The organism is Aeromonas sp. JL9, assembly GCF_024436075.1.
Classification (GTDB): Bacteria; Pseudomonadota; Gammaproteobacteria; order Enterobacterales; family Aeromonadaceae; genus Aeromonas; species Aeromonas veronii.
This window is the reverse complement of sequence record NZ_JANFNV010000004.1, coordinates 1-57,671: the sequence shown is the minus strand read 5'-3', so window position 1 is coordinate 57,671 and position 57,671 is coordinate 1. Positions and strand designations below refer to the sequence as shown.

Genomic DNA, 57,671 nt, shown 5'->3' with positions numbered 1-57,671 from the left:
CCCATTGACCACCTGTTGACCATTCCGAGGGGCCTGCTGGCCTCTCGGGGTGCGACCTGCCGCACAATTTGCACAAGACAAACGTTTCCATTACCATCCCCCTCCGTTTGCCCGTCAGGGCGTGAGCCTGCTCACACATTTACCCGAGCTTGCTCCCTACAATGGCCGCCCAATTGGCCTTTGAGGACACACTATGCATCCCCGTTTTGCCAAGCCATTAGATACCCTCTCTGCCCCGCTCAAAGCAGCCGTGCAGCCCATGCTGGATAGTGCCGACTTCAACGCCCGCTTCACGCCGGAGCAAGTCGCCACCCTGAAAGCCGCCACAGGTCTCGATGATCGCGCCCTGCGCCTCGCCCTGTTGCCGCTGGCTGCTGCCTGCTCGGTGGCCCCCATCTCCAAATTTTACGTCGGTGCCATCGCCTGCGGCCTGAGCGGCAGCTGGTACTTCGGTGCCAACATGGAGTTCGCGGGGCAAGGGTTGTTCCACTCGGTTCACGCCGAGCAGTCCGCCATCTCCAACGCCTGGCTGGGTGGCGAGACCGGGATCTCTGAAATCACCGTCAACTACACCCCCTGCGGCCACTGCCGTCAGTTCATGAACGAGCTGAGCACCGCCAAGATCCTGAAAGTCTCCCTGCCCGATGACCTGAGCGCCCTGCAATCCTTCCTGCCCCACTCGTTTGGGCCGGCAGATCTCGACATTACGGATGCGCTGATGAGCCCGCAGGATCACGCAGAGCTTGAGCTTCAAAGCGAAGACCCGCTGTGGCAAGCCGCGCTGGCCGCCGCCCGTCAAAGCTATGCCCCCTATAGCCAGGGCTATGCCGCGGTGGCGCTGCAGTTTGCCGATGGCCGCATCTTCTCTGGCCGCTACGCCGAGAACGCCGCCTTCAACCCCAGCCTGCCGCCGATGCAGATGGCCTGCGCCCATGCGGTGCTTAACGGCGAAGATCTCGCCACCATCCGCCGCGCCGTGCTGCTGGAGAACAAAAACGGCCAGATCAGCCAGCGTGACTCCGCCCAGTCCACTCTTAAGGCGCTGGGCTCGGTCGAGCTGGAGTATCAGGCGGTCTGACCCGGTTACTTCGATAAACGAAAGCCCCCGCACCTTGGTGCGGGGGCTTTTTTACTTGGCCGTTTAACCGGGAGCGACCGGTGATCTGCACAGTTTGGCGCGGTTGATCACCCAGTCTGACCGGTTGCTGATCAGACCGGTTTCAGCCGCGCGGTGAAGTGGCGCAGCAGCGGCGGCTCGTAGTCAAAGGTGAGCCCGCGAATGTCGCTGGCCCGCGCTTTCACCGCGATCAGGCAGTCGGCCACATAGTCCATGTGATCCCGGGTGTAGACCCGGCGCGGAATGGTGAGACGCAACAGCTCAAAATCCGCCGCCTCCTGCTTGCCGGTGGCGGGATCGCGCCCCAGCAGCAGGGAGCCAATCTCCACCCCGCGCACGCCCCCTTCCAGATAGAGCTCGCAGGCGAGCGCATGGGCAGGAAACTGCTCGGCCGGAATATGGGGCAGCAGCTTCTTGGCATCGACAAACACTGCATGACCGCCGGTGGGGGTCTGGATGGGGATGCCCGCCTCGGCCAACCGCTCGCCGAGATAAGCCACCTGACTGATGCGGTAGGTGAGATACTCCTCATCCATCCCCTCGCGCAGACCGATGGCAAGCGCCGCCATGTCCCGCCCCGCAAGGCCGCCATAGGTGACAAACCCCTCCATCGCCACGCAGCGCACCTGCACCGCACGGAACAGGTCGAGATCTTCCTTGAAGCAGCAGAGTCCGCCGATATTGACCAGTCCGTCCTTTTTGGCCGACATGGTGAAGATGTCCCCCAGCACGAACATCTGGCGCACTATCTCCCCGATGCCTGTCTTGGCGTAAGCCGGGTCGCGCGCCTTGATAAACCAGGCGTTCTCGGCAAAGCGGGCGGCATCGATCACCACCGGAATATGGTGGCGACGGGCCAGTTCGGAGACCGCCTCCATATTGGTCATGGAGACCGGCTGACCACCGGCGCTGTTGCAGGTCACCGTGATGATGACCCCGGCCACGTTGTCGGCCCCCAGGGTTTCGATGGTGTCGGTCAGGCGAGGGAGATCAAAATCCCCCTTCCAGGCATAAGGCGCCGTGGTATCGAGGGCCTTCGGGGTGAGCAGGTTGATGGCCCGCGCGCCAGCCAACTCCACGTGGGCCTTGGTGGTGTCGAAGTGGTAGTTGGAGATAAAGACCGGCGCCTTGCCCTTGCAGCGTTTGACCAGCTCGGGGAAGAGGATCTGCTCGGCCCCGCGCCCCTGGTGGGTGGGCATCACATGCTGGTAACCAAAAATGTCGCGCACCGTGCGCTCCAGCTCGACGAAGTTGCGGCTGCCCGCATAGGCCTCATCCCCCATCATGATGCCGGCCCACTGACGATCGGACATGGCACCGGTACCGCTGTCGGTCAGCAGATCGATATAGACATCTTCGGCCAGCAGCAGGAAGGGGTTCCAGCCAGCGGCCCCAAGGGCAGCGCGACGCTCGGCGCCAGTGGTCTGTTTGATGGGCTCGACCATCTTGATACGAAACGGCTCGGGTATACGACGCATATAAGACTCCTCACCGGCACAAGGCCAGTGTGTTTGAAATCGGGATTGGCAAAAAGGCCGGGGCGATCAGGGTCGTCCGGCTGACAAATTCAAACGCCGGGTGCCGCCAATCAGCGGTGAGGAAAGTCGAAGGTGAGAATGGGATCCCGGGTATACCAGTGGGCGAGCAGGCAAGCTGCCCGGGGCGTAGCTGTCATGATTGGCATCACTCCCCTCCATATCGGTTGTAGACAGTCGATGGCCAACAAGATCCATTGATGGATGCTGCCAACGGGCAGCCTCGCCACGTTAACGGCTGGTTAATTTGCAAACAAGGAGTGCACCGACGGGCTGTGCGCCCGCTCACAAAGTGCGCATCTGCGCGGTAAACTGGCAGTGAGGTTGATCTGCCCGCGCCCCCTGTTCGTTATTCTCCCTAACCACACGCCACATTACCCATCAGTCAGGGCCGGAAGCCATCATGCATCGCAAACCCCATCTGCCCGAGAAGATCTGCCCCGTCTGCCAGCGCCCCTTCAGCTGGCGGCGCAAGTGGGCGCGCAGTTGGGAGGAGGTTCGCTACTGCAGCGAACGCTGTCGCCACGCTCGTCACCGCAGCCAGCAACCTGAGGGGGAGCGAGTCTGATGGAGCTGCGCCTGATTCTCGGCGATCAGCTGAACGCCGCTCACAGCTGGTTTCGCACCCCGGATCCGGCAATCTGCTATCTGATGGCGGAGCTGCGCCAAGAGACCGATTACTGCCGCCACCATCGTCAGAAGGTGTTGGCCTTCTTTGCCGCCATGCGCGCCTTCGCAGCGGCCCTCACTCAAGCGGGCCACCGCGTCTGTTACCTGACCCTCGATGAGAGCGCCCGCTGGCCCGACTTGCCCGGCTTGCTGGAGGCTCAGCTCGTAGCACATCAGGCCAACAGCTTTGCCTGGCAGAGCCCGGACGAGTGGCGCCTCGCCAGCCAGTTGAAAAGCTGGGCGGCTGGCCTTGCCATTCCTGCCACCGAGGTGGATAGCGAACATTTTCTCACTCCCCGCGATGGCTGGCAGCGCTACCCCCACAGCCGGATGGAGTTCTTCTACCGCGCCCTGCGAAAGCAATACCAAGTGCTGCTCGATGAGTGCGGCCAACCCCTTGGCGGGCGCTGGAATTTTGATGACGAGAACCGCGCCAAGCTGCCGGATCGTCAGCCCATCCCGGCGCCCCTCACCTTTGCCAACGAGGTAAGCGAGATTGATGCCATGCTGACCCGCCACGGGGTCAGTACCATCGGCGAGGCGGATGCCAGCAAGCTGCCGTGGCCCATCACAAGGCGCCAGAGTCGCGAGCTGCTGGCCCATTTTCTGGCCCACTGCCTGCCTCACTTTGGTCGCTATCAGGATGCCCTGAGCGAGCGGGGCTGGAGTCTGTTTCACAGCCGCCTGTCGTTTTCCCTCAACAGCAAGATGCTTCATCCGCTTGAGGTGATCCGCGCCGCCGAAGCCCACTGGCAGGCCAATCAGGCCACCATCACATTGGCGCAAGTGGAGGGTTTTATCCGCCAGATCCTCGGCTGGCGCGAGTTTGTCCGCGCCCTCTACTGGGACAAGATGCCCGACTACAAGCAGACCAATTTTCTCGGAGCCAACCGACCGCTGCCCGGTTTTTTCTGGAGCGGCGAAACCAGGATGGCCTGCGTGCGACACGCCATTCGCCAGTCTCTTGAGCACGGTTACGCCCACCATATCCAGCGGCTGATGGTGACCGGCAACTTTGCCCTGCTGGCGGGGATTGATCCTGACGAGGTAGATCAGTGGTATCTCGGCATCTATGTGGATGCCATCGAGTGGGTGGAGCTGCCCAACACCCGCGGCATGAGCCAGTTTGCCGATGGCGGCCTGATGGGCAGCAAGCCCTACGCCAGCAGCGGCGCCTATCTCGAGCGGATGGGCCACTACTGCAAGGGGTGCCACTATCAGGTCAAAGCCCGCCACGGCGACGGAAGTTGCCCCTTCAACAGCCTCTACTGGCACTTTCTCTGGCGCAATCGGGACAAACTGGGCGGCAATCCTCGCCTCGCCCTCCCCTATGCCAACTGGGATGGTCAAGCCGCCGAACAGCAGCAGGCCATTCTGGCGACGGCGGAGCAGTACCTGATCAAACTGGAGCTGTTGTAAGCGGGCCATGTCCCCTGACACAGGCCCTCTGACAACAGCGCAGCGCTTTACGCTGGCAATCAGGCTAACCATCGCACCAAACACCACTCCGTAACTGGCAGGCAGACGGAGATCCCAATCCTGCGCAGAGCGGTTGAATATCCTGTGGCGGCTGATTATGGTGGTGGCCACATCAGAAGATCAGTCAAGGAAAGACGATATGGAGATAGTGGTTCTCGGTGGCGGCGTGATAGGGGTAACCAGCGCCTGGTATCTGGTCAAAGCGGGTCACAAGGTGACCCTGCTGGAGCGGCAGGGTGGCGTCGCCCTTGAAACCAGCCATGCCAACGCCGGGCAGATATCCCCGGGCTATGCGGCCCCCTGGGCGGCCCCCGGCATCCCCCTCAAGGCTGCCAAATGGATGCTGCAAAAGCATGCCCCCTTCACCGTGCGCCCCACCGCCGACCCCTTCCAGCTACGCTGGATGCTCAGAATGCTCGCCAACTGCACCCCGACCGCCTATGCCACCAACAAGGGGCGCATGGTGCGTCTGGCCGAATACAGCCGCGACTGCATGAAGCTGCTGCGCGACGAGCTGAGCATCGATTACGAAGGGCGCCAGCTCGGCACCCTGCAGCTGTTTCGCAGCCAATCCCAGCTCGATGCCAGTCAGCGCGATATCGAGGTGCTGGAGGAGTATGGCGTCCCCTACCAGTCGCTGGATGCCAGCGGCTGCGAAGCGGCAGAGCCTGCGCTGGCGCGGGTGCGCGGCAAAATCGTTGGCGGCTTGCGTCTGCCCGGCGACGAGACCGGCGACTGCTTCCGCTTCACCAAGGCCCTTGCCCTTGAAGCCGAGAAGCTCGGGGTCAAGTTTGTCTTCAACTGCGACATCGACGAGATTGAGCAAGCCCGTGGCCGCGCCGTGGCGGTGCGGGCGGGCGAGCAGCGCTATCGCGCCGATGCCATCGTCTGTGCGCTCGGCAGCTATGCCACCGGCTTTTTGCGGCCGCTGCTGCGCCCGCTCGGGCTGGAGCTGCCGGTCTATCCGGTCAAGGGCTACTCCCTCACCCTGCCGATGATCAACGCAGATGCCGCGCCGCGCAGCACCGTGCTGGACGAAACCTACAAGGTGGCCATCACCCGTTTTGATGAGCGGATCCGGGTCGGCGGCATGGCGGAGCTGTCGGGCTACAATCTTGCCCTCAACCCGAGGCGCCACGACACCCTGGCGATGGTGGTGGGCGATCTCTTCCCCGAGGGGGGCGATATCAGCCAAGCCGAGTTCTGGACCGGCCTGCGCCCCATGACGCCGGACGGCACCCCGCTGGTGGGGCCCAGCCCCATTCCCGGTCTCTGGCTCAATACCGGCCACGGCACCCTGGGCTGGACCATGGCGGCCGGCTCGGGTCAGCTGTTGTGCGATCTTATCAGCGGCAGCGAGCCCGCCATCAGCGATGAGGGGCTGACCCTCGCCCGTTACGGCTAAGCACCTAAGCTGTCGGGCTGTTTCACTCGCCAACTACGCCCTCAGACAACAGCAGAGGACGTTCTCAACCACTTTATTGACAGGCCACCACCATAAACGGTGGCCTTTTCGTCTGATGTTGACCTTCTCCCTGCCCGTCTGCCTGAGCGGTGCTCTGGCTGCCGGTTAATGCAGCAAACGGCACAGAATATTGCGCAATTCGACTTGCGCAAGCCGCCACAATCCGTAATGTGGATAGACGCATTTTTCGCAGCGCATATTTTTTAAATGGCCTGTAAACCGCTTGTAAACAGGCGTCGCCAGACAAGGGGTTACGGGTGTCACCGCGAGTTTCTTTAGCAGCAATCCAGGGTAGGACAATATGAAAAAAGTAGGTTTGGTCGGTTGGCGTGGCATGGTGGGATCGGTTCTGATGAGCCGGATGCAGGAAGAGCAGGATTTCGCCCATATTCAACCCACATTCTTCACCACCTCCCAGGCCGGTGAGGCCGCTCCCAACTTCGGCGTCGATGCCGGTACTCTGCAGGACGCCTTCGATATCGAAGCGCTGGCCAAGCAGGATATCATCATCACCGCGCAAGGCGGCGACTACACCAAGGATGTCTATCCGCGCCTGAAAGCCGCCGGCTGGCAGGGCTACTGGATTGACGCCGCCTCCTCCCTGCGGATGGAGAAAGACGCCGTCATCATTCTGGATCCGGTCAACGGCGATGTCATCGAGCAGGCCCTGAACGATGGCATCAAGACCTTCGTTGGCGGCAACTGCACCGTCAGCCTGATGCTGCTGGCCCTCGGTGGCCTGTTCAAGGCCGATCTGGTGGAGTGGGTGAGCGTGGCTACCTATCAGGCGGCCTCTGGTGGCGGTGCCCGCCATATGCGCGAGCTGGTCACCCAGATGGGGATGCTGCGTGACGAAGTGGCGGTCGAGCTGGCGGATCCCGCCTCCGCCATTCTCGACATCGAGCGCAAGATCACCGAGAAGACCCGCTCCGGCACCCTGCCGGTGGACAACTTCGGCGTACCGCTGGCCGGTGGCCTTATCCCCTGGATTGACACTAAGCTCGACAACGGCCAGAGCCGTGAAGAGTGGAAAGGTCAGGCCGAGACCAACAAGATTTTGGGTATCGAGAATGCCGTCATTCCGGTGGACGGTCTGTGCGTGCGGATCGGCGCCCTGCGCTGCCACAGCCAGGCGTTCACCATCAAGCTGAAAAAGGATGTGCCGCTGGCGGAGATCGAAGCCCTGCTGGCTGCCCACAACGACTGGGTAAAAGTGATCCCCAACGATCGCGATATCACCGCCCGCGAGCTGACTCCGGCTGCCGTCACCGGCACCCTCAGCATTCCGGTGGGCCGTCTGCGCAAGCTCAATATGGGCCCTGAGTATCTGGCCGCCTTTACCGTGGGTGACCAGCTGCTGTGGGGCGCTGCCGAGCCGCTGCGCCGCATGCTGCGTATCCTGCTGGCGCGCTAATCCGCCACAGCAGCAGATACAACAAGGGCGGGGAGTCACACTCCCCGCCCTTTTTCATTACCAGTTTTTATAAGCCCTGTAGCAGACTCTCACTCTTGCAGTCACTTAAGCAGAATGCGCTGGCACCCGCTGTAGATCTCGGCCCGCCCTGGGCGGCAAAAGCCCACCAGAGTGAGCCCGGTCTGCTCGGCCCGCTCGACCGCAAGCTCGGTGGCAGCAGAGATGGCGAGCAGGATCTCGACCCCGGCGCTGGCGCACTTTTGCACCATCTCGAAACTGGCGCGGCTGGTCACCAGAATGGCACCGTCGCGCCGACCCGTGCGGCACAGATGGCCCACCAGCTTGTCCAGCGCAATATGGCGCCCCACATCCTCGCGGATGGCGAGAATATTGCCCTCACCATCCAGATGCACTGCCGCATGGGTAGCGCCGGTGCGCTGACCCAGCAACTGGAGCGGGCGCAGCGCGCTCAATACCTTGTCGATATGGCCCACCGCCAGACGCTGACTGTCGGGCAAGCTTGGCTGGGTGCGGATCACCTGCTCCAGACTCTCGCTGCCGCAGATGCCGCAACCGGTGCGCCCCGCGAGCGTGCGCCGCTTCTCTTTGAGGCGATAAACGCAGCGATTGGCCAACGTGATATGCAGCTCAATCCCCTGACAGCCGTCATGCTGCTCGATGTCGTGGATATCGAGCAGGCTGTCGATGATCCCCTCGGATAGCGAAAACCCGATGGCGAAATCCTCCAGATCGGAGGCCGAGCACATCATCACGCTGTGGGCGATGCCGTTGTAGACCAGCGCCACCGGCGTCTCGGAGGGGAGCGCCATTTCGCTGTCGCAGGTCAGTGTATCGGCGCGGTAGTGCACCACCTCGCGGTGGATAGCGCAGCGTGCCAGCTCGTTCTGTTCTCTCTGCTCGCTAAGCTCGCCCCGCGCCTCCAGCTCAAGTAGCTCTCTCATGGGGCAACCCCGTCAATGATCTCGGGGTCTCTGGCCGAGATGCCGAGCCGCTTCATTTTCGAAAGCAAGGTGGTGCGCTTCATGCCGAGGCGGTTGGCCGCCCCCCGCTCGCCAGCCACGATGCCGTTGCAGTCGCGCAGGGCGGCGATGATCGCCTCGCGCTCATTAATCGGCCCCTCCTCGGCAAAGAGCGGCGTGGCGGGCTCGTCATAAACCAGAGTCTCAATCTTGTGGTAACCCTTGAGGGGCATCAGCTCATCGGGCGAGAGGTTGAGCACATGGCCGCGGGTCATCACCACGGCGCGCTCGATAACGTTCTCCAGCTCGCGGATATTGCCGTACCAGGGGAGCGATACCAGCATTTTCATGGCATCGGCGGGGATCGAGGTGATGGTGCGGCGCATCCGCTTGGCGATCTTCTTGATAAAGAAATTGACCAAGAGCGGAATATCCTCGCGGCGCTCCCGCAGCGGCGGCAGTTCGATGGGAAAGACGTTGAGGCGGTAGTAGAGATCGCTTCTGAAACGCTTGTTCTTGACCATGGAGAGCAGATCGCAGTTGGTGGCGGCCACCAGCCGCACATCCACCGCGATAGGATTGCTGTTGCCGACCCGCTCCAGTTCGTGCTCCTGCAATACCCGCAAGAGTTTGGGCTGCAAGTCCAGCGGCATATCCCCCACTTCGTCGAGGAACAGAGTGCCCTTGTGGGCCCGCTCGAAGCGGCCGATGCGCTGGGTCAGGGCGCCGGTAAAGGCCCCCTTCTCGTGGCCAAAGAGATCGCTCTCGATAAGGCCGGTGGGGATGGCGGCGCAGTTCACCTTTACCATCTCGTGATCGTGGCGGGTACTCAGGGCGTGAATGGCCTGGGCGATCAGCTCCTTGCCGGTGCCGGTCTCGCCGAGGATCAGCACGGTACTGTCGCTCTCGGCCACCAGCCGCACCTTCTCCAGCACGCTCTCCATCACCGCGCTCTGGTAGATGATGTGGGGGAACTCCCCCTGCATCTGCGGCTCGTTGATGCGAATGGTCTTCTCTTTGGCGCCGTTGGTGTTGGAGATCTCCTGCTGCGCCTGCACGTTGTTCATGGCAATGGCCGTGCGCGCCGCCACCTGCTCCAGCAAGGAGATATCGATATCGGCAAAGAAGTCGGCATGGGGGTGCGAGAGGATCAACACCCCCAGCAGGTTGCCCCGATAGCGCAGCGGCAAAATGCAGGAGCTGTCAGCCTCGGGCGGCAGGATCTGGGAGGTAAAGCGGCAGCGATTGCTGCAGCCGTGGCCGTGTTCGCGATAGACGAAAAACGGCTCGCTGTGGCCAAGGGCCCCCTGCAGGCACTTCTTTTCAAAACAGGAGTGATCGATGATGCCCGGCTGATCGCTCTGGTGCTGATTGACCAGATAGCTCTTGAAGCTGTCGGAGGTGGCGTTGTACTCCGCCAGACACAAGCTGCTGATGCCGAAGTGGTGATGCAGGATGGCAAACAGGCTCTTGGGCAGCTCGGCGATGCGCACCAGTTTGATTACCGCGTTGGTCACATCCACCAGAATTTTGCAGCTGTCGCGCTCAAGGCGCAGGGAGTTGGCCTGCTCCAGAGTGCGCTCCTTGTCGAGCACGTTCTCCAACGCAATGGCGATAATGGCCGCCAGCTGGGTCAGTTTGGCCAGGGTCTCCATGGTGAAGCTGTCGAGCTGGGTGTTGATAAACTCGACCCCGCCAAGGTGGCTGCGGGCGGTGGTGATGGGGAGCTGGCAGTAGGAGCGCAGCCCCCCGTAGACCCCTTCGCGATCCAGATCCGGGCAGCGATTCTCAAAGCGGGCGGCAGCGAGAATGATGGCCTGTTCCGGGGTCTCTTTGGTAGGACGGGGGGAGAGGTGCAGCTCTGCCTTGGGGCAGACCAGATGCTTTGGGCCGGAATGTCCCATGAAATAGAAGATGGCCTCCTCGTCCGCACCCATGTTGAGGATCAGGTTGACCCGGGTCACGCCGCCGAAGCTGGCATCTATCTTGTTGAGTTTGTGGATAAAATCATCGAGCGTCACGGCCGACAGGAGGGATTTGGAGAGCAGGAGGAAACCGTCGTCCCAGATGGGAGAGATCTCGTCCAGGGGGATGGCACTCACATTTAGCATTGCGGCCTCACGTTATATCGATTTAGTCACCAGTCAGGCTGTCCATGCCATCGCATCACGACAAGCACTCGTCACCAAAATAAATAGCCGCAGCCCGTAAAAGCGGCTGCCAATAAGAAAAGCGGTGACGAAAATTGTCGCATGTTGCAATTCCAGAGTTGTTATTAACGAACGACAACAAAAAGTAACATCGTTATCGGGGGATATATTGGAATGGCGACTCATCATAGATGAGCTCAAATTTCATTACAATCCGATTTAATATATCTGGTTGCCATATTCAGGCAATAATTACATCGCGGATTGAATAATGGATTGGTGGCCGCACAAGGGGCCATTGTCAACTGTCAGATCTCTCTGTCGTCTCCCCTTTGCTGTGCAATAAAGGCATCATTCGAAACACGATCCGGTGACCACTCACGAGGTGACAAGACGGGTGTGGCAGCACTTCAAACCGCCCAGAATAAAGAGCGCGGAGAAGCCCTGAAAGGCGAGCAGCAGCCAGCTGGCGTTGTCGGCAAGCTCGGTGGTGACGCTCTGGTGAGTGAGGTAGATCAGCAGGGTGATCACCCCCAGCAGCAGGCAGTTGATCAAGGTGGTGGAGATAAACCCGATCAGCCAGGCACTGGAAATACTCAAGGCGGAAAATACGCTGCCCATGGCGAGCCGTGCTGCCATAAAACAGCCGAAAAAACCGAAGCCGAGCAGAAATATCATCTCGTCGCGCCAAATATAGCAACCTATTCCCAGCAATATCGCCACCAGATAGGTGCCAATATAGAAAATTCCGAATAAGCGACCAATTTCATGTTGCATCATTTATCCCCTGTTTTTGGGTAATAAAAGGGTGCCCGACTCGATAAATCCGAGTCGGGTTCCCTTATTTGTGCAGAACGTCCTTTTTTAGGGCGGGTCAGCCTTTGGCTGCGCTGCGCAATTTCGCCTTGAGCGCGCTGTATTCAGTCTGGACGTACACTTCCGCCTCAGGCTGATTGTCGATGCGCTCGATCTTCACCGCGCAGTACTTGTACTCCGGCGTGTGGGAGACGGGATCGACGTGCTCGATGGTGAGCTCGTTGCAGGCCCCGATCCACCACTGATAGGTCATATAGACCACACCGGCGTTGACCCGGTCGTTGTAGTTGGCCCGGGTGATCACCTTGCCACGGCGCGACGAGATCCAGACCAGCGCCTGATCCTTCACCCCAAGCTTTTTGGCATCGCTCGGGTGGATCTGCACATAGCCCGGCTCATCGGCCAGGGTTTGCAGCGCCGAGCAGTTGCCAGTCATGGAGCGGCAGGAGTAGTGACCTACCTCGCGCACGGTGGAGAGCACCAGCGGGTACTCGGCACAGGGCTGCTCCAGCGGCGGCCGCCACTCGGAGGCAATCAGCTGACCCTTGCCGCTCGGGGTGGTGAACACATTCCCCTCGAACAGGGTGCTGGTGCCCGGGTGATCCTCGGTCGGGCAAGGCCACTGCACGCTCTTGAGATCGGCCATCTTGTCGTAGCTGACCCCGGCGTAGAGCGGGCATAGCGCACGCATCTCATCCCAGATCTCTTCGGTGTTGTGGTACTCCATGGGATAACCCATGGCGGTCGCCATCAACGAGAAGATGGCCCAGTCCGGTTTCACGTTCTCAGGGGGCGTCACCGCCTTGTAGAAACGCTGGAAGCCGCGATCCGCCGAGCTGTAGACCCCTTCGTGCTCGCCCCAACTGGTGGCGGGCAGAATGACGTCGGCCATCTCGGCGGTCTGGGTCATGAAGATATCCTGCACGATCACCAGCTCCATCCCCGCCAGAGTGCGGCGGAACTGACCCAAGTCAGCTTCGGTCTGAGCCGGATCTTCACCGAAGATGTAGAAGGCCTTGCACTTGCCCTCCTCCACCTTGTGGCCAAGCTCGGTCAGGCGATAGCCGGGCTTTTGGGAGAGTGACTCCACGCCCCACGCCTTCGCGAACTTGGCACTGATGGCGGGATCGGCCACCGACTGATAACCCGGGAACTGGTGCGGCAGCATCCCCATGTCACAGGTGCCCTGCACGTTGTTCTGACCGCGAACCGGCCCGCAGCCGGTACCGCGACGACCGAAGTTGCCGGTCAGCAACGCCAGACCCGCGAGCCCCTTGACCACGTCCACCGCCTGACCGTACTGGGTCACCCCCATGCCCCACAGGATCATGGACGCAGGCGACTCGGCATAGGTGCGAATGGCGGCGCGGATATCGGCGGCTTTGAGGCCAGTGATCCCCTCGACATATTCCGGGGTGTACTTGGCCACGGTCGCCTTGAAGGTCTCGAACCCTTCGGTGTAGTTGGCGACAAAGGCCTGGTTGTAGAGCCCTTCATTGATCAACACGTTGGCGAAGGCGTTAACCAGCGCCATGTTGGAACCGTTTTTGAGCGGCAGCCACTGATCGGCGATGCGGGCGGTCTCCACCATACGGGGATCACACACAATCACCTTGGCCCCGTTTGCCTTCGCCTTGAGGATATGGCGAGCAACAATGGGGTGAGAGTCAGCAGCGTTGTAACCAAACACCAGCAGGCACTTGGTCTCTTGAATTTCGGGAATGGCGTTGCTCATGGCGCCGTTGCCTACAGTTGTCTCCAGACCGGAGACTGAGGGTGCGTGTCACACCCTCGCGCAGTGGTCGACGTTGTTCGTCCCAATCACCGCACGGGCAAATTTCTGCATCACATAGTTGGCTTCATTGCCCGGGCCACGGGCAGAGCCGGTGGTCATGATGGCGTCCGGGCCATATTTCGCCTTGATGGCAGAGAGACGGCTGCTGGCGAACTCGATGGCTTCGTCCCAGGAGACCGCCTCGAACTTGCCACCGCGCTCGCGGCGGATCATCGGGCTCTTGAGACGGGGGGTCAGCAGGTTGGTGTCGTTCAAGAAATCCCAACCGTAATAGCCCTTGAGGCAGAGTTGCCCCTCGTTGGTCCGGCCGTTGACGCCTTCGGCACCCACCACCTTGTCGTTTTCAACCAGCAGGTTGATTTTGCAACCGGTGCCGCAATAGGGGCACACGGTAATGACTTTTTTCATGACTCACACTCTTGTTTGTTAACGAAAAACGGCTCGGCAAGCCCGCTCACACCCGTGCCGGCATCGCCAGCAGTGCCTCGGCACTGGCCAGCTGCTTCTGCCGGTTCAGGGTTTCAAGATGCTCCGGCGTGACCAGCCGCAGCGCCTGGGTCGGACACACCTCGACACAGGCCGGGCCCGCCTCGCGGTGACGGCAGAGATCGCACTTGAGCGCCTGCGCCTTGGTCTGCGGACGCTTGAAGAGCGAATCGGCAGCGGGTGCCACCTCTTTGAGCACCACCGCCATGGCGCCGTAAGGACAGGCCACCACGCAGGACTTGCAACCGATGCAGCGCTCCTGCAACACCTTGACGCAACCATCCTCGCTGACGATGGCATTGTTCGGGCAGGCCATGGCGCACGGCTTGTCTTCACACTGGCGGCAAAGCACCGGCGTGGTCACCTTGCTGCCCACGATCACCTTCAGACGCGGCTGAAAGTAGCTGTCCCTGGAGACCAGATGTCCATCCTCGATGGCAAGATGCAGGCCGCCCTCCCGCTCAAGGGTCCCGCTGCAAGACCCTGACTGGTGTGAAACGGCGCAGGCCACCTCACAGGTACGACACCCAATACAGAGACTGGGATCTGCAATCACGAAGCTGTTCATAGAGAAGGATCCTAAATGGTTCGTTACACCGGGCCGCCCGCCGACAGGCAAAGAGGCGGCCAGCCCCCCACAAAGCATTTATCAGACCAAAACGGGGGAATGGCGCGATAAAAAATCACAAGCAACTGAAAATAAAGAAGTAATTAGAAAACGTAGCGTGCTGTTTATCACCTCTGACGAGGGTGACGACGGGGTGGGAAGTGTGATCGACACGACAAAAGTGACGAGCTCGACACCGGCTGACAAAGGCTATCACCCTGCCCTTTCAGCTCAAGCGAACAAACAACAACCAATCAATGACTAATTTATTGATCTTGGACAGATTATGCGCCGATTGCCCTTGGTACCCCCTACCCGATTGGATAGCATGCTCCAGTTGACAACCAGCTTCGCTGGGATCGTTTTCATCAGATAAGTGATAAATTATGTGGATTAGATGCAACGAAGCGATGCTAGAAAATGATAAAGGTGATCACTAACGCTCTAAAAATAATGGCCAGAAAAAATTTGCTAAGTATGAGAAAAATGGTCGTTCACTAGCCACATGAGTTACTTAGCGATTTTATAATAGCCTAGTGCTTGATCAAATATTCCTTTTGATACAAAACCCTATTAGCATATTTCAGAATGTCTGGAATATTTTTTAAAAATAATTAATTTGGCAACTATGACTCACGAAACAAACATAAGAATTAGTAATATCTCACGTAACGACTTAAGTGAAATATGGCGATTAATGGAACCTAGTCAACTAAACAAGTTGATTACTAGTAGCAACGATAAAGAATTGTCACTGCTTATGGGGCATCTCCCCGAAAAGGGGATGCAGGTATTAATTTCCAACCTTAATGAAGATGCTGCAAATAGACTTTTTTCAACTCTTAGCAATCGAACCATAAATAAGGTTTTGTTATTATGTTCAACAAATTCCCTAGCTAAATTACTTAGAGTTATTAGTAGAGATAACTTGATTCGTGTTATTCGCAGCACTAGCTCAGATGTACGAGATAGATTGCTTAAAATGCTACCAATTGAAGATCGTCATATGATTCTAGAAATTGCAGAAGAGGAGTCTGATCTCGAGGATAACTATAAGCACTATTTAACTCAAAAGTTTGAAAATTCAATTGAGAAAGATGCTTTTGATCGTATAAAAGAACTTGAAGATAAAGAGCGCTACTTAGAGCGCCGCCAACGAGCTAGAGAAGAACAATTAACTGAGCAACTAGAACATTTACGAAATCAAATATCTATTGCTGAAAAAGATTTCCACCAACGTCAAAACAAATTAAAAAGTATTGAAAGTAGCTTTGTAAAACGTGAGTTAGAACTAAAAGATAGTATTAGACAACTACAAGAGGAATATCAAAAACAAGTACAAGAAAAAATAGAATTAAAAGTGCCAGAATTTGTCAAATCTGCTGTTGATGTTTTAGAAAAAAAAGAGAATGAATTCTCTAAAAAATCTAAAAACTGGAATTTAGAGGGCTCTATAGCTTTAGGATTAGCTATCCTATCTGCTATAGGTGCATTAATTTACGGCGGAATAGCATTCCATTCAGCAGCCAAGGAAAATATTGATTGGTTTTTCTTTTCCTTCCTTTTGTTAAAGGGGTTAATAGTGGTTACACTATTCGGAGCTTGGGCCAAACATGCATATAATCTAGGTAACGCATATATGCATGAATCACTAAAACGTAGTGACCGAATGCATGCCATTAACTTTGGTAAATTTTACTTAGAGGTTTATGGTAATAACGTTTCCCAATCCGATATGAAAGCTATTTTTGAAAACTGGAATTTAAATAGTGATAGTGCATTTACCAAAGTAGAAACTTCTAATTTTGAACCAAAGATCGTTGAACAAGTAACACAAATGATTACTGCTGTCTCGAATGCAACAAATAAACAGAATCCAGAAAACAAGCCTAAATAAAGTGCGTATATACTGCACCACGCCCTATAGGTAATCTTATTTTTAGGAGGAAAAATGAAGTTTTTATTCTGTAATGTAGGTTGGATGAGTCGATATGATGGTATTGAAGGCGATACTCTTGAACGAGGAGGTGCCTATAACGAGAATGATATCGGACATGAAGTATGTAATTTCACGATAGTTGGAGATCAAGTTTTTGGCTATGTTAGACCAACAGGACAGATTAAACTGGAAAACTTAGGCGCATCTAAAGATGATGATTCAATAGACAATGTATTAGTTATTTGGACTGCTGGGCCAGATGCTGGTGGAACAGCCGTCATAGGTTGGTATAAAAACGCAACGGTATTCAGGCGAGAACAGACATTAAATGTTGTAAGTACAAAACATAAAAGTAATGAAATTAACATTTTCCGTATTCAAGCTCATAAGGATAACGTGACTTTGCTACCAATGTGGCAGCGGTCCCTCATGATCCCCAGAGCAGTAAAGGGAGGTATTGGACAAAGTAATATTTGGTACGCTAACACTAAAGAAAGTGAGGAATACACTAGACCAATTTTTGAATTTATTGAAAATTATGATGTAAGTAACAATATACCTGATATAGATTTTTCTGCCATTGAAGGGAATCCTAGACTCTTAGCACATATGAAAAGAGAGCGAAATCAGAAACTTGTTTATCTTAAAAAAAAGCAGACACTTGAAAATACTGGCGCACTTATATGTGAAGTATGCCATTTTGATTTTCACTCTTTTTATGGTGCTCTAGGCGAGGATTTTTGTGAGGTTCATCATCTCAAGAAACTTGCCGATGCCGAAAAGCAAGTTGATACAAAGATTTCTGATTTGGCAGTAATTTGCTCTAATTGTCACAGAATGATTCATCGAACAAATCCGATGAAAACAATATCGCAGATGAAAGAGTTATTACATAAAAAGCAATCTTCATAGCAAAAAGACTAGAGCAGTGAGATACTATATGCACTGCGCATTGCACCTCTACTCTTACTTATTTAATTAGCGGTGCAATTCACTTCGTTCATTGCACCCTACATTTTCCCCACCCAAATAAAGACTCCATTGCTCCCCCCCTCCCCTTTGCCATCCTGCCAGCATTTAATTAGCGATTACTTTATCGTCTATTTATTATCCATTTTGGTAAAAGAGAGTAGCCAAACCACTTCGCTAGATAAAACAAACAGTTGCCTGCATTGTCGCGGCCTATTTCAATCGCCGGATAATTAATTCTCTTACTCAAATTGAACTTTTGATTATTTATAACTGAGCATAGTCCCGCAGAGTGTGTGTCATTATAAGCTTAATGACAGATGAACAGACTGTGTTCCATGACAAGCAGATCACTATTCCGTTAGCGCCCTTTCCCATCGCAATCCATTTATTCTCTCCCGATTAAATATCACGACTCTCTTGGTAGGTCGGGCAGCTGTGCGTTGGCAAACGTGTAAACATCAAACTGACAAGATGAACTCATGAACTGTGATAAACAACAAGCCACTCCCGGCGTTATGCTGGCGGCGATTGGCGTAGTCTATGGCGATATCGGCACCAGCCCGCTCTATACCTTGCGCGAGTGCCTGTCAGGTCAATTCGGGTTCGGCGTCGAGCCGGCCTCCATTCTCGGCTTTCTCTCGCTGATCTTCTGGCTGCTGATCCTGGTGGTGTCGGTCAAGTACCTCTCCTTTGTGATGCGGGCCGACAACGCCGGCGAGGGTGGCATTCTCACCCTGATGTCGCTGGCGACCCGCAACGCCTCCACCCGCTGGACGCCGCTGCTGATCATCCTCGGCCTGATTGGCGGCAGCTTCTTCTATGGTGAGGTGGTGATCACACCGGCGATGTCGGTGATGTCGGCCATCGAGGGTCTGAGCATTCTCACCCCCGCCCTCGACCCCTATATCGTCACCCTCTCGGTGCTGGTGCTGACCCTGCTGTTCGCCATCCAGAAACATGGCACCGCCATGGTGGGCAAGCTGTTTGCCCCCATCATGCTGATCTGGTTTATGACGCTGGCGGTGCTGGGGCTTCGCGGCATCATCCACAACCCCGAGGTGCTGGGTGCGCTCAACCCCATCTGGGCGGTGCGCTTCTTTGTCCAGTACCAGACCACCTCCTTCTTTGCCCTCGGCGCCGTGGTGCTGGCCATCACCGGGGTGGAGGCGCTCTACGCGGATATGGGCCACTTCGGCAAAAATCCCATTCGCCTAGCCTGGTTTATCGTGGTGCTGCCCTCGCTGGTACTCAACTACTTCGGTCAGGGTGCGCTGCTGCTGAGCAATCCCGCCGCCATTGCCAACCCCTTCTTCCTGCTCGCGCCGAAATGGGCGCTGGTACCGCTGCTGCTGCTGGCGACCATGGCGACGGTGATCGCCTCGCAGGCGGTGATCTCCGGGGTCTTTTCGCTGACCCGGCAGGCGGTGCGCCTCGGTTATCTCTCCCCCATTCGCATCGTTCACACCTCCGAGCAGGAGTCCGGCCAGATCTATATTCCGGTCATCAACTGGATGCTCTATATCTCGGTGGTGATCGTCATCATGAGCTTCGAGCACTCCAGCAATCTGGCGGCGGCCTACGGCATCGCGGTGACCGGCACCATGGTGCTCACCTCCATCCTCTCCTGCTCGGTGGCCAAGAACAGCTGGCACTGGAACAAGTATCTGGTGGCCATCCTGTTTGCCGCGCTGCTCTGTATCGACGTGCCGCTGTTTGCCGCCAACCTCGCCAAGATCTTCTCCGGTGGCTGGCTGCCGCTCACTCTGGGCGCGGTGATGTTCACCGTGATGACCAGCTGGAAGAGCGAGCGTTTCCAGCTTATTCGCCGCCTGAACGAGCACGGCAACTCCCTTGAGCCGATGATCGCCTCGCTGGAGAAATCCCCGCCGACCCGGGTGGCGGGCACTGCGGTTTATATGTCGCGGGTGGTCAATGTGATCCCCCATGCGCTGCTCCATAACCTCAAGCACAACAAGGTGCTGCACGAGCGGATCATCCTGCTCACCCTGCGGGTGGAGGATGTGCCCTACGTCCACAATGTGCGCCGGGTCTGCATCGAGCAGCTCTCCCCCACCTTCTGGCGGGTAGTGGCGAGCTACGGCTGGCGCGAGACTCCGAACGTGGAGGAGATCTTCCACCGCTGCAACGCCGAGGGGCTGAGCTGCCGGATGATGGAGACCTCGTTCTTTATGGCCCACGAGTCGCTCATCATGAAAGACCGCCCCTGGTATCTCTATCTGCGCGGCAAGCTCTTTATGCTGCTGCAGCGCAACGCCCTGCGGGCCCCGGATCAGTTCGAGATCCCGCCCAACCGGGTTATCGAGCTGGGTTCGCAGGTGGATATCTGATGGCGGGTTGATGGCCTCTTATTGGCATAGAAAACGTCAGCAAGAGAGAGGGAGGCATTGGCCTCCCTCTTCTTTCCCGTTAACCCCGATTACCGCCCCCTCATCCCCAGCCCTTCTCCCGCAAGGGGAGAAGGGGGCAAACTACGGCGACCATATGCTGTAAACGGTACAGTTCATTCCATTCTTTGCCCCCTGCTCCCGGCATGCTGCCGATATATTTGCGTTCTCGTGCGTCCGATTACGCTTCGCTAATCGAACCTACGGTTTCAAAACAGACGGCCTCTATCCGAACAGACCACCGCCGTAGGGTGCAACAAGCGCAGCGCCGTGCACCGCGAACATATGTTGGAGAGCGGTGCAATTCACTTCGTTCTTTGCACCCTACTCATGCTGCGTTTTCCAAGGTGACGAACCCTCTTGGCGGCTTCGTCACAAGTGACGAACGTCACAGTTCGACAGCCACATCAGTGCGTTCACTCAACCACGCAAAGATTTTTATTCATTTAAAAACAGCCACTTAAAACCAATTTATCTGTAAGAACCATTCTGGCCCGTATCTTGCCAACCTGCCCCTACTTTCTCCGTTCGCGACACGACAAGGTAGGCTATGAACCGCTTCGTTATCGCTGACCCCAAGCTTTGTATCGGCTGTGGCACCTGTATGGCGGCCTGCAGCGAGGTACACAAGGCGCAAGGTTTGCAGCAAGCCCCCCGTTTAACCGTTATGCGACACGAGCAGGCGACCATGCCGGTTCAGTGCCGTCACTGTGACGATGCCCCCTGCATCAAGGTGTGCCCGGTCGAGGCAATTCGCCAAACCGGCGATTGCGTGCAACTCAACGAGTCGCTCTGCATCGGCTGCAATCTCTGCGCCGTGGCCTGCCCCTTTGGCGCCATCCAGAGCGGCGGCAGCCGTCCGGTGGCCGTGGCCACCAGTTACGACACCTATATCCCCTGCTCCATCCGCTCCAGCAACCCCTCCACCTCCGCTGGCCTGCGCTGCTTTGGCGAAGATCTGCTGAGCTGGGAGCCGGGGGTGCGCAGCATCGCCGTCAAGTGCGACCTGTGCGAGTTTCGCGCCGATGGCCCGGCCTGTGTTGGTGCCTGCCCCTCCCAGGCACTGAAGCTGGTCAATGACGGCGACACCGAACGCGCCGCCCGTATCCGTCGCCAGCAAGCGGCCGACACCAACCCGCAAGGGGCCTCCGCCTTCTCGGCGCCTGCCACGGCGCTCCCTGCATCCGATTTATCCACCACAGAGGGAGCTCGCTGATGTTGTCCCCCCTTGTAATGGCCACGCTCCTGCTCTTTTTGCTGGGCGCTGCCGCCGGTTTGCTGCTGCAAAAGCTGCCCGCACTGGCCAACCGTCTCAATAGCGGCCTTGCCCTGCTGGGCTCGATCGCGGGTCTGGTCGCCGCCATCCAGATCTTTGCCCAAGGCGCCCCCGTCGACGGCCAACTCTGGCTGCTGGGCTCGGTGCATCTCGACATGCTTGCCGCGCTGATGCTGCTGGTGATTAGCACTGTCGGTGTCGCCGTTGCCCTCTACTCCTTTGCCTATATTCGCGAGTATCAGGGCAAGGGCGATGTCACCATCGGCGCCTTGATGAACCTCTTCCTTTTCGCCATGGTGGGCATGGTACTGGCCGACAACGCGCTCGGTTTCTTGCTCTGCTACGAGCTGGTGACCCTCACTACCTACTGGCTGGTCAAAACCAACCCGGAAGCTGCCAAACAGAGCCGGCTTTACTTGGTGATGAACCATATCGGCATGGCGCTGGTGCTGATCGCCTTCTGGCTGCTCTGCCGTGAAAGCGGCTCGCTGGAGTTCGCTGCGCTGCGCGAACACCATCTGGCGGGCGCTTTGGCCTCGCTGGTGTTCCTGCTCAGCTTCTGCGGCTTTGGCCTGCGCGCCGGTTTCGTGCCGCTGCACGGCTGGCTGCCGGTGGCCGAGCCCGTCGCCCCTTCCCATATCTCGGCGCTGATGTCTGGCGTGATGGTGAAGCTGGGTCTGTTTGGCATCTTGCGGGTCAGCATCGATTTTCTCGGCGCCAGCCAGCTCTGGTGGGGCTATGTGGTGCTGATCTTCGGTGCCTGCTCGGCAGTGCTCGGGGTGCTGTTTGCGCTGGCCGAGCATGACCTCAAGCGACTGCTCGCCTACCACACGGTGGAGAACATCGGCATCATCCTGATGGGGATGGGGATCGGCATGATCGGCATCGCCAACCAACAACCCGCGCTGGTGGTGCTGGGGCTGCTCGGCGCGCTTTATCACCTGCTCAACCACGCCATCTTCAAGAGCCTGCTCTTTATGGGCACCGGCTCTGTGATGTTCCGCCTGCACACCCGTGACATGGACAAGATGGGTGGCCTCGCCAAACTGATGCCCTGGACTGCGCTGGCGTTCCTCATCGGTGCCATGGCCATCTCGGCGCTGCCGCCGCTCAACGGCTTTGTCAGCGAGTGGTTTATCTACCAATCCCTGCTCTCCATGACCAAACTCGGCACCTCTGTCGTCGCGCCGCTCGCGGTAGTGATGCTGGCAGTAACCGGTGCCATGGCGGTGATGTGTTTCGTCAAGGTGTATGGCATCTGCTTCTGCGGTGCCCCGCGCAGCGAACACGCTAGCCACGCCCGCGAAGTGCCGGGCGCCATGGTGGCAGGTACCCTGCTGCTGGCCGCCGTCTGTCTGGTGCTGGGTCTGGGCGCCCCCTGGATTGCCCCCCATATCGCCAGCTATGGTCAGGCACTCGTTGCCAGCCAGATGAGTGTCGCCACCGGCGCCACCCTGCTGCCACTCGACAGCTCACAAGCGATCCTCTCCCCGCCCGTTATCGCCATCACCCTGCTGGGGCTGTTCCTCATCCCGTTGCTGGTACTGGCCATCTTCAAGGGCCCCAAGCTGGGTCGTCGTCACGCCGGCACCCCGTGGGCTTGTGGTTACGCCTATGAGGAGCGCATGAGCCTCACCTCCGGCGGTGTCACCCACACCTTGCGCCAACTCTGCGCGCCGCTCTATCGCAAGCAGCCGCAGCTCGATCTGGCCAGCGCCCTGCACGGGGTGAGCGATACCAGCGGAACGACCGGCTGGCTGCTGCACGGCCTTGTGCTGGCGCTCTTTATCCTGATGGCTGTAGGAGTCTGATATGCCTGTTCTTGAAATGCCGAGCTGGGGCATGGTTGCCCTCGCCCTGACCCAGGCCATCGCCATGCTGGCGCTGGCGCCGCTCGCCACCGGTTTCAACCGGGTGCTGCGGGCCAAGATGCACTCCCGTCAGGGGCCGGGCCTGCTGCAGGATTACCGGGATATCGCCAAGCTCCTGCGCCGTCAGGAGGTGACCCCCGAGCCTGCCGGCATCATCTTCAACCTGATGCCTGCGCTGCTCATCGCCGCCCTCTTGCTGGTGGGGATGGCGCTGCCGACCCTGACTCATGAGTCCCCCTTCCCCATCGCCGGGGATCTCATCACCGATATCTATCTGTTCGCCATCTTCCGCTTCTTCTTCTCCCTCTCGGGACTCGACAGCGGCAGCATGTTTGCAGGGATCGGTGCCCGCCGCGAGCTGACTCTCGGCATTCTGGTGGAGCCCATTCTGGTGCTTGCCTGCTTCATCATGGCGATGATGGTGGGCAGCTCGGATCTGGGCAACATCAGCAGTTATGTAGCGACCCAGCCGCTGGCCGCCCCCATCGCTACCCTCTTGGCGGGTGCCGCCTGCGCCTTCGCGGTGTTTGTCGAGATGGGCAAGCTACCCTTTGACTGCGCCGAAGCCGAGCAGGAGTTGCAGGAGGGGCCGCTCACCGAGTATTCCGGTGCGGGGCTGGCCCTGCTCAAGCTCTCCATCGGCCTCAAGCAGCTGGTGGTGGTGCAGCTCTTTCTGGTGATTTTCCTGCCCTTCGGCAAGGCGGCCAACTGGAGTCTGCCTGCGCTCATCGGCGCGGCGCTGATCCTCGCCTGCAAGCTGCTGGTGGCCTTTTTGCTGGCCGGCATCATCGAAAACGCCATGGCCCGTACCCAGTTCGTGCGCACCCACAAGCTCACCCGCTACGGGTTGGGGCTGGCCCTGCTGGCGCTGCTCGCCTATCTGGTCGGGATCTGAATCATGCCCGCCAGTACAGCAACTTTTTCCGATTTCATCATTTGTGAATGCTCATTCCCGAACATTAAAGTGAGAACTGCATGACCATCGCCATTTCGGATCGCATCGGCTGCGACTACATCCAGCAGGTGCGAGCACAACTGCCCCACGCCATCGTCGACGAGGAGTGGCAAACCGCCGATCAGGCCACCATCACCGTCAAGCCCACCAGTCTGGTCGAAACTGCCAGCCTGATCTTCCATCAGCTGGGGGGCTGGCTTCCGCTCTCCTTTGCCAATGACGAGCGCAGCCTCAACGGCCACTTCGCCGTCTACCACGTCTTCTCCATGGAGAGCGACACCAAGTGCTGGATCACCGTCAAGGTGCTGGTGGATGCCGATACCCAGGAGTACCCCTCCATCACCCCGACCATTCCGGCAGCGGTGTGGGGCGAGCGGGAAATCCGCGACATGTACGGCCTGCGCGCCATCGGCCTGCCAGACGAACGTCGTCTGGTGCTGCCGGATGACTGGCCGGAGGATATCCATCCCCTGCGCAAAGACGCCATGGATTATCGCCAGCGCCCGATGCCCACCACTGACACCGAGACCTACCCCTTCGTCAACGAACTGGGCAGTGATGCCAACCGCATCGTGCCGGTCGGCCCGCTGCATATCACTTCGGATGAACCGGGCCACTTTCGGCTGTTCGTCGATGGGGAAGATATCATCGATGCCGACTACCGCCTCTTCTATGTCCATCGCGGCATGGAGAAGCTGGCGGAAACCCGGATGGGCTACAACGAAGTGGCCTTCCTGACCGACCGGGTCTGCGGCATCTGCGGCTTTACCCATAGCGTCGCCTACACCACCTCGGTGGAGAACGCCATGGGTATTCCGGTGCCGGAGCGGGCCAAGATGATCCGCGCCGTGCTGCTGGAGGTGGAGCGCCTGCACAGCCATATCCTCAACATCGGCCTGTCGAGCCACTTCACCGGTTTCGACACCGGCTTTATGCAGTTCTTCCGGGTGCGGGAGAAATCCATGACCCTGGCCGAGCTGCTCACCGGCGCGCGCAAGACCTACGGTCTCAACCTGATTGGCGGGGTACGCCGCGACATCTTCAAGGAAGATCGCATCAAGGGTGCCCAGCTGGTGCGCGAGCTCCGTGATGAGCTCAAACCCCTGGTGGCCATGCTGCTTGATACCGCCAACATCTCCTCCCGCCTCATCGGTATCGGCAAGCTCGAGCCGCAAATTGCCCGCGATTTCAGCTGCGTCGGCCCCATGGTGCGGGCGAGCGGCTTCAAGCGCGACGTGCGCCGGGTCCACGATTTTGCCGGCTACCGCGAGCTGCCGATGGAGATCCAGACCAAGGCGGGTTGCGACGTGCAATCCCGGGTACTGGTGCGCATCCACGAGCTCTACGACTCCCTCGACATGATTGAGTTCGGCCTTGAGCACCTGCCGGAAGGGCCACTGCTCACCGAAGGCTTCACCTACCAGCCGGGCAAGTTTGCGCTGGGCTTTACCGAGGCGCCCCGCGGCGAGAATGTCCACTGGAGCATGACCGGGGACAACCAGAAGCTGTTCCGCTGGCGCTGCCGCGCCGCCACCTACGCCAACTGGCCTGCTCTGCGCTACATGCTGCGCGGCAATACCGTGGCGGACGCGCCGCTCATCATCGGCAGTCTGGATCCCTGCTACTCCTGTACCGACCGGGTCACCCTAGTCGACCCCAAGAAGGGCAAATCCACCGTGGTCTCCTACAAGGAGATCGAGCGCTACGGCATCGATCGCAAAAACTCTCCGCTGAAATAAGGGGTCATCATGATCAAGCTGTTCAAGACCATCCTCAAGGCTGGCACCCCGACCGCCAAGTACCCCTTCGCCCCTTACGAGGTGAACCGGGATTTTCGCGGCAAACCGAAATATCAGGCGGATCAGTGCATCGCCTGCGCCGCCTGCACCAAGGCCTGCCCGGCCAATGCGCTGGTGATGGAAGTGGACATGGAGACCGGCGAACGGCGCTGGGAGATCTCCATGGCGCGCTGCATCTTCTGCGGCCGCTGCGAGGAGGTCTGCCCGACCCGCGCCATCGCCCTCTCCCCCGAATTCGAGCTGGCGGTGACCAACAAGGCGGATCTCTATGAGGAGGCCCGCTTTGCGCTGGCCCCCTGCACCCTGTGCGGCACCTACTTTGCCCCGAGCAAGCTGGTGGCGCTGGTGGAGGACACCCTCAAGCAGGCGGGCACACCGCTCGCGACCCCGGAGCGACTGCACCACTGCCCCGACTGCAAACGAAAACAGAGCATGCTGAGCCAGCCTGACTCGGCCCTGATCACACCGATAGCCACACCGATGGCCGCACAAAAGGAGTGGATGTGATGAGCAAGATCAAAGGCATAGAACCGGTTGTCGGCCATGCCCATACCCGTGCCGTGCCGCTGGCACAGGATCCCGAGATCACCAAACTCAAGAAGACCCTGCTCAAGGACATTCGCCGCTCGGCCTATGTCTACCGGGTCGATTGCGGCGGCTGCAACGCCTGCGAGATCGAGATCTTCGCCACCATCACCCCGCTGTTCGATGCCGAGCGTTTCGGCATCAAGGTGGTTGCCTCCCCCCGCCACGCCGACATCCTGCTCTTTACCGGCGCTGTGACCCGGGCAATGCGGGTACCGGCCCTGCGCGCCTACGAGGCGGCGCCCGATCCCAAAATCTGCATCGCCTACGGCGCCTGCGGCTGTGACGGCGGCATCTTCCACGACCTCTACTGCGTCTGGGGCGGCACCGACAAGATCGTGCCGGTGGATGTCTATATCCCGGGCTGCCCTCCGACACCGGCGGCTACCATCTACGGCTTTGCGGTGGCGCTCGGTCTGCTGGAACAGAAGCTCAAAGCCACCAGCCACGAGGTGCAACCGGGTGAGCGGGTCGAACTGCGCCACACCGGCATCCCCAATGAAATCCGGGTGATGATCGAGCGCGAAGCGCGCCGCATGGCCGGTTACCGGCAGGGGCGGATCATCGCCGACGAGTTTATGGCCCTGCTCGAAGGGGCGACCCAGCAGGATGTGGATCTGTGCATCCAGAGCTACCTCGATCAGCACGACGATCCGCGCCTGGCGGAGATCGTCAACAACCTCGCAAACGCCTGCCTCAACCGGGCGGCCGGCAAGGGAGAGGCGGTGCATGGCTGACGAGGTTTTTTTCTACCGCCTCTCGCGCAAGTTCGTCGACGAGCAGTTCGACGTCCCCGAGGAAGCCAAAGAGGTGATGTACTACAGCCTCGCCATCGGCCACCACCTCGGCATTGTCGATTGCCTGCGAGCAGACCTGGTCTGCTCGCTGATCGGTTATCGCGACTGGGTAGCAAAGCTGCCAGAGGGAAGTGAAGCGCGCCGCAAGATGGAGGGATTTCTCACCTTTGGCGAGATCACCATCTATCGCGAGCACTGCCATATGCTGGCCTGCGCCTTCGACCGACTGCGCAAAGCCGACAATCTGCTCGATGAGCAGGAGCTGGGCTGGACCAATGCCTTTATGGAGCAGCTCACCGCCCTCTTTAACGACCCCCATATGTACCTGATGGTAAGGAGCCGCTGATGGGCTGCGATCTCGTGTTGACCGTGGGCAATGCCATGATGGGGGACGACGGTGCCGGCCCCTATCTCGCCGACAAGCTGCAGGCCGCCCCCCTGCCCGGCTGGGTTCATATCGACGGCGGCATCGCGCCGGAAAATGTGGTCTACAAGGTGCGGGAGCTGCAACCGGAGCGGGTGGTGCTGGTGGATGCCGCCGAGATCGGCGAGAAGGCGGGCACCCTGCAGGTGATTCCCCCCGAGACCATCGCCGAGATGTTTATCTTCTCGACCCACAACATGCCGCTCAATTTCCTGATCGACGAGCTCAAGACCTTTGTCCAAGAGGTGATCTTTGTCGGGGTACAACCGGCCATCGTGGCGTTCTCCTTCCCGATGACCGAGATGGTGAGCGAGGCGATGGATTATCTTTATCAGCATCTTGATGCCGCCAGTGACACCAGTCTGTTAATAGATAAACTGGATCAGTGGAATATTTCCAACGCCAACCGGTGATTATTTATAGAGTTGTTAACGACCGTTATTGACCGACGGTTACAGCAATGTGATCGAGGCCCGATGTTAAATTAAAAACATCGGGCTAATTGTGCTGAACTTGATATAAAACAAGGTTCTTTGATTTTTTCAAAAAATCGCTAACTCTCGCTTTTTTATGACAAAAAAAGCGTTGCCAGTCACAGAAGTTTGCCACAAAATGGCGACCGTTACGGAAGTTGATGGGGTCTGGTGGCCTCCTCGGTCTTCAAAACCGATGTGAGCCGAGAAGGCTTTGGCAGGTTCGATTCCTGCCTCTTCCGCCAAATTTATCTTTTGAACAAATACTCTCCCGCTGAATTTTTCGGCCTGAATGTTATTTCCATTGTTTGTTCAATATGTTTGAAGTAATACCTTAAAAAAGGTGCTTGCCGCTTGCCAATATAATCCGAACTCAGGTTATCTCGCTGGCCAAAAAATAATTTATCAGCATCGATGCAGCATTAATTTATACCCGCTCATTGATGCGTCCAGTTTGCACTCATCCGCAAATCGCCAGCAGTGCCATAACCCGTCAGCTCGGCCTCTCTATCGGCAAACCGGTGCGCATCCCGAACCCACGCACTGCACTGGTAATCCCATGCCGAACTCGTCTCACGCGCCAGCCATCCCCCATCGCCAGCCCGCATCAGGTACGGCTGCCGACGATTCACTGCCAGATTCACAGCAACAAACCCGCCGTCTGCCACAAGTGGAACAGCTGCTGCAGCAACCCTTTCTCGCCGGTTTTATCGAAGCGCTGAGCCGCCCGCTGGTGACTCAGACGGTGCGCGACACCCTGAGCGAGCTGCGCCAGAGCGAAGATTTTCGCCAGCATGGCGTCGCCCCCGAGCAGATCGAGGCGCTGATTGCCAAGCGCTGCCGACAGCAGTTGCGCCAGCGTCAAACCCGGGTGATCAACGCCACCGGCACCCTGGTGCATACCAATCTGGGGCGCTCGCCATTAAGTCACGAGCTGTGGGACGAGGTGCGTGACCTCAACACCGGGTACAACAATCTGGAGCTGGATCTCGCCACCGGCAAGCGCGGCGGGCGCAAGGGGCTGATCGCCCCCCTGCTCCGTTGCCTCACCCAGGCCGAGGATTCGCTGGTGGTCAACAACAACGCCGCTTCGCTCTTTTTGCTGCTGCAGGAGGTGGCCAAGGGGCGCGAGGTGATCGTCTCGCGCGGCGAGCAGATCCAGATTGGTGGCGGCTTTCGCATTCCCGATATTCTGGCGCTCTCCGGTGCCAAACTGGTGGAGGTGGGCACTACCAATATCACTACCGCCAAAGATTACCTCGATGCCATCACCGATCAGACCGCGCTGGTGCTGATGGTGCACAGATCCAATTTCGCCATTCGCGGCTTTACCGAATCCCCCGATATCGGCGAGGTGGCCCGCGCCCTGCCCGAGCACGTGGTGCTGGCGGTGGATCAGGGGTCGGGCTTGACCACCGAAGAGTTTGCGCCGGATGAAACCTCGGTGCGCCAGTACATCAAGGCGGGGGCAGATCTGGTCTGCTACTCCGGTGACAAGCTCTTGGGGGGCCCGCAATCGGGCATCATCAGCGGCCGCAGCGACCTTATCAAGCGGCTGGAAAAACACCCCATGATGCGCACCTTCCGCCCGAGCCGCATCGTCTACTCCCTGCTCGAACGTCTGCTCATCCACAAGCTCAACAAGTCCCCCATCGGTGAGGGCATTGCCCAACGCACCTTGAGCAACCCCGCCGCCATGCAGGCGAGAGCCTCCCAGCTGATGGCCGCCCTGCCCGGTTGTTTTGTACCCGTCCCCGCCCAGCTGGTGGTGGGCGGCGGCACCTTGCCGGACGAGTTTTACCCGGCCCCTGCGCTGGAATGCACCGACCCGCGTCCGGCCCAGCAGTTACTCGATGATTTGCGCGAACTGCCGGTGCCGGTCATCGCCACCGTGCGCCAGCAGAAGGTGCTGCTCAATATGGCCACCCTGCTGCCGACCGAGATGGAACTGCTGATTGCCCAACTCAGGGAATTGCTGCTGCCCGCCCCGTTCAATGCAACAAATGCGACCGAGGAGCCCTGATCCCATGACCCCCTATCGCGCCGTTATCGGCCTTGCAGGCCACGTGGATCACGGCAAGACCCTGCTGATCAAGGCCCTCACCGGCATCACCACCGCCCGTGCCCACGAGCAGGCCATTGGCATGACCCAGGATCTCGGCTTTGCCCACTTCGACGACGGTCAGGGCAACACCATAGGCGTCATCGACGTGCCCGGCCACGAGCGCTATATCCGCAACATGGTGGCGGGGCTCTGGAGTCTGGATCTGGTGCTGCTGGTCATCGCCGCCGACGAGGGGTGGATGCCGATGACCGGCGATCACCTGCGCCTGCTCAAGGCGATGGGGGTGCCGCGCCTGCTGGTCTGCATCAACAAGTGCGATCTTGTCTCCCCCGACGAGCTGGAGCTCCTTGAAGAGAGCCTGCTGGAGCGGGTGATGGACGAGAGCGGCATGGTGCCCGACATCGTCAGCGTCAGTGCCAAGACCGGCGCCAATATGGCTGCCCTACACGCCGCTATCGTACGTCAGCTGGCCGAACTGCCAGCCTCACAAGCTGCCCGCGAGCAGGGCGCACCGCGCCTGTATGTAGACAGGGTCTTTACCGCCAACGGCACCGGCACAGTGCTCACCGGCACCTTGCAGCAGGGCCGCCTCAAGGTGGGGGACAAGCTGCGCCTCTACCCTGCCGATCGTGAGGTGCAGGTGCGCTCCCTGCAGGCCTATCACCAGAGCGTCGACGAGATTGGCGCCGTCTGCCGGGTGGCGGTGGGCCTTAAAAAAGTGCCTCACAAGGAGGTGGCTCGCGGCCACTGCCTGACCAGCGCGGCGGGCCAGTGCGAGGCGGCGACTCACCTGATCGTGCGGCTCAACACCGAGAGCATGAGTAGCAAGACACTACGAACGCAGGAGGTCGAGGTGGCCCTTGGCAGCTGGCATGGCCGGGCCCGTTTCGTGCCCATCAAGGATACCCGGCTGGCGCGGCTGATCTTTACCAACCCCATTCCCTGCTTCTTTGGCCAGCCGCTCGCCATCATTCGCCACGGCAGCAGCGAACTGCTGCACGGCGCCCGCATCGTCTGGTGCGGCGACATCCATCCCGCCAGACGCAAGGCGCTGCACGCCCTACTGGGTGAGCTGCCTGATGACTTGGAGCACTACAACCCCGCAGCCTTGCAGCTGGGGCTCAATGGCTATGTGCTGGCCAGCCGCTTTGACCAGCGGCCAGAGCAGGTCACCCCCCTCGGTGAGTGGCTGCTGGATAGCTGCTGGCTGACCCAGAGCCGCGATCAACTGCTGGCTACGCTGGCCAGCGAACCGCTGAGCGCCGCCGAGCTGGCAACCCGCTTTGGCATCGCCCTGCCGGTCACTCATGCCCTGCTCCAGCAGCTCAAGAGCGAGCAGCTGATCCGTCTGCACCATGACAAGTGGCAACCGGGCAGCGGCGAGTCGGAAGATGATCTGGGGGAAGAGGCGCAGCTGGTGCTCAAGGTGGTGCGAGATCAAGGCAAGGAGGGTTATGAGCCCGGTAAACTGGGCCCCGGCGGCGTGGAGCTGGATCCCTTTATCACCCGCAAGCTGCCCGCCGCCCTGCAGCAGGGCTTGCAGCAAAAAGGCGCGTTGCAAAAGCAGCTGCGCAATCTGGCGCGACTCAAGTATCTGGTGCAGCTCGATGGCCCTATCTACTACGACGCCGCCCTTTACAACCAGATGGTCGCCGCCGTGCTGGCGGGCCAGCAGGTGGGAGATCTGATCGACATGGCATCCCTCAAGGAGATCACCGGTTTGTCGCGCAAATACGCCATTCCGTTCTGCCTGCGCATGGAGATGGATGGCTGGGTGCGGCGCGAGGAGAACGAGCGCCGAGTGCTGCGTCTGCCGCAGACTCAAGATGGGATGGAGCCGGCATGAGCGCCACCATTGCCCCCTCTGGCTCTTCCAATCCTGTGGCCAACCGGCTACGCCGCGAGTTTCATATCGACGGTATAGTGCAGGGGGTCGGCTTTCGCCCCTTCGTCTATGGACTGGCGCTGCGCCACAGCCTTGCCGGTTATGTCTTGAACGACGCGAGCGGCGTCACTATCGGCGCCGAGGGATCCCCCGAGCAGCTGGCCGCCTTTTCCCGCGAACTGCGTGAACTGGCACCGCCACTTAGCCGCATCGATCATTTCAGCGAGCGGGAGCTTCCCCGAGATGCTGACTCCGAACATAACCCCGACTACGACGGCCAGTTTCATATCAAGGCCAGCCAGCAGCAGAGCGCCGCCACGGTCGCCATCTCGCCGGATCAGGGGATGTGCGAGGCGTGTGCCAACGATGTGGCCAACCCCAACGATCGCCACCACCACTACCCCTTTACCAACTGCACCCACTGCGGCCCGCGCTACACCATTATCCGTCGCCTCCCCTACGACCGCCCCCACACCGCCATGGCGGGCTTTGCCATGTGCCCGCGCTGCGCTGCGGCCTATGAAAACCCGCTGGACAGACGCTACCACGCCCAGCCGGTGAGCTGCCCCGAGTGCGGGCCCCACCTCAGCTGGCGCAGCGGCCGCGGCGATGTGCTGGCCGAGCGCGAAGATGCCCTGCACGCCGCCGCCCACGCCCTGCAAACGGGGGCGCTGATTGCGGTGAAGGGGATGGGGGGGTATCACCTGATGTGTGATGCTCGCAATGAACAGAGCGTTGCCAGATTGCTAACGCTCAAGCGACGCGCACGCAAGCCGCTGGCGGTGATGATGGGATCCCTTGCCGAGGCCAAACTGCATGTCACCGGCAGCGAAGACGAGTGGCAGCTGCTCGCCTCTCAGGCCAGACCCATCACCTTGCTGCGCAAGCGCAAAAATGATGATCGGCTCTCAGAATCCCTACTTGCAACCGCGCCGCTGGCGGAGGGGATCGCCCCCGGCATCCCCTACCTTGGGGTCATGCTCCCCTATACCCCGCTCCACCAGCTGCTGCTGGGCGCCTGCGCCATGCCGCTGGTGGCCACCAGCGCCAATGGTCGCGGCAGCCCGATCCTGATCGAGTGCGAGGCGGTGGTCAGGGAGCTCGGCCGCGAGATTGACGGCATTCTGGATCACAATCGCCCCATCCTGCACCCGTGCGACGACAGTCTGGTGCAGTGGGCAGGCGGGCGGCGCCAGACGTTGCGGCTGGCCCGGGGCTATGCCCCCTGCACTCCCAGCTTGCAAGAGGCGGTCAAGGCGCCGCTGCTGGCGGTCGGGGCGCAGCAGAAGAACCAGCTGGCGCTCGCCTTCGGCCGCCAGCGCATCTACAGCCCCTATATCGGCGATCTGCACAGCCTGCCGATGCAGGAGCACTTCGAGCAGACCCTGGCGACCTTTCGCGATCTCTACGATCTCAAGCCAGAACTGCTGGTCTCGGATCGCCACCCCGGCTATCTCAGCCACCAGTGGGCCAAAAGCTATTGCCAGGATCAGGGTGCGACCCACCTCGAGGTGCAGCACCATCACGCCCACCTGCTGGGGGTGATGGCCGAGCACGACATCACAGGCCCGGTGCTGGGGGTTACCTTCGATGGCACCGGCCTTGGCAATGACGGCACCCTCTGGGGCGGCGAGCTGCTGATCGCAGACGTTCAGGGATTTGAGCGGGTTGCCCACCTTGCCCCCTTCAAGCTGATCGGCGGCGAAGCGGCCATTCGCGAGCCGGCGCGCCAGCTGCTGGGGCTGCTGTTTGAATCGCACAGCCCTGAGGAGATCAGCGCCCTCGATATTCCGTTGATCAAGCAACTGCCCCTTAAGCGGATCAACAACCTGCACCAGCTCTGGCAGCTGGGTCGCAACGCCCCCTACACAAGTTCCATCGGCCGGCTGTTCGATGCGGTCGCGGCGCTCTTGGGAGTGATCGATACCCCGGATTACGAGGGCGAAGCGGGGCTCTTGCTGGAGGCGGCCGCCTTGCAGCTTGCTCCAGATGAACAGCCCTTCCCTCTCACCTTTGGCCTGCACCAGAGCGCGGAGGGGCCACTGCAGATCCAGTGGGCAGAGCTGATCCATACCCTTGTCAGCGAGCGGCGCCAAGGCACCGCCACCGCCAGCCTGGCTGCCGGTTTTATCCGCGCCATCAGCAATCTGGTCATCGCACTGGCCGAGCGCTTCCCCGGCTATCCGGTGGCGCTCGGGGGCGGCGTCTTTCAAAACCGGGTGCTGATGGACCAGCTGGTGCCCGCTCTCGAAGCGGCCGGTCAGCAGGTATTGACCAGCGAAACCCTGCCGCTCAATGACGGTGGCATCGCCGCCGGTCAGCTCTGGTTTGCCATCCACCATCTTGCCACGCACCGCCCAACCACAGCCGGCTGTGCCACCTTGTCGGAGTCCTGAAATTCATGTGTCTATCCATCCCCTCTCAGGTGGTGCAACTGCACCCCGAAGATAACTGCGTCACCGTCGATACCCTGGGGGTGCAGCGGCGCGTCAGCTGCATGCTGCTCGAAGAGCCTCTCCAGGTGGGCGATTATGTGCTGCTCCATATCGGCTTTGTGATGAGCAAGATTGACGAAGAGGAGGCGCAGGCCAGCCTCGAGAGCTTCCGCCAGATGGTGGCCCTGATGCCCAAACAGGATATCTTGCCATGCTGACCTTGAATGATCTCTTTCAGGGCTTTCGTCAGCCTGACGTTATCCGCGCCCTCGCAACCCAGATCACCGAACTGGCCAAAGATCTGCCCGAACCGCTGCGGGTGATGGAGGTGTGTGGCGGCCATACCCACACCATCATGAAGTACGGCCTGCACCAGCTGCTGCCCACCAGCATCGAGTTCGTTCACGGCCCCGGCTGCCCGGTCTGCATCATGCCAAAAGAGCGCATCGATCAGGCCATCGAGCTGGCGAGTCAACCGAACGTTATTCTGGTCACCCTTGGGGACATGATCCGGGTGCCGGGCTCCAAAGGCACGCTGGCCCAACAGCGGGCCAAGGGGAGCGATATCCGCCCGGTCTACGATCCCCTCGATGCCCTGCGTATCGCCAAAGAGAATCCGGAAAAAACCGTGGTCTTCTTCGCCATCGGTTTCGAGACCTCTACCCCGATGACGGCCGCCTTGCTAGCTGCGGCTGAAGCTGAGGGGATTGAAAACCTCCTGTTTCATATCAACCATGTGCTGGTGCCCCCCGCCATTCATGCGGTAATGGCCGACGGGGTGGCCAAGGTGAACGCCTTTATCGGCCCCTCCCACGTCAGCGTCATCACCGGCGCCGATATCTACCTGCCTATCGTCGATCGTTATCAGGTGCCAGTGGTGGTGAGCGGCTTCGAACCGGTGGATGTGATGGAGGCGCTCTTGATGATGGTGCGCCAGAAGGTGGAGGGTCGCTACGCGCTGGAGGTGCAATACAGCCGCGCCGTCACCGCCAGCGGCAATAAAGCCGCCCAGCGGCTGGTCGAGCGCTTTTTCGAGACCCGCGAGCACTTTCGCTGGCGAGGTCTGGGGGATATCAACGCCTCCGCCCTGCGCCTGCGCGATGCCTTTGCCAAGTGCGACGCGGAGCGCCACTTCGCGCTCAATCAGACTCCCATCGATGACCACAAGGCGTGCCAGTGCGCCGATATCCTGCGCGGGCTGGCCAAACCGAACCAGTGCAAAGTCTTTGGCCGGGGCTGCACCCCGACCCAGCCCATGGGCAGCTGCATGGTCAGCTCCGAAGGGGCCTGCAATGCCTACTACCGATATATGGGGATCCAGGAACAATGAGAGAAATCCAACTTAGCCACGGTGGCGGCGGTGTCGAAATGAATCAGCTGATCAACCAGCTCTTCTTTCGCCACTTTGGCAACGAGATCCTGCTGCGCGGTGAAGATGCAGCCCTGTTGCCGGTAGAGGGCCCCGTTGCCTTCACCACCGACAGCTTTACCGTCTCGCCGCTCTTCTTCGAGGGGGGCGATATCGGCAAACTGGCCATCGCCGGTACGGTCAACGATCTCGCCATGATGGGGGCTAAACCGGAATACCTCAGTTGCAGCTTTATCATCGAGGAGGGTTTCCCCTACGCCGATCTGGCCCGCATCGTCGAATCGATGGCCGCTGAGCTTGCCAAGAGCGGTGCCCGCATCGTCTGCGGCGACACCAAGGTGGTGCCCAAGGGGGCGGCCGACAAGATCTTTATCAACACCAGCGGGGTCGGCACTTTCCCGCAGCCCGAACAGAGCCGGGGCATCTCGGTGCGCAACCTCAAGGCCGGTGACGCCATTCTGGTGTCGCGGGATATCGGCAGCCACGGCGCCTGCATCCTGATGGCCCGCGACGCCCTGCAACTGGGATCTGATCTCAAGAGCGACTGCACCACCCTCTGGCCACAGGTAGAAGCGCTGCTGAAGGCAGGCATTACCCCCCACGCCCTGCGCGATGCTACCCGCGGTGGCCTTGCCGCCGTCCTCAACGAATGGAGCAGTGCCTCCGGCGTTGCCATCGAGCTGGAGGAGTCCGCCATCCCGGTGTGCGATCCGGTGCGAGGCCTGTGCGAACTCTACGGTTTCGAGCCCCATGATCTCGCCAACGAGGGGACCATGGTACTGGCCTTGCCTGCCGAACAGGCGCAGGACGCACTGGGCATCTTGCGGCAGTTCAACCCAGCAGCCAGCCAGATCGGCGTGGTGCAGGCGAGCGATCGCCACAAGGTGATCCTCAATAACCCCTGGGGCAGCCGCCGTTATCTGGAGCTGCCACAAGGGGAGCTGCTGCCGCGGATCTGTTGAGCAGCCATGCCGCTCACCCATAAGCCGTTTTCCCAATAAGGGGGAGGAGTCACACCTCCCCATATCGGTTAAGGAGCCACCATGCACGAAATGTCTCTGGCCATGGCCGCCATCGATCTGGCTGCCGAGCAGGCCACCCAGCGGGGCTTTACCAGGGTGACCGCCCTCTGGCTCGAGGTCGGCAGCTTCTCCTGCGTTGACCCGGACACCATTGCCTTCTGTTTCGAGGCCGCCGCCAAGGGCACAGTCGTCGAAGGGGCCCAACTTCACTTTCAGCATCAGGCGGCAGAGGCCTGGTGTTACGACTGCAACAAGACGGTCACCCTCACCGAGCGCGGGCAGGCCTGTCCCGGGTGCGACGGATACAAATTACGAGTCGCGCAGGGTGATAGCCTGCGCATCACCGACATCGAGGTAAGTTGATATGTGTAGCGTATGCGGATGCGGCCAGGCGCGGATTGCCGGCCATGAGCACGATCATGAGCATCATCACGAACATGAACATCATCACGAACATGAACATCACCATGAGCACGAGCACGAGCACGAGCACGAGCACGAGCACGGCCATCATCATGCTCATGACGCCCATCACCATCATGATCACGAGCAGAGCGCACCGCGCACCCTGATCATTCACCACCACTATCACCATCAGGGGGATGTCCATCACCACTATCACGGAGTGCGGGCTCCCATAAACCACGAGGGTCATGATCACCCCCACGACCATCATCATGATCATGCCCACTCTCATGACCACGGCCATTCCCACGCGCATCCCCATGACCATGACCATGACCATGACCATGACCATGACCACCAGCAGGGTGATCTGCACTACGGCAAAGGGGAAGCGGGATTGTCGGTGCCCGGCATGGGACAGCGCCAGCTGATCGCCATCGAGATGGATGTGCTGGCCAAGAACAACGCGCTGGCGGCCCACAACCGCGAACACTTCGACGACGCAGCCCAATTGGTGCTCAACCTGGTGTCTAGCCCGGGTTCAGGCAAAACCACTTTGCTGTGCGAAACCCTGCGCCAGCTGGCAGACAAGCGCCCCTGCGCGGTGATCGAAGGGGATCAGCAAACCAGCGCCGATGCCGACCGTATCCGCGCCACCGGCGTCCCTGCCGTGCAGATCAACACCGGCAAGGGCTGCCATCTGGATGCCAAAATGGTCCACGACGCCTGCCACCAGCTGCCCGCCAATGAAGGGGGCATCCTCTTTATCGAGAACGTCGGCAATCTGGTCTGCCCCGCCAGCTTCGATCTCGGCGAGAAGTACAAGGTGGCGATCCTCTCCGTCACCGAGGGGGAAGAGAAGCCATTGAAGTACCCGGACATGTTTGCCGCCGCCCAGCTGATGGTGATCAACAAGATCGATCTGCTGCCCTACGTCAGCTTTGACGTGGCCCGCTGCATCGAGAACGCCAAACGGGTCAACCCCTATATTCAGGTGATCCAGGTCAGCGCCACCACAGGCGAAGGGATGGATGCCTGGCTTAACTGGCTGGCCAGTGCTTGAAATCAACCGGTTAAACGCCGCTGATAACGGTAGAAAACAAAAGAGGGAGGCTGATGCCTCCCTCTCTTTTATCTGCGCGCTTTGCCAACGGTTCTCTCTGTACAGAATGGCCAGCGTTTCATACTCGCCCCCCTCACCCTAGCCCTCTCCCCTGGGAGAGGGAACCGGTTTGTGGATGCCGACAGCATGCTGCAACTATACGACTCCCTCAAACCCCTCAGGGGGCGCTTCGAGCATAACAACCAGCCATATTTTCAAACCCCGAGATTTTCCAAACCCTAAACCCTGAGCGTGGTGAGATGGCACCTTCAACTCCCTTCTCCCCTTGCGGGAGAAGGGCTGGGGATGAGGGGGAACTAACCTTCAAGCCGCGCTTTCGGTCAGCTCCCCAGATTCGGGCTGCACCTCCCCAAAGCGCAGCACCCGATGGCAGACCTGACGCAGCAGTGCCTGCTGGTGACTGAAGACAAGCATGCCAAGACCGCGCTGCTCGCACTCAACCATCAACTCCCGCCAGAGTTGGCGCTGAATTTGCGGATCCAGCTGGGCGGTCACCTCGTCGGCAATCAGCAGACGGGTGCGGGGATCGAGGGCACGCAGCAATGCGATGCGGGCCAGCTCACCGCCGGAGAGCTGACCGGGTTTACGACTGAGCCACGCAGGCTTGATCATAAAGCGGGCCAACATGACGTCATCGGGGCGCCAGACATCCCAGAGCGCCTGTCCGGTAGTGCGATAGGGATTGAAGGTGAGCTCCGGATGCTGGGACACCAGCTGAATGGGGTTATAGCCTTTTACCTGTTCAGGCACCGGCTGCCCATCCAGCAGGATCTGCCCACCCGCCCGAACCGGTTGCCAACTCGCCAATACCCGCCCCAGGGTGGTCTTGCCATACCCGCTCGGGGCAGAGATACCGACTCGCTCCCCCGCTTTCACCGTCAGCGACAACCCCTGCCAGAGGGGGCGCTCCCCTTGGGCGATAGTGAGATTTCGTACTTCCAACATCAGGAAACCTCCGGCACAGAGAAGAGCGCATTGAACTCCGGCAGCGCCTGCCAGTGGGCACGGAGCATCTCGCTCCCCTGCCCCTGGCGCAGATGGTGGCTGCTCAAGGTATCGCTCACTTGGCCCTTATGGAGCGCGACTATGCGATCGGCAAAGCGGGCCGCCAGCGCCAGATCGTGGGTCACCCAGAGGATGCCGCTGCCCTGATTGGCCAATTCACGCAACTGGCTGAGCAGCTGGCAGGCCAGCCCCTCGTCGAGCCAGGCGGTGATCTCGTCCGCCAGAATGTAGCGGGCACCACCAAGGGCCGCAGTGCAGGCCAGAATGCGCTTGGCCATGCCACCGGAGAGCTGGCGCGGGAATCTGTCCAGGGTGGTCGCGGGCAGCTGGTAGCGCAGCAGCTGCTCGCCGAGCCGTTCGCGGGAACCGCTCTGACCGCAGAGGCGCGCCGCGCGGCCAAGCTGGCGCTCCACCGTCAGCAGCGGATTGAGGGCGCTTACCCCCTGTGGCACATAGCAGAGGGTGTGACCGCGCAAACGGGCCCGGCTGGCATCGCACAGAGGAGTGCTATCAAGAGAGATGGCGCCGCGCATCCGCAGATTGTCCGGCAGCAATGTTAGGGCGCTTTGCAGCAGCAGGCTCTTGCCCTCGCCGCTCCCCCCCACCAGCGCCACTATCTCCCCCGGTGCCAGTTGCAGGCTGATATCGGTCAGCAATGGCTGCCAGCTGCGTCGCCCCAGCCAGGAGTAGTGGGCCGCCTCTATGGTCACATGGTCAAAACTCAGCATGGTTCACTCCTGTGCCACAGCAGCTGTTGCAAGGCGCGGGTAGCCTGATCAAAGAGCAGCACCAACAGCAGCAACATCAACCCCGGGAAGAGGGCCAGCCACCAACCGCCACCGGCCAGATAACGCAAGGCATCGGCCAGCAGCAGGCCCAGCGAGGCCTCGTGGGCCGCCAGCCCAAAACCGAGAAAGCTCAAGGCCGCGCTGTGCAGCACCGCATGGGGAAACATCAGCAAGGTGCCGATAAACCACTGGGGCAACAGCCCCGGCAGCAGGTGGATGCGCCAGCGACGCAGCGCCCCCATCCCCTGACAGCGGGCCAGCACCACATAGTCGCTGCAGGCGATCCGCCGCGCTTCTGCGCAGAGAATGAGCGCCAGCTTGGGCCAGTGGGTCAGTGCCACCGCCAGGATCACCCCGCGCATACCGCCCCCCACGGTAAAGCAGATAAGGATCAAGAGCAGCATATGGGGCAACGCCAGCATGGCGTCGATCACCATTCGTACCGCCGCATCACATCTGGGGTGAATGAGCGACACGCTTGCCGCCACCATGGCCAGCAGGCCACTGCAGAGGGCAGTACTGATGCCAAGCTCCAGACTGGTGAGGGTGCCCTGAAAGGCGCGCAACCAGAGATCCCGCCCCATCTGATCGGTGCCAAACCAGTGGGCCAGCGAGGGGGGCTGCTGGCGCGCCAGCAGATCCATCGGCACATCCTGATGAGAGAGGCTCCAGCCGTAAGTGGCCAGCAGCGCCAATCCGAGCAGGGCAAAAACCAGCCGCAGTATCGAGGGAAGCGGATTAAACAGCATGCTCACCCTCCCAGCCCCGATTGATGCGGGCCAGCAGCAAACTGGCCACCGTGTTGCCAATAAAGACCAGCAGGGTGCAGAAGAGCACGATTCCCATCAGCAAGGGGATATCGCCCCTGAGCCCCGCATCCACAGTGGCCTGGCCGAGCCCCGGGTAGGAGAAGACCTTCTCGGCCAAGAGCGATCCGCCAATCAGCTCGCCGAGGGAGGCAAACTGCAGGCAGAGCGCCGGGGTCAGGGCGTGGCGCAGCACGTGAAAACGCAGCATGGGCCAGCCGCCATCCCCCTGAGCGCGGGCGTAGCGGATAAAGTCGCTCTCCAGCACCTCGGCCACCCGCCCCCGGGTATGCAGGGCAATGTTGCCCACCCCGAGCAGCGCCAGGGTCGTCACCGGCAGCAATAGATGACGCAGCCGCATGGCCCAGTCCACCTCATCGGCAGCAAGCCCCGGCGTCCAGGCGCAGCAAACTGGCAGTAGCGGCCAATGCACCGCAAACAGGGCGAGCAGCAAGAGGCCGACCCAGAAGGTGGGCAAGGAGGCGAGCAGGTAGGCAAAACGGCAAATCAGGCGATCGGGCCAGCGATTGAGATAGCGACCGGCGCAGAGGCCAAGCAGAATGCCGAAAAAGCCGGAGAGCAGCCAGGCACCCGCCAGCAGCAGGAAGGAGGCAGCAAAGCGCTGGCCTATTACCTCACCCACAGGTGCGTTGTAGAGCATGGAGTAGCCGAGATCTCCCTGCAGCACCTGGGTAAACCAGTGCCAGTAGCGCAGCCAGAGCGGCTGATCCAGCCCCCAGCGGGCGGCGATGCGGGCGTATTGCTCCGGCGGCACATGGAGCAGATCGTTGCCGATATAGGCCTTGATGGGGTCGATGGGGGAGTAGCTCAGCAGCACAAAGGTGGCGACCGAGACCAAACATAACAGCCCTGCCAGACGCAGCAGGGCTTTTAGCAACAGATAACCGGAGTGACTCAAGGGCGAACTTAACGGCACGTCCACCGCCAATCCTGCAGGTTGTTGAGGAGTGACCAGCTACCGTGGATTTCCGGCGCCCCCTTGCCAAGATCGATGCAACGGTTGGCGAGATAGGTGTGCTGCACATTGAGCAGCCAGGCCCAGGCGGCATCTCCCTGCACTCCGGCGCCGGTCTTGCCATCCCACTCCACCTGCTGCCAGAACGGCACGGCCGCCTGCCAGTTCGGGGCATCCAGCGCCTGCTTGAGGTGGTTATCCACCACAGGGTTGCTGTAGTAGCCCGGGTTGTAGAACTCCACGCCACCGGAGCCGCTCTGGTAGTGGTGATAGAGCTCCATGGGATCCAGACTCCCCCACCCCATCAGCACCGGGTTGGCGTGCATCTCCCGCTCCACCTGCTCCCAGCTGCCGGACTTGAGGCTCACCTCAAGACCGATGGGCTTGAGCATGGCCCGCACCGCTTCCGCCAAATCCCGGCGGGTGCTGTCGCCACTGGTGTACCAGAGGGTAAAGGCGGCGCGCAGGGAGCCCTTGTGGCGAATGCCGTCACTGCCCATCTTCCAGCCAGCCTCATCGAGCAGGGCGTTGGCATGGGCGGCATCGCCATCCTTGAAGGCGGTGGCTTTATTCAGCCAGGGCAAGCCTTCTACCGCGCTGTAAGCGGGGATGGCGTGCCCTTCCAGCAGCTGGTCGGCCAGCAACTTGCGGTCAATGACGTAGTTGATGGCACGGCGCACCGCTACATCCGAGGTCACGTCGTTGCCGATGGGATAACCCTTGGCATCTTTGCTGCCCGCTGGAGGAATGGGGAAGACGATACCGCGGTTCTCCACGCTCGGCCGCACCCAGAGCTTGAGGGTGTCGGGTACGGTAGGCGCCAGCGACGGGGCGATGCGCACCAGATCGAGCTGGCTACTCTGGGCGGCGGCATAGGCGCTCTCTTCATCGATAAAGACAAACACCAGCCGTTTGAAGTCATTGTTGCCGCCAGCGTAATAGGGGTTCGCTTCCACCACCAGCTGCTGACCGGGCAGGAAGCTCACCAACCGGTAAGGGCCAGCACCGACCGGCTTTTGGGCGTACGCTTTGGCGTCGTAATCCTTCTTCGACACTATCCCCAAGGATCCCAGCACGTTGACGAAGGTACTCTGGGGAGCACTCAGGGTGATGGCCACCTCGGTGGGCGAAAGCACCTTGGCCGAGACAAAGTTGCCCATGTCGATCTTGCCGCCGCCCTGGGCTGCGCTGTTGTAGGTAAAGGCCACATCTTCGGCGGTGAGCGGCGCGCCATTGGAGAATTTCAGGTCAGGCTTGAGGGTAATGAGCCACCCCTTGCCATCCTTGCTCGGGGTCACCGACTGGGTGAGCACATTCTGCCAGCTGAGATCGGCGTTCTGCTTGAGCAGCGGGCTATGCAGCAGCAGGTAGCTGCCGTGGCTCCAGCCAAGCAGAGGGTCAAACCCTTCGGTGGGTTCGGCTCCGATGGCGAGCTTGAGCTCGGCAGGCACTGGTTGGGCTGCGGCCAGTGCCGCGTGAGAGGCTGTGCCCAGCAGCAGAGTCAACAGGGCGGCAGCACTGGTGCCACAGTAATGGCGAAGGGAATTGCGTGGAACAGTCATGGGGATCCTTCTTGTTTTGTACCACTCACGGATCATCACTCAAAAAAGAGGTGGAATGCGTGATTTAACATGGGAGTGAGGGGCCAAAATGGCCCCCTATTCTAAACTTGATTTCGTGTGAAACCTAGCAACTATGCCGGTTGACCGCGCCGGGCACCTAATAACCGTCTGCGGCCCAGGTCCACGCCGCCAGCCCCTTGCTGCACCGGCAAGGAGAGCAGCATCTTGAGGGTGCTGCTCACCAGTGCTCGCCCCTCCCCGGCCCCGAGATGGGGATCGAGCGGCGACATCAGGGAGCAGGCCAGCAACTGTCCCGTCTCGGGCAGTTCACCCACCATAAAGGTCATGTTGCCGCAGGGGAGCTGCAATGCGAGCCGATCGCTGCTGCTGCGCACCGGCCAGAGTTGGTCCGGCCCCGGCAGCACCACCACGCTCAACATCCAGGGGGTGAGCACACAGCCGAGCCACTGACCTTCAAACAACGTGCACTCCGCCACAATGGGCATGGTGGCGTGATAGAAGGGCAACGCCTGCATCTCTTCGCGAGCGATCCGCTCGTACTGGGCCACCAGCAGAGGCGCGGGATTGCTTGCAAAACCGGCAAACTCCTGCGCCATCTCCGGTACTACCTCCAGCACTCTCTCAGCCTCGCTTAAATGGGATTGCGCCATATGCCCTCCCGCGCTTGTTCAGTTTTCTCCTGCTCAGAGAGCGCAATCGCGGGCGCACCAACGGCTGCCAGCAGGGTCAAAATCCGATCCGTCGCCTCCCCCATGGCAGCCGCCACCACGGGGGTGAGGCCGATACGCGGTTCGAGGGATTCGGGCTCGACCCCGATCAGGGTGAGCCGCTTTGGCGACTCCCCCGTCATGTGCAGCGCCGAGAGCACATCCGCCAGCCCCAGTTGGTGCGGGGAGATCTTGCGGCCAAACAGGGTCGGGATCTCCTCATCCTTCAGGGTCACTACTGTGCCCGGCGGATTCCCGCTGCGCACCGCATCTGCCAGTATGATGTGATCGCGACTGGCCATCGCTTCGAGCAACTCCATACCGGCGGTACCGCCATCGAGCAGCTCGATGCCGGGGGCGAAACAGTAGTTGCGCCCCAGCGCCTCGACGATGCGAACCCCCACCGCCTCATCGCTCAACAGCAGGTTGCCAACGCCCAGGATCAAGGTGTTCATCACAACACCTTCACCTGAGTCGTTTCGCCATTTTGGGTATCCACCACATGCACCGCGCAGGACATGCAGGGGTCGAACGAATGGATGGTGCGCACCACCTCCAGCGGTTTGGTGGGATCCGCCACCGGGGTGCCCACCAGCGATTGCTCGTATGGGCCGGGCTCGTCATTGAAGTTGCGCGGGCCCGAGTTCCAGGTCGATGGCACCACCGCCTGATAGTTCTCGATCTTGCCGTCCTTGATGACGATCCAGTGGGAGAGCATGCCGCGCGGCGCCTCTTCAAAGCCCACCCCGCGAAACTCCTTGTCCGCCGGGATCTCGGCCTTGATGTAGGCGGTGGTATCCCCCTTGCCGATGTTGTCCACCAGCGCCTTCCACTGGTGCGCCAGGGTATCTTTCAGCACGCAGCAGCGCACCGCGCGACCGATGATGCGGCCCATGGTGGAGTGCAGCTGTTCGGTCTTGATGGCAGAGCCGGTGAGCGCCTTGTAGATGCCGTTCAGCTGATCGAAGTGCGCTACCGTCTCCGGGTGTTTGGCGGCGAGCTTCACCAGCAAGTCGGCAAGCGGCCCCACCTCCACCACCTTGCCGTAGAAGGTGGGGGATTTGACCCAGGAGTATTTGCCGTCATCCTGCCAGCCGGTGTAATTAGGCTCGGTCTTGCCCTCCCACGGCTTGAGGGGCTCGTCATCCTTGTACCAGGCGTGCTTGTTGCTCTCGGCGATGCCATCCATCAGCCAGCCATCCTGATGGCTCTCGATGGGGCGATACCCGGCCAGATCGCCATTCTCGATGTAGCCGCCCGGCATCAGGAAGCTGCCGCCGTCACCGTCGGTGGGGAGCTCCGGCACACTCAGGTAGTGCTTGGCCCCCTGCCCCAGGTTCAGCCACTCGGGGTAGTGGGCGGCTATGATGGCGGCATCCACCTTGTAGACCTGCTCGATAAACTCGCCGAGCCGGTCGATAAAGCTCTTCACATAGAGCAGCCGCTCCAGGTTGAGCACACTCGGTGCATCCAGATTGATGGGGTTGGCCACGCCGCCCACCGCCAGATTCTGAATGTGCGGGCTCTTGCCACCGAGGATGGCGACGATGCGGTTGGCATCGCGCTGGCACTCCAACGCCTGCAGATAGTGAGCCACGGCGATGAGGTTCACCTCCGGGCTCAGCTTCATCTCCTTGTGACCCCAGTAGCCGTTGGCAAAGATGCCAAGCTGGCCGCTCGCCACCAGGGCGCGGATCTTGTCCTGCACTTTGGTCAACTCGTCGGCGCTGTTGAGGGACCAGGTAGAGACCCCCCTGAGCATGTCCGCTGCTTTTTGCGGATTGGCCTCAAGGGCCGCGGTGATGTCCACCCAGTCCAGCGCGGAGAGCTGATAGAAGTGAACGATGTGATCGTGGATGTTGTGGGCCGCGATGATGAGGTTGCGGATAAACTGGGCGTTGACCGGCACCTTGGCGCCGATGGCGTTCTCCACCGCCCGCACCGAGGCGATGGCGTGAATGGAGGTACATACCCCGCAGATGCGCTGCACTATCATCCAGGCATCGCGCGGGTCGTTACCCTTGACGATCTCCTCCATCCCGCGCCACATGGTGCCGGACGACCAGGCTTTGGTCACTTTTCCGCCTTCGATTTCGCAGTCGATACGCAGGTGCCCCTCAATGCGGGTGATGGGGTCTATGGTGATACGTTGGCTCATACGTTGGCTTTCCCTCGGGCCTGATAATCTTGGTGAACACGTTCAAGTGATGGCAGTACCGGCAGCAGCCGGATCAATAGCAAATAGGCACACACCTCGATGGCGACGAAGCCCAGGGAGATCAGTACCTCCTCCGCGGAGGGGAAGTAGTGGTAGCCATTGCCGGGGTTGAAGGCGAGCAGGGAGTAATCCAGTCGCCAGAGGGCTGCGCCCAGCAGCATGCTGAGGGCTCCCAGGAACAACATGCGCGAATCGCGGCGGCTCTTGTCCCAGTGGAACACCAGCAGCGGGAAGATCATCAGCGCAATCTCGCTCCAGAACATGATGGAGAAGCGATTGAACTCGGAGAGATACTCCGACTTGTCGTGGATGACGATCTCGGCAAAGCGCAGCGCCACAAACAGGATCAGGAAGATGTCGATCACCTGGGTCAGCTTGTAGAAGAGCGACTTCTCGTTGGGGCCCCGCCCAGCCAATCCCGCCTGCACCAGGGAGCCTTCAAACACCACGATGGAAAAACCCATGATGAAGGCGGTCAGAAGCGAAAAGACCGGCAGCAGCTCGTAGCTTTGCCAGAGCGGATGGATCTTCTCCCCCGCCACTATCATCAACGAGCCCATGGAGGATTGGTGCATGGTGGGCAACAGAGCCCCCAGCGCCAGCACGAAGAACATGATCTTGTTGAGGCGAATGAGTGACGCCTTCCAGCCGAACTTCTCCAGCAGCACAGGAGCGAACTCCAGCGCCATCACCCCGATATAGATGGTCATGCAGACAGCCGTCTCGAACAGTACCGAGGAGGTGTTGAAGTGACCGGGCAGGTAGAAGTACGGCAGGTTCCAGTAACGCCCCACGTCGATGGTGATGGAGAGGCCACCCAACGAGTAGCCGAACAGGCTCGCCAACAAGGCCGGTCGCACCAGCGGGTGATACTCGCCCCGGTTGAACACATAGACAGCCCAGGCCAGCGCCCAGCCGCCACAGGCGAAACCGGTACCGATCAGCAGGTCAAAGGAGATCCACAACCCCCAGGGGTAACCCCCGTTGAGATCGGTAACTGAGCCCAGCCCGAAGACGAGGCGTTTTAAAATCAACATGCCGCACAGCACGGCAAAGGGGGCCAGCACCAGCACAGGCCAGCTGACCAGCTTGCCGCCGAGGGGATGTGCCTTGTGATTACTCATGATCCTTGCCTCCCTTTGTGGTGCCCTGATCCTTGATCTGCGCACTCCCCTGATCATGGCCATCATCATGATGGTGATCGTGACCATTCTTGGTGTTGCGGCGAATGAGCACCGAGAGGCCGGTCAGCACCACCATGGGCAGCACCATCCCCTTGTAGAGGGTGTGCTGGATATGCTCGGAGCGGGCACCGGACGAGAGCTCCGGCAAGTCGGGCATATCGAGCTTGGTGTAGGGCACCCCGGCCAGCACCAGCACCTGGGTACCGCCCCCCTCCTTCTCGCCATAGACGTAAGGCTGGTAGTTGGGCACCTCGTGCAGGTAAGGGTCGTTGGCAGAGAGGGTCTGGCGCGGATAGGCATATTCGCTGCCCGGGGTCGCCAGCAGGCGGCGCTTGGCCTCGGCCATCAGCTCCTCGCGGGTGCCGAAGATCACGGCTCCGGTGGGGCACACCTCGACACAGCCGGGCAACTTGCCCTGATCGATCCGCTCAAGCCCCTTCTGGTTGCAGAGCTCGCACTTGTGGATCGCCCCCAGCGGATTGTCGTAGTCATATTTGGGCACATCGAACGGGCAGCCCACCATGCAGTAGCGGCAGCCGGTGCAGACGCTCGGGTCGTAGTGAACGATGCCGGTCTTGGGATCTTTTTTAAGAGCCTGCACCGGACAGACCGAGACGCAGTTGGGATCGACGCAGTGCATGCACTGCTTCTTGATGTAGGCATAGCCATCCACCAGCTGATCCTTGTGCTCACCAGTGCCGCTTTTCCACACCTGAATGATGTTGTTGGTGTAGGGGGTCAGCTTGTCGTTGTTGGACCAGGTTTGCGCCCCGGCTGGATTGGCCGGGTTGCCGTTGAGGCGCTGACACTCCGCCACACAGGCCTGACAGCCGACGCAGAGGGTGGAGTCGTAGAGCATTCCGAGTGCCCCGGGAATGGGCGGCTTGTTCTTGGCCGCTGCCAGTGCGGTGCCGGGTACGGCTGTGCCCGCCGCCAGTGCACTGGCAGAGGCAAATTTGAGGAAGTTGCGTCTGTTCACGGTTACTCCTCCCGTGATGGGTGCTGCCCGGCTTCGTGGCGCTTCTGCTGGCGACCGAGTTCACGCACCGTCATCAGACTCACCCCCACCAGCACCCCGAGGGCGCCACCGATAAGGCCGGTCGCAGTGGGCGAGGTATAGCCCCCCTCCTGAATTTTCACATCGGGTTTATCCACCCGCGGAGTCGGGTTCTCTACCTTGGCAAGCTGGAAGATCCCCTTGCTAAAACCGACCCCTTGCTCGTTGCAGCCATAACACGGGTGACCGATGCCAACCGGCCAGATGCCGCCGCCCACATCGCAGAACTCCAGAGTCGAGCAGTTGCCGTAGGTCTCCGGTCCTTTGCAGCCCAGATGGTAGAGACACCAGCCTTGACGGTGGCCCTCATCACCAAACTCCTTGGCAAAACGCCCTGCGTCAAAGTGCGGACGGCGCTCGCAGTTCTCGTGGATCAGGCGCTCATAGGCAAACAGCGGACGCTTCTTGCTATCCAGCGCCGGCAGCTTGCCGTAGGTGATGTAGTAGGCAACCGTGGTGAGGAAGTTGTGGGGATTTGGTGGGCAACCCGGGATATTGATGATCGGGGTGCCGATATTGCCGAGCGCTTCTTCAAGGCTGACGGCGCCGGTCGGGTTGCCGCCGCTGGCAGGCACACCGCCCCAGGCGGAGCAGGAGCCGATGGCGATGACCGCAGCCGCGTCACTGGCGGCACGGCGAATATGGTCAACGATGGGCTCACCGGCCACCATGCAGTAGACGCCACCATCTTTGAGCGGAATGGAGCCATCCACCACCAGCACATACTTGCCTTTATAGCGCTTGATGGCGTTGTGCTTGTTCTCTTCCGCCTGATGACCAAAGGCCGCCGAGAGCACCTCGTGGTACTCCAGCGAAATGGTGTTGAGGATCAGGTTCTCGATGGTGGGGTGCGTGGCGCGCAGCAGCGATTCGGTACAACCGGTGCACTCCTGCGCCCCAATCCAGATCACCGGCGGCCGTTCGGGGCTGGTGAGCGCAGTGGCCATCTTGGCGACGGCATGCTGACTTAATCCCAGGGTTGCGGCCATCCCGGCACACAATTTCATAAAATCACGGCGATTAATCCCATGAGCCGATAAAAAATTATCCTCGACCATTCTACTTATTCCCGTAGTGAGCACTTGTTTGATAAATGCTTAATAGCGGAAATGCTAAGGACTCACCCACCCTGCAGTATTGATCTCTATCAATTTCGACCGGCTTACCCCTATTTTCATCGCGAGCCACATCACAAATGAAATTAATTACCCCCAAAGGGATATTTTGCAGCCCCGTAAATTTTATGAACTTAATTGGACATTAAATAATTAATCGCCACATATCCTCTCTTTCACTGCGAGCCAAATTAACATGACTGAAATCTAGGCTATGCCGTTCTTTTAACAATACTGATGCCCACCAATAAATGATCAATTGAATATATCTTTACTCACCTCATTGCATATTTCATGCAGTCATCCACGGGACAACCACCTGACTTACCTCCCCACACCAGAACGGTCTCACGGCCAGCTGCCACCGGTAGCAAGCACAGCCTGTACGGCACGATATCCCTGCATGTCGCTTGCTGTCTGCTTGCATCTTACCTGCGCTGCAGGGCGATGATTGCTCCTGCTAGCCTACACAGTACAACCCCGCTTGGCCGCCCTGACGTTTAACACAGCTTAATAAAAAGATGCCGCCGAGATATGTAGAATCACTATGACCTCCTCCACTCTTTATTGACTTGCATACTGATGAGTAAAATATCGCGCGCGCGGATATGTTTACGCATCAACATGAATCTGCATTCAAATTAATGGTGAGAGAAAAAGTGAGGATGTCAGCTGTCTGCAACATAGTAATCATATTTAACTCGCGATACATTCGTTCATCCGGTTACAGATGTTACCGCCCATATTTACACTATTTACCTTTACGTCACCCAGCGTAATTAACCCGAACGTAAATATCTACCATACCGATAGAGATGATAATTATTCTTGTTCAGTGACAACCAAAAGAAATCAGTAGGATGACGATGAACATGACAAGCGATAAGGGTGTTAACCATCACCCAAGCAGTGGCGCCAGCAACTGCAGCGCCTGATCGAACTCGAACTCGTTGACCGCCCGGCTCACCTCTTGAAATGCAGCACGCAGCGGCAATGAACTGCCAGCCAGATCAGCCTCAATCTGCTGACAAAGCGCCAACGCCTGGGCATCGCTCTGTGCCAGCAAGGCCCCCAACTGCTGGAGTTGCGCCGCCATCATCCCGGCATCAATGCCCCGGGAAGCACCCATCGTCACAGGGGACGCTGCCAGCGCGGCTTCCAGCCCAGACAGCAGGGGCGTCAATTCAGCCATCAGGGATGGCAAGCGGGTTGCGATCCCTGCATCATCCCCCTCTTCACAGGCTTGCTCGAGCAGCGCCGCCTGCTCCGCCACACCGATCGCCCCTATGGTGCTGGCACTGCCCTTGAGGGTGTGAGCCAGACGCCGGGCCGTGACTTTGTCATCCGACACCCACACCGAGTGGAAACTGCCTTCAAACCCCTGCTGCCCGTTACAGAAGCGCTGCAACATATTGCGGTAGAGCGCACTGTCGCCCCCCATCACGGCCATGCCCCGCTGCACGTCAAGGCCGGGCACGCCTTGCCAAAGGTTCGCATCGTCAGTCACCTGCAACTTGCTGGCGGCAGCCAGCGGTCTGGCGGGTGTGATCCAGTGCGAGAGGGTCGCCAGCAACAGCGGCATATTCAAGGGTTTGGCGATGTGGTCATTCATGCCTGCCGCCAGCGCCTTCTCTTTATCTCCGGCCATGGTGCTGGCGGTCATGGCGATAATGGGGATCCCGGCCAGCGCCGGATCGGCGCGGATCAACCGGGTCGCGGTGTACCCGTCCATCACCGGCATCTGGCAATCCATCAGGATACCGTCAAACCCGCGATCTTGCGCCAACAGGGCGAGCGCCTGTGCCCCATCACAGGCACAGACCAGGGAGATCTGCTCCTTGCCCAACAGGGCCAACGCAACTTCCCGGTTCATGTCGTTATCATCCACCAGCAGCAGACGAGCCCCCGCCAGCCCATGAGCAGGCAACGCAACCTGATGATGGGGGCTTGCATCCGATAACGCCTCCCGACCCACGGCATCGCCCGCTAGCGCCTGACGCAGTGTTTGCGGAGTAAAGGGATGGGCCAGCACATCACATGGCGACAACCCCAGCGCAGCAACATGGCTGGCAAGCGGTGCGGGATCGCCCGAGGTGATAAGCAAGATCGCAGGCGGCGCTGCCAGCGTGGCTATCTCCTGCAGCACCTCTGGCAACCAGCTATCTCCCTCCTGCCAACCCAGCATCACTCGATCCCAGGGTTTGCCCGCCGCGATGCCTTGATGCAGCAGTGCCAGCACTGCGGCGGGCTCGTCCGCGCAGACAAGCTCAACAGGCAGCGCCGCCAGCTGGTGGAGAATGGCCGCTCGCGAAGCAGGGCGCGACTCCAGCAACAGCAGACGCTGCGGCGCCACACGTTGATCTTCATGACCCTGATCCGCCACGGTCGCGAGACAGATACGGAAGTGGAACTCGCTGCCCAGCCCCGGGTTGCTCTCCACCCGGATCTCCCCGTCCATCAGTTGCACCAGATTGTGCGTGATGGCCAACCCAAGACCGGTGCCACCATATTTGCGGGTGGTCGAGCTGTCAGCCTGTTCAAAGGAGTGGAAGAGACGCTGGCACTGCTCGGCTGTCATGCCGATACCGCTATCCTGCACACTGCCCTGCAGCCAGCTCTTGCCATCTCGCTCGTTACTGCGTGCCAGCCGGACAATCACCTCTCCCTGCTCGGTGAACTTGATGGCATTGCTGGTCAGGTTGAGCAGGATCTGGCCAAGTCGCAGGGGATCGCCGCGTAAACGGTCAGGCAGATCACCGGCCAGATCGAACAGCAGCGCCAGCCCCTTTTCCCGCGCCCGAAACGCCGTCAGATCAGCCAGCCACTCGAATACCTCGTTGAGCCGGAAATCTACCTGTTCCAGTTGCAGCTTACCCGCCTCCATCTTGGAGAAGTCGAGGATGTCGTTGAGGATCCCGAGCAGGTTGTTCGCCGCTCTGTCTATCTTGCTCACATAGTTGTGCTGCTCGGGGGAGAGACTGGTTTGCAGCGCCAGATGGGCCATGCCGATGATCGCATTCATAGGAGTGCGGATCTCATGGCTCATGTTGGCCAAAAATTCGCTCTTGGTTCGGGTGGCATCTTCGGCGATCTGCCGGGCTTCGAGCATGGCGGCCTCCGCCTGCTTGCGGTCGCTGAAATCGAAGATGATCCCGTCCAGATAGATGGCCTTACCCTCGGCATCATAGGTGGCGAGTCCGATGGAGTAGACCCAGCGGAGCTGACCCCAGCGATCGAAGATGCGGTACTCGTTGATGTATTGCCGATGTTCGGCAATGGCATCGATGGTGTTGCGGTTGCTCAGTTCGAGGTCATCAGGATGGATCAAGTCACCAAAATCGCGGCTGTTATCGACAAAATCGCTGGCGGGATAGCCGGTCAATTTTTCCGCCTCGTCGCTGACGAACAACATGGTCCAGGGGTGATGGGGCAGACAGCGATAGACCATACCCGGTACGTTGCGCACCATGGACTGGATCCGCTGCTCGCTCTCGTGCAGCCGCTGGCGATCTGCCGCTATCCGGTCATGGGCCTCCCGCATGGCCTGCTCGGCGGCACGGATCGGGGTGATGTCGACCAGGCTGCCGACCGCACCGCTACGCTCGCTCTCGGCAAGCTCGATCCCCGAGAGAAAATAGAGCATGTCCAGAGGACGACCATCCGGCGAGAGCAGACGCACCTCATGCTGCGTTCTGGCCCGACTGCCCGCCACCCTCTGCAAGGTGTTGCACTCATCCACCGCATCCAGTCCGGCCAGTTGCGGCAACTCCGCCAGCCGCTTGCCCTCGAGTGGGCGGGTACCACCAAATGCGCTGGTAAAGGCGCGATTCACCCCCAGCAGGCGACCCTGATTGTCGGTATAGAAGAGAGGATGTGGCAGGGTATCGATCAACGCCTGCTGAAAGGCAAACTGCTCGTTGCGCTCGCGAATACTGCGACGACGCAACATTCGCCCCTGCCAGAGCAGGGCCGAGATCAGACAGATCAACAGGGCGGTCCCGAACAAGGCCACTCGCCGCCATCCTGACACGACCTGATCCACATTGCCCAACAGCAGCAGCGTCCACTGCCCTTTGGCATCGTTCCACTCGAGAGGCATGCGACTCACCAGATAGCTATCGTTCCCAATCCTGACCTCACTGTCATCGAGTGCAGGCAGGATCACCGGTTGGCGATCCGGAGCAAAGTAGTGTCCATAGAGGCGAGAGGCAAAGAGCTGCTGTTGCCTGACGGCAGAGTTCGCGCCCACCACCGCCATTTGCCAGTCGCTCTTGTTGCTGGCCATCACTACCCCGTCGGGCGAGACCAGCAAACCGATGGTATCGCCCCACCCGGCCAGAAAGGTATCGAGCAGCGCCATCTCGTAGCGCGCTACCACCACCCCGGTAATGTCGCTTCCTTGCGCCCGATCGTGAGAGACTGGCGCCGCCACATAGATCATCCGCTTGCCGGTATTGAGGCTAACCCCGGCATCTACTGTTTCCAGCCCCTTGAGCCCTTGCCTGAAGTAGGAGCGAAACGACACATCCTGCCCGACAACATGGCGGCCAAGCGCATCCCAATCACGGACAATCACCCCTGCTTTATTGGTAACAAAGGCATGATTGGCCTTCACCCCCTGCGCCAGCACCTGCAGTGCTTCGCTCGGGCTCACATCCCCCCGCTCGAGCAGTGACGATTGCTGGATCTCGCGGTTTAGGCGGCCAGCCAGTTGCACCGCCCCCATCCCCTTGCTTGATAGGGTCAGTTGCTGCAAATTCTCGCCCTCGCGCTGAATGCGGGTATCCAGCGACTGGCGATACTCCTGCCGCTCCAGTTCCAGATAGAAGGCATCGACCAGTGTGGCCACCATCAGGGAGAGCAACAGCACGGCAGCAATGTGCCAGAGACGGGATTTCATGGTTGACAGCATGCTCCATCGTTCTGCCTGGCCATCATCAGCACCGCCTCACAGGAGAAGACGTGCAGCTCACCGGGCAGCGCATTCATCAACTTGTGGCAGCCACTCTTATCATCAACCAGCAGCACCATAGGATGAGCCGCGTTCGGGGCAAGATGTTCCATATCTCGTGATTCTCCCTGCCAAGATGGAGGATGGCGACCCTTGCCAACCTTTCTCACACCATAACGGATCCCCCGACAGGCAGCCATGACAACCCGGTTGAAATGTGCGCACAACCCGACAGGAGCCAGCAACTCACAAGGGATAAACCGGATACAAGAAAAAAGTGGATATGGGGTAATGGCGGTTGTACACCATCAGAAGATGGGTCAGCACCAACGGTATGGTGATATCGGATTGCTCTCTTTATCACGTTGGGTGATGAGCCAGCTTGCAGATTTATATTTCCAGCGCAAGGTAGCAGAGGTATCGGTTGACCAGGGTCATGCACCCTATATTATCATGCTCAAAATGAGCTGGCAGGATACAGCGACAGATGGGCACATCAGAAAGCCATATGGACATAGCAAAAATAATTTCCGGGCCCACGCTGGTACTGGAAAAAGATAATGTGCACAGCGATGCGCTATGCAATCAGTTACGAGCCATTGGCATAAGCCAGATTACGGTGGTGGAGAGTGTCGAGGCCCTGGAACGTTGCGTGGCTGATGGCCCTGCCGCCATGATCATCTGCAATATCGATCTCGATTCGGCAAACTTGCTCACGCTGCTGAAAAATATTCGCAGTAGGGCACCTCATCACACACTACCATTTTTGACCCTGACCTCAGGGACAGATCGCCCATTGATCGAACAATTTGTCCAGGCGAAAGTCTCTGACATTATCTTGACCCCGCTCAAGCCCGATACCCTTAAAACCAGGATCACTCGGCTGCTGTTGGCAACCAGCCAGTGGCAGCCCCCACTTTCACAATTTGAATTCGGTCGTTTGCACCGTTTTTCCAACAGCGATCTGGTCGCCAGCAATCAGGATAGTCCTACCATTCTGGTGGTTGACGATGTTCCAGATAATTTGATGCTGATCACCTCGGTATTTCGCAAAGAGTTTCATCTCAAGCTGGTCAAGGATGGCGAAAAAGCGATCAGGATATGCCAATCGGATAATCCACCCGATCTGGTGCTGCTCGATATCATGATGCCCAACCTGAACGGATTCGATGTCGCCAGAATTTTGCGTGAACATCCCCACTCAGAGCACATCCCCATCGTCTTTATGACGGCACTGGATGATATCTATTCCCGTAAACGGGCGATGAAACTCGGAGCTGTCGATTTTATCACCAAGCCAATCGACATCGAGATGCTGCGTTTTCGCATTGCCAATCTGATGCGGCTGGTGCATGCCAGAAGAGATCTGCAAAAAGAGTTCGATCAGATGCTTGAGCTCAACGCGCTCAAAGAAAGCCTCGAGTTCAATATCCGCTATGAAATTCGGGAGCCCCTGCTCAACGCGCTACACCTGCTGGAAGAGCTGGCAGCCGACTCATCGCTCAACATGCTCCAAAAAACCCAGCTCTCCATCACCAGAAAATCTGTAGGCGATGCGCTGGCATTGACCCGGCTGGCCAGCGAGATTTACCAGATTGAAACCGGCACCTTTGTGTTGAAAGCGGGTAAAGTCCAGCTCTTTAATATTTTCAATCGGCTTTCGGTGCAATTCAAAAATCTCTATGCCGGGAAAAAGCTCGATATCAAGCTGACCAAACCCAAAAATTACCTCTATGACGAGCTATTCATCGCAGGTGACGAATTTCTCTGTTATTCCGCGTTTCAAATATTGACACGGCTCGCTTGTGAGCATGCGGCGCCCTCCTCCTGCGTGGAAATTGTCTGTCTGAAATACCCCGACAGCATTATTTTAAATATTGATAGCTCGACCTTACTGGATATCAACAATGTCCTCTCTCTGTTCGACAGATTTCCATCCTCTAATAACAACAAAGAAGCACACAGTCACAATGGCTATCATGGCAAAATCATGCTGGAAGCCCATGGCGCCACCGTTACTGTATCGCTGGATGAAGAGACCAGGTTGCTGAATATCTCGGCGCACTTCCCGCAAAAAGAGGGTTTCAATCCATATCCAGAGTGAAAAGAATCACGATCACAGTACTCAGCGGTAACATCGCCGTGGATCATTTTTGGCTACTGCGATGGGTGAATAAAAAAAGGATTTATCACCCCTTTCCATTTATCGTCATCTGGTGGTTTACGCAACGGGGTATCTTTAATGCAAGCAGCAAGGGCGAACACCATGAAGCTACCCATTATCCTGTTGGGTTATCTCATTTATACCCCACTCAACAAACCCATCCATTAAGGAGATAACATGAGTCTCATTCGCCGCGTTATCCCCTTGTATGTTCATATTGCCCACCTGTTTCTGGGCTTGCTGCTGGTGTTTGCCCTGATCACCCTTGGTCACCAATATCGGCAGACCAAAACCATGTTGATGAAAGAGGCGGAAGAGAGATTCAGCCTGATTGGCCAACTCACGACCCGGGAGCTGGAAGGGCTGTTTAGCTCCTCGGCCCTGAGTGTCAATCTGCTCGCCCAGCAGCGCTTGACCAAGGCCACAACCCTGGCAGACCGCATGGCCAACATCCCCTATATGGCGACCCTGTTAACAGGGCTGCCCTCGGCCAATAGGGTCTATGCCGGTTACAACAACGGCGATGTGTTCCGGCTGATGCGCTGGCCTGCCGACACCGAGGTGCAACATCTGACTCCCCCTGCCAATACCCGCTGGATCGTCAAAAGCGTTCGGCATCAGGAGGCAACCACGCTCACCGATATCTTCGCGCTGGCCGACAACCTCACCGTCATCGAGCATCAACAGGTATCAGGGCAGCTCTTTGATGCCAGAGAGCGCCCCTGGTTTAGAGCCGCTAACAAAACCGAGTTGATTCGAATGATGCCAACCCCAACATAGGCAGCATGACACGAAAAATCATCA

At 59.3% G+C, this 57,671-nt stretch carries 46 protein-coding genes and 1 tRNA gene; 27 read left to right on the top strand and 20 right to left on the bottom strand.

Annotated elements, in window-relative coordinates; translation table 11 throughout:
- Window positions 1-193: 193 nt before the first annotated feature.
- Window positions 194-1,078 carry a cytidine deaminase gene (gene cdd / locus NOM06_RS04860; protein ID WP_182963766.1) on the top strand — a complete coding sequence of 295 codons (885 nt, stop codon included), beginning with the start codon at window positions 194-196 and terminating at the stop codon, window positions 1,076-1,078.
- A gap of 131 nt (window positions 1,079-1,209) precedes the next feature.
- Here cdd and NOM06_RS04855 read toward each other — a convergent pair whose 3' ends face one another.
- Entirely contained in the window at window positions 1,210-2,595 is a 1,386-nt protein-coding gene (locus NOM06_RS04855; RefSeq protein ID WP_255910090.1) for a tryptophanase, read from the bottom strand.
- A 460-nt stretch (window positions 2,596-3,055) separates the two neighbouring features.
- Between NOM06_RS04855 and NOM06_RS04850 the strand changes: the two genes are divergently transcribed.
- The 4 genes from NOM06_RS04850 to asd all read left to right on the top strand — a co-directional run bounded on the left by NOM06_RS04850 (window position 3,056) and on the right by asd (window position 7,679).
- Entirely contained in the window at window positions 3,056-3,220 is a 165-nt protein-coding gene (locus NOM06_RS04850; protein ID WP_080741246.1) for a DUF2256 domain-containing protein, read from the top strand.
- Complete coding sequence (locus NOM06_RS04845; RefSeq protein ID WP_255910088.1) at window positions 3,220-4,740, top strand: cryptochrome/photolyase family protein; 1,521 nt, start codon at window positions 3,220-3,222, stop codon at window positions 4,738-4,740. The genes NOM06_RS04850 and NOM06_RS04845 overlap by 1 nt, the downstream gene beginning before the upstream one ends.
- A 157-nt stretch (window positions 4,741-4,897) precedes the next feature.
- On the top strand, window positions 4,898-6,205 hold the full coding sequence (locus NOM06_RS04840) for a D-amino acid dehydrogenase (protein ID WP_370688908.1): 1,308 nt from the start codon (window positions 4,898-4,900) through the stop codon (window positions 6,203-6,205).
- Window positions 6,206-6,566: 361 nt separating this feature from the next.
- A complete protein-coding gene (asd, locus tag NOM06_RS04835) occupies window positions 6,567-7,679 on the top strand; it encodes an aspartate-semialdehyde dehydrogenase (protein WP_005345266.1) in 1,113 nt (370 codons plus the stop codon).
- 101 nt (window positions 7,680-7,780) lie between these two features.
- Here the strand turns inward: asd and fdhD are convergent, their stop codons facing one another.
- The 5 genes from fdhD to NOM06_RS04810 all read right to left on the bottom strand — a co-directional run bounded on the left by fdhD (window position 7,781) and on the right by NOM06_RS04810 (window position 14,474).
- Complete coding sequence (fdhD, locus tag NOM06_RS04830; RefSeq protein ID WP_255910084.1) at window positions 7,781-8,641, bottom strand: formate dehydrogenase accessory sulfurtransferase FdhD; 861 nt, start codon at window positions 8,639-8,641, stop codon at window positions 7,781-7,783.
- Window positions 8,638-10,770: a sigma 54-interacting transcriptional regulator gene (locus tag NOM06_RS04825; protein WP_255910082.1), complete on the bottom strand. Its 2,133-nt coding sequence runs from the start codon at window positions 10,768-10,770 to the stop codon at window positions 8,638-8,640. Before NOM06_RS04825 ends, fdhD begins: the two co-directional genes overlap by 4 nt.
- Before the next feature lie 417 nt (window positions 10,771-11,187).
- Complete coding sequence (locus NOM06_RS04820) at window positions 11,188-11,586, bottom strand: hypothetical protein (protein WP_370688907.1); 399 nt, start codon at window positions 11,584-11,586, stop codon at window positions 11,188-11,190.
- A 97-nt stretch (window positions 11,587-11,683) separates the two neighbouring features.
- Window positions 11,684-13,828 carry a formate dehydrogenase subunit alpha gene (fdhF, locus tag NOM06_RS04815; RefSeq protein WP_255910078.1) on the bottom strand — a complete coding sequence of 715 codons (2,145 nt, stop codon included), beginning with the start codon at window positions 13,826-13,828 and terminating at the stop codon, window positions 11,684-11,686.
- Window positions 13,829-13,874: 46 nt separating this feature from the next.
- Window positions 13,875-14,474, bottom strand: coding sequence for a 4Fe-4S dicluster domain-containing protein (locus NOM06_RS04810; protein ID WP_005333302.1), 600 nt, complete (start codon window positions 14,472-14,474; stop codon window positions 13,875-13,877).
- 736 nt (window positions 14,475-15,210) lie between these two features.
- Here NOM06_RS04810 and NOM06_RS04805 point away from each other — a divergent pair.
- The 19 genes from NOM06_RS04805 (at window position 15,211) to hypA (ending at window position 37,148) form a co-directional block, all read left to right on the top strand.
- Window positions 15,211-16,410: a magnesium transporter MgtE N-terminal domain-containing protein gene (locus tag NOM06_RS04805; RefSeq protein WP_255910076.1), complete on the top strand. Its 1,200-nt coding sequence runs from the start codon at window positions 15,211-15,213 to the stop codon at window positions 16,408-16,410.
- A gap of 54 nt (window positions 16,411-16,464) precedes the next feature.
- Window positions 16,465-17,364, top strand: coding sequence for an HNH endonuclease (locus tag NOM06_RS04800; RefSeq protein WP_255910074.1), 900 nt, complete (start codon window positions 16,465-16,467; stop codon window positions 17,362-17,364).
- Between the two features lie 539 nt (window positions 17,365-17,903).
- Window positions 17,904-19,772 carry a low affinity potassium transporter Kup gene (gene kup, locus NOM06_RS04795; protein WP_013723794.1) on the top strand — a complete coding sequence of 623 codons (1,869 nt, stop codon included), beginning with the start codon at window positions 17,904-17,906 and terminating at the stop codon, window positions 19,770-19,772.
- Between the two features lie 607 nt (window positions 19,773-20,379).
- Entirely contained in the window at window positions 20,380-21,045 is a 666-nt protein-coding gene (locus NOM06_RS04790; RefSeq protein WP_043170826.1) for a 4Fe-4S dicluster domain-containing protein, read from the top strand.
- Window positions 21,045-22,916, top strand: coding sequence for a hydrogenase 4 subunit B (gene hyfB / locus NOM06_RS04785; RefSeq protein WP_255910072.1), 1,872 nt, complete (start codon window positions 21,045-21,047; stop codon window positions 22,914-22,916). Before NOM06_RS04790 ends, hyfB begins: the two co-directional genes overlap by 1 nt.
- A 1-nt stretch (window position 22,917) precedes the next feature.
- The gene (locus NOM06_RS04780) at window positions 22,918-23,871 is read left to right on the top strand and encodes a respiratory chain complex I subunit 1 family protein (RefSeq protein WP_005345231.1); all 954 of its coding nucleotides are present in this window, start codon (window positions 22,918-22,920) and stop codon (window positions 23,869-23,871) included.
- A gap of 80 nt (window positions 23,872-23,951) precedes the next feature.
- A complete protein-coding gene (locus tag NOM06_RS04775; RefSeq protein ID WP_069527320.1) occupies window positions 23,952-25,670 on the top strand; it encodes an NADH-quinone oxidoreductase subunit C in 1,719 nt (572 codons plus the stop codon).
- Between the two features lie 9 nt (window positions 25,671-25,679).
- The gene (locus NOM06_RS04770; protein WP_005345227.1) at window positions 25,680-26,237 is read left to right on the top strand and encodes a formate hydrogenlyase complex iron-sulfur subunit; all 558 of its coding nucleotides are present in this window, start codon (window positions 25,680-25,682) and stop codon (window positions 26,235-26,237) included.
- Complete coding sequence (locus NOM06_RS04765; RefSeq protein ID WP_255910070.1) at window positions 26,237-27,052, top strand: NADH-quinone oxidoreductase subunit B family protein; 816 nt, start codon at window positions 26,237-26,239, stop codon at window positions 27,050-27,052. Before NOM06_RS04770 ends, NOM06_RS04765 begins: the two co-directional genes overlap by 1 nt.
- Window positions 27,045-27,458 carry a formate hydrogenlyase maturation HycH family protein gene (locus NOM06_RS04760; protein WP_255910069.1) on the top strand — a complete coding sequence of 138 codons (414 nt, stop codon included), beginning with the start codon at window positions 27,045-27,047 and terminating at the stop codon, window positions 27,456-27,458. The genes NOM06_RS04765 and NOM06_RS04760 overlap by 8 nt, the downstream gene beginning before the upstream one ends.
- On the top strand, window positions 27,458-27,949 hold the full coding sequence (hycI, locus tag NOM06_RS04755; protein WP_255910068.1) for a hydrogenase maturation peptidase HycI: 492 nt from the start codon (window positions 27,458-27,460) through the stop codon (window positions 27,947-27,949). The genes NOM06_RS04760 and hycI overlap by 1 nt, the downstream gene beginning before the upstream one ends.
- Before the next feature lie 213 nt (window positions 27,950-28,162).
- A tRNA-Sec gene (locus NOM06_RS04750) sits at window positions 28,163-28,254 on the top strand.
- A gap of 314 nt (window positions 28,255-28,568) precedes the next feature.
- Window positions 28,569-30,032, top strand: a complete 1,464-nt coding sequence (gene selA / locus NOM06_RS04745; RefSeq protein WP_255910067.1) for an L-seryl-tRNA(Sec) selenium transferase — start codon at window positions 28,569-28,571, stop codon at window positions 30,030-30,032.
- A gap of 4 nt (window positions 30,033-30,036) precedes the next feature.
- A complete protein-coding gene (selB, locus tag NOM06_RS04740; RefSeq protein ID WP_255910066.1) occupies window positions 30,037-31,920 on the top strand; it encodes a selenocysteine-specific translation elongation factor in 1,884 nt (627 codons plus the stop codon).
- On the top strand, window positions 31,917-34,355 hold the full coding sequence (gene hypF, locus NOM06_RS04735) for a carbamoyltransferase HypF (RefSeq protein ID WP_255910065.1): 2,439 nt from the start codon (window positions 31,917-31,919) through the stop codon (window positions 34,353-34,355). Before selB ends, hypF begins: the two co-directional genes overlap by 4 nt.
- Window positions 34,356-34,360: 5 nt before the next feature.
- Window positions 34,361-34,612, top strand: a complete 252-nt coding sequence (locus NOM06_RS04730) for a HypC/HybG/HupF family hydrogenase formation chaperone (protein ID WP_040065728.1) — start codon at window positions 34,361-34,363, stop codon at window positions 34,610-34,612.
- Window positions 34,606-35,724: a hydrogenase formation protein HypD gene (gene hypD, locus NOM06_RS04725; RefSeq protein ID WP_255910064.1), complete on the top strand. Its 1,119-nt coding sequence runs from the start codon at window positions 34,606-34,608 to the stop codon at window positions 35,722-35,724. The genes NOM06_RS04730 and hypD overlap by 7 nt, the downstream gene beginning before the upstream one ends.
- Window positions 35,721-36,725: a hydrogenase expression/formation protein HypE gene (gene hypE / locus NOM06_RS04720; protein ID WP_255910063.1), complete on the top strand. Its 1,005-nt coding sequence runs from the start codon at window positions 35,721-35,723 to the stop codon at window positions 36,723-36,725. The genes hypD and hypE overlap by 4 nt, the downstream gene beginning before the upstream one ends.
- Before the next feature lie 81 nt (window positions 36,726-36,806).
- Window positions 36,807-37,148, top strand: coding sequence for a hydrogenase maturation nickel metallochaperone HypA (gene hypA / locus NOM06_RS04715; protein WP_255910062.1), 342 nt, complete (start codon window positions 36,807-36,809; stop codon window positions 37,146-37,148).
- Here the strand turns inward: hypA and NOM06_RS04710 are convergent.
- Window positions 37,126-37,542, bottom strand: a complete 417-nt coding sequence (locus NOM06_RS04710) for a hypothetical protein (RefSeq protein WP_305120735.1) — start codon at window positions 37,540-37,542, stop codon at window positions 37,126-37,128. The two genes, hypA and NOM06_RS04710, sit on opposite strands and share 23 nt — an antisense overlap.
- Between NOM06_RS04710 and hypB the strand changes: the two genes are divergently transcribed.
- Window positions 37,423-38,253: a hydrogenase nickel incorporation protein HypB gene (gene hypB, locus NOM06_RS04705; RefSeq protein WP_370688906.1), complete on the top strand. Its 831-nt coding sequence runs from the start codon at window positions 37,423-37,425 to the stop codon at window positions 38,251-38,253. The genes NOM06_RS04710 and hypB overlap by 120 nt on opposite strands.
- Window positions 38,254-38,616: 363 nt before the next feature.
- Here hypB and NOM06_RS04700 read toward each other — a convergent pair whose 3' ends face one another.
- The 13 genes from NOM06_RS04700 to NOM06_RS04640 form a co-directional block, all read right to left on the bottom strand.
- Window positions 38,617-39,258: an ATP-binding cassette domain-containing protein gene (locus NOM06_RS04700; protein ID WP_255910059.1), complete on the bottom strand. Its 642-nt coding sequence runs from the start codon at window positions 39,256-39,258 to the stop codon at window positions 38,617-38,619.
- Window positions 39,258-40,046, bottom strand: a complete 789-nt coding sequence (locus NOM06_RS04695; protein ID WP_255910058.1) for an ATP-binding cassette domain-containing protein — start codon at window positions 40,044-40,046, stop codon at window positions 39,258-39,260. The genes NOM06_RS04700 and NOM06_RS04695 overlap by 1 nt, the downstream gene beginning before the upstream one ends.
- Window positions 40,040-40,855, bottom strand: coding sequence for an ABC transporter permease (locus NOM06_RS04690; RefSeq protein WP_167565751.1), 816 nt, complete (start codon window positions 40,853-40,855; stop codon window positions 40,040-40,042). The genes NOM06_RS04695 and NOM06_RS04690 overlap by 7 nt, the downstream gene beginning before the upstream one ends.
- Window positions 40,845-41,855 (bottom strand): ABC transporter permease, encoded by a 1,011-nt coding sequence (locus NOM06_RS04685; RefSeq protein ID WP_213389499.1) that lies wholly within the window; start codon window positions 41,853-41,855, stop codon window positions 40,845-40,847. Before NOM06_RS04685 ends, NOM06_RS04690 begins: the two co-directional genes overlap by 11 nt.
- Window positions 41,840-43,450, bottom strand: a complete 1,611-nt coding sequence (locus NOM06_RS04680; RefSeq protein ID WP_255910057.1) for an ABC transporter substrate-binding protein — start codon at window positions 43,448-43,450, stop codon at window positions 41,840-41,842. The genes NOM06_RS04685 and NOM06_RS04680 overlap by 16 nt, the downstream gene beginning before the upstream one ends.
- A 131-nt stretch (window positions 43,451-43,581) precedes the next feature.
- A complete protein-coding gene (gene hybE / locus NOM06_RS04675; protein WP_255910056.1) occupies window positions 43,582-44,121 on the bottom strand; it encodes a hydrogenase-2 assembly chaperone in 540 nt (179 codons plus the stop codon).
- The gene (locus tag NOM06_RS04670; RefSeq protein ID WP_255910055.1) at window positions 44,103-44,633 is read right to left on the bottom strand and encodes a HyaD/HybD family hydrogenase maturation endopeptidase; all 531 of its coding nucleotides are present in this window, start codon (window positions 44,631-44,633) and stop codon (window positions 44,103-44,105) included. The genes hybE and NOM06_RS04670 overlap by 19 nt, the downstream gene beginning before the upstream one ends.
- Window positions 44,633-46,336 (bottom strand): hydrogenase 2 large subunit, encoded by a 1,704-nt coding sequence (gene hybC / locus NOM06_RS04665; RefSeq protein ID WP_255910054.1) that lies wholly within the window; start codon window positions 46,334-46,336, stop codon window positions 44,633-44,635. The genes NOM06_RS04670 and hybC overlap by 1 nt, the downstream gene beginning before the upstream one ends.
- On the bottom strand, window positions 46,333-47,520 hold the full coding sequence (hybB, locus tag NOM06_RS04660) for a Ni/Fe-hydrogenase cytochrome b subunit (RefSeq protein WP_005351459.1): 1,188 nt from the start codon (window positions 47,518-47,520) through the stop codon (window positions 46,333-46,335). The genes hybC and hybB overlap by 4 nt, the downstream gene beginning before the upstream one ends.
- Window positions 47,513-48,559, bottom strand: a complete 1,047-nt coding sequence (gene hybA, locus NOM06_RS04655; protein WP_255910053.1) for a hydrogenase 2 operon protein HybA — start codon at window positions 48,557-48,559, stop codon at window positions 47,513-47,515. The genes hybB and hybA overlap by 8 nt, the downstream gene beginning before the upstream one ends.
- Before the next feature lie 2 nt (window positions 48,560-48,561).
- Window positions 48,562-49,695: a hydrogenase 2 small subunit gene (hybO, locus tag NOM06_RS04650; protein WP_255910052.1), complete on the bottom strand. Its 1,134-nt coding sequence runs from the start codon at window positions 49,693-49,695 to the stop codon at window positions 48,562-48,564.
- 955 nt (window positions 49,696-50,650) lie between these two features.
- Window positions 50,651-54,664 carry an ATP-binding protein gene (locus NOM06_RS04645; protein WP_255910051.1) on the bottom strand — a complete coding sequence of 1,338 codons (4,014 nt, stop codon included), beginning with the start codon at window positions 54,662-54,664 and terminating at the stop codon, window positions 50,651-50,653.
- On the bottom strand, window positions 54,649-54,816 hold the full coding sequence (locus NOM06_RS04640; protein ID WP_255910050.1) for a hypothetical protein: 168 nt from the start codon (window positions 54,814-54,816) through the stop codon (window positions 54,649-54,651). Before NOM06_RS04640 ends, NOM06_RS04645 begins: the two co-directional genes overlap by 16 nt.
- Before the next feature lie 374 nt (window positions 54,817-55,190).
- Between NOM06_RS04640 and NOM06_RS04635 the strand changes: the two genes are divergently transcribed.
- Both NOM06_RS04635 and NOM06_RS04630 read left to right on the top strand, forming a co-directional pair.
- The gene (locus tag NOM06_RS04635) at window positions 55,191-56,807 is read left to right on the top strand and encodes a response regulator (RefSeq protein WP_255910049.1); all 1,617 of its coding nucleotides are present in this window, start codon (window positions 55,191-55,193) and stop codon (window positions 56,805-56,807) included.
- Window positions 56,808-57,044: 237 nt separating this feature from the next.
- A complete protein-coding gene (locus NOM06_RS04630; protein WP_255910048.1) occupies window positions 57,045-57,647 on the top strand; it encodes a hypothetical protein in 603 nt (200 codons plus the stop codon).
- The last annotated feature ends 24 nt before the right edge of the window (window positions 57,648-57,671 follow it).

Bases quoted from the DNA above. Each gene is read 5' to 3' on its own strand.
- cdd (WP_182963766.1), top strand. From the start codon at position 194: ATGCATCCCCGTTTTGCCAAGCCATTAGATACCCTCTCTGCCCCGCTC.
- NOM06_RS04855 (WP_255910090.1), bottom strand. From the start codon at position 2,595: ATGCGTCGTATACCCGAGCCGTTTCGTATCAAGATGGTCGAGCCCATC.
- NOM06_RS04850 (WP_080741246.1), top strand. From the start codon at position 3,056: ATGCATCGCAAACCCCATCTGCCCGAGAAGATCTGCCCCGTCTGCCAG.
- NOM06_RS04845 (WP_255910088.1), top strand. From the start codon at position 3,220: ATGGAGCTGCGCCTGATTCTCGGCGATCAGCTGAACGCCGCTCACAGC.
- NOM06_RS04840 (WP_370688908.1), top strand. From the start codon at position 4,898: ATGGTGGTGGCCACATCAGAAGATCAGTCAAGGAAAGACGATATGGAG.
- asd (WP_005345266.1), top strand. From the start codon at position 6,567: ATGAAAAAAGTAGGTTTGGTCGGTTGGCGTGGCATGGTGGGATCGGTT.
- fdhD (WP_255910084.1), bottom strand. From the start codon at position 8,641: ATGAGAGAGCTACTTGAGCTGGAGGCGCGGGGCGAGCTTAGCGAGCAG.
- NOM06_RS04825 (WP_255910082.1), bottom strand. From the start codon at position 10,770: ATGCTAAATGTGAGTGCCATCCCCCTGGACGAGATCTCTCCCATCTGG.
- NOM06_RS04820 (WP_370688907.1), bottom strand. From the start codon at position 11,586: ATGCAACATGAAATTGGTCGCTTATTCGGAATTTTCTATATTGGCACC.
- NOM06_RS04810 (WP_005333302.1), bottom strand. From the start codon at position 14,474: ATGAACAGCTTCGTGATTGCAGATCCCAGTCTCTGTATTGGGTGTCGT.
- NOM06_RS04805 (WP_255910076.1), top strand. From the start codon at position 15,211: ATGGAACCTAGTCAACTAAACAAGTTGATTACTAGTAGCAACGATAAA.
- NOM06_RS04800 (WP_255910074.1), top strand. From the start codon at position 16,465: ATGAAGTTTTTATTCTGTAATGTAGGTTGGATGAGTCGATATGATGGT.
- kup (WP_013723794.1), top strand. From the start codon at position 17,904: ATGAACTGTGATAAACAACAAGCCACTCCCGGCGTTATGCTGGCGGCG.
- NOM06_RS04790 (WP_043170826.1), top strand. From the start codon at position 20,380: ATGAACCGCTTCGTTATCGCTGACCCCAAGCTTTGTATCGGCTGTGGC.
- hyfB (WP_255910072.1), top strand. From the start codon at position 21,045: ATGTTGTCCCCCCTTGTAATGGCCACGCTCCTGCTCTTTTTGCTGGGC.
- NOM06_RS04780 (WP_005345231.1), top strand. From the start codon at position 22,918: ATGCCTGTTCTTGAAATGCCGAGCTGGGGCATGGTTGCCCTCGCCCTG.
- NOM06_RS04775 (WP_069527320.1), top strand. From the start codon at position 23,952: ATGACCATCGCCATTTCGGATCGCATCGGCTGCGACTACATCCAGCAG.
- NOM06_RS04770 (WP_005345227.1), top strand. From the start codon at position 25,680: ATGATCAAGCTGTTCAAGACCATCCTCAAGGCTGGCACCCCGACCGCC.
- NOM06_RS04765 (WP_255910070.1), top strand. From the start codon at position 26,237: ATGAGCAAGATCAAAGGCATAGAACCGGTTGTCGGCCATGCCCATACC.
- NOM06_RS04760 (WP_255910069.1), top strand. From the start codon at position 27,045: ATGGCTGACGAGGTTTTTTTCTACCGCCTCTCGCGCAAGTTCGTCGAC.
- hycI (WP_255910068.1), top strand. From the start codon at position 27,458: ATGGGCTGCGATCTCGTGTTGACCGTGGGCAATGCCATGATGGGGGAC.
- selA (WP_255910067.1), top strand. From the start codon at position 28,569: ATGCCGAACTCGTCTCACGCGCCAGCCATCCCCCATCGCCAGCCCGCA.
- selB (WP_255910066.1), top strand. From the start codon at position 30,037: ATGACCCCCTATCGCGCCGTTATCGGCCTTGCAGGCCACGTGGATCAC.
- hypF (WP_255910065.1), top strand. From the start codon at position 31,917: ATGAGCGCCACCATTGCCCCCTCTGGCTCTTCCAATCCTGTGGCCAAC.
- NOM06_RS04730 (WP_040065728.1), top strand. From the start codon at position 34,361: ATGTGTCTATCCATCCCCTCTCAGGTGGTGCAACTGCACCCCGAAGAT.
- hypD (WP_255910064.1), top strand. From the start codon at position 34,606: ATGCTGACCTTGAATGATCTCTTTCAGGGCTTTCGTCAGCCTGACGTT.
- hypE (WP_255910063.1), top strand. From the start codon at position 35,721: ATGAGAGAAATCCAACTTAGCCACGGTGGCGGCGGTGTCGAAATGAAT.
- hypA (WP_255910062.1), top strand. From the start codon at position 36,807: ATGCACGAAATGTCTCTGGCCATGGCCGCCATCGATCTGGCTGCCGAG.
- NOM06_RS04710 (WP_305120735.1), bottom strand. From the start codon at position 37,542: ATGGTCATGGTCATGGTCATGGTCATGGTCATGGGGATGCGCGTGGGA.
- NOM06_RS04700 (WP_255910059.1), bottom strand. From the start codon at position 39,258: ATGTTGGAAGTACGAAATCTCACTATCGCCCAAGGGGAGCGCCCCCTC.
- NOM06_RS04695 (WP_255910058.1), bottom strand. From the start codon at position 40,046: ATGCTGAGTTTTGACCATGTGACCATAGAGGCGGCCCACTACTCCTGG.
- NOM06_RS04690 (WP_167565751.1), bottom strand. From the start codon at position 40,855: ATGCTGTTTAATCCGCTTCCCTCGATACTGCGGCTGGTTTTTGCCCTG.
- NOM06_RS04680 (WP_255910057.1), bottom strand. From the start codon at position 43,450: ATGACTGTTCCACGCAATTCCCTTCGCCATTACTGTGGCACCAGTGCT.
- hybE (WP_255910056.1), bottom strand. From the start codon at position 44,121: ATGGCGCAATCCCATTTAAGCGAGGCTGAGAGAGTGCTGGAGGTAGTA.
- NOM06_RS04670 (WP_255910055.1), bottom strand. From the start codon at position 44,633: ATGAACACCTTGATCCTGGGCGTTGGCAACCTGCTGTTGAGCGATGAG.
- hybC (WP_255910054.1), bottom strand. From the start codon at position 46,336: ATGAGCCAACGTATCACCATAGACCCCATCACCCGCATTGAGGGGCAC.
- hybB (WP_005351459.1), bottom strand. From the start codon at position 47,520: ATGAGTAATCACAAGGCACATCCCCTCGGCGGCAAGCTGGTCAGCTGG.
- hybO (WP_255910052.1), bottom strand. From the start codon at position 49,695: ATGGTCGAGGATAATTTTTTATCGGCTCATGGGATTAATCGCCGTGAT.
- NOM06_RS04645 (WP_255910051.1), bottom strand. From the start codon at position 54,664: ATGCTGTCAACCATGAAATCCCGTCTCTGGCACATTGCTGCCGTGCTG.
- NOM06_RS04640 (WP_255910050.1), bottom strand. From the start codon at position 54,816: ATGGAACATCTTGCCCCGAACGCGGCTCATCCTATGGTGCTGCTGGTT.
- NOM06_RS04635 (WP_255910049.1), top strand. From the start codon at position 55,191: ATGGGCACATCAGAAAGCCATATGGACATAGCAAAAATAATTTCCGGG.
- NOM06_RS04630 (WP_255910048.1), top strand. From the start codon at position 57,045: ATGAGTCTCATTCGCCGCGTTATCCCCTTGTATGTTCATATTGCCCAC.